At 36.6% G+C, this 46608-nt stretch carries 41 protein-coding genes (1 of these 41 cut by a window edge); 16 read left to right on the forward strand and 25 right to left on the reverse strand.

Annotation, left to right across the window (positions count from 1 at the left end; translation table 11 throughout):
* Together fabG and DRF57_RS14620 are read right to left on the reverse strand one after the other, a co-directional pair.
* A protein-coding gene (gene fabG, locus DRF57_RS14615; protein ID WP_115919306.1) for a 3-oxoacyl-ACP reductase FabG crosses the window boundary here: on the reverse strand, positions 1-639 show its 5' portion. Its footprint begins 93 nt before the window's first position; the window shows 639 of its 732 coding nt (coding positions 1-639); it begins with the start codon at positions 637-639; its stop codon lies beyond the left edge, outside the window.
* A gap of 81 nt (positions 640-720) precedes the next feature.
* Positions 721-2241 carry an HAL/PAL/TAL family ammonia-lyase gene (locus tag DRF57_RS14620; RefSeq protein WP_084087089.1) on the reverse strand — a complete coding sequence of 507 codons (1521 nt, stop codon included), beginning with the start codon at positions 2239-2241 and terminating at the stop codon, positions 721-723.
* A gap of 97 nt (positions 2242-2338) precedes the next feature.
* Here DRF57_RS14620 and DRF57_RS14625 point away from each other — a divergent pair, with 97 nt between their 5' ends.
* Complete coding sequence (locus tag DRF57_RS14625; protein WP_115919308.1) at positions 2339-3595, forward strand: NAD(P)/FAD-dependent oxidoreductase; 1257 nt, start codon at positions 2339-2341, stop codon at positions 3593-3595.
* A 33-nt stretch (positions 3596-3628) separates the two neighbouring features.
* On the opposite strand, the gene DRF57_RS14630 is transcribed toward DRF57_RS14625, so the two are convergent.
* The 3 genes from DRF57_RS14630 to DRF57_RS14640 all read right to left on the reverse strand — a co-directional run bounded on the left by DRF57_RS14630 (position 3629) and on the right by DRF57_RS14640 (position 7374).
* Positions 3629-4237, reverse strand: a complete 609-nt coding sequence (locus tag DRF57_RS14630; RefSeq protein WP_115919310.1) for a hypothetical protein — start codon at positions 4235-4237, stop codon at positions 3629-3631.
* A 71-nt stretch (positions 4238-4308) separates the two neighbouring features.
* Positions 4309-5601, reverse strand: coding sequence for a phenylacetate--CoA ligase family protein (locus DRF57_RS14635; RefSeq protein WP_047492413.1), 1293 nt, complete (start codon positions 5599-5601; stop codon positions 4309-4311).
* An 84-nt stretch (positions 5602-5685) separates the two neighbouring features.
* Entirely contained in the window at positions 5686-7374 is a 1689-nt protein-coding gene (locus tag DRF57_RS14640; RefSeq protein ID WP_047492411.1) for a M23 family metallopeptidase, read from the reverse strand.
* A gap of 428 nt (positions 7375-7802) precedes the next feature.
* Here DRF57_RS14640 and ileS point away from each other — a divergent pair, with 428 nt between their 5' ends.
* From ileS to trpS, 7 genes are all read left to right on the forward strand, one after another.
* Complete coding sequence (ileS, locus tag DRF57_RS14645) at positions 7803-11198, forward strand: isoleucine--tRNA ligase (protein WP_115919312.1); 3396 nt, start codon at positions 7803-7805, stop codon at positions 11196-11198.
* A gap of 58 nt (positions 11199-11256) precedes the next feature.
* A complete protein-coding gene (locus tag DRF57_RS14650; RefSeq protein ID WP_002983772.1) occupies positions 11257-11637 on the forward strand; it encodes a TraR/DksA family transcriptional regulator in 381 nt (126 codons plus the stop codon).
* A gap of 78 nt (positions 11638-11715) precedes the next feature.
* The gene (locus DRF57_RS14655; protein WP_047492404.1) at positions 11716-11961 is read left to right on the forward strand and encodes a DUF6576 domain-containing protein; all 246 of its coding nucleotides are present in this window, start codon (positions 11716-11718) and stop codon (positions 11959-11961) included.
* A 16-nt stretch (positions 11962-11977) separates the two neighbouring features.
* Positions 11978-12172 (forward strand): DUF2683 family protein, encoded by a 195-nt coding sequence (locus DRF57_RS14660; protein ID WP_047492401.1) that lies wholly within the window; start codon positions 11978-11980, stop codon positions 12170-12172.
* On the forward strand, positions 12172-12810 hold the full coding sequence (locus DRF57_RS14665) for a lipoprotein signal peptidase (RefSeq protein WP_047492398.1): 639 nt from the start codon (positions 12172-12174) through the stop codon (positions 12808-12810). Before DRF57_RS14660 ends, DRF57_RS14665 begins: the two co-directional genes overlap by 1 nt.
* A gap of 14 nt (positions 12811-12824) precedes the next feature.
* The gene (locus DRF57_RS14670) at positions 12825-13469 is read left to right on the forward strand and encodes a SanA/YdcF family protein (protein WP_047492396.1); all 645 of its coding nucleotides are present in this window, start codon (positions 12825-12827) and stop codon (positions 13467-13469) included.
* A gap of 175 nt (positions 13470-13644) precedes the next feature.
* A complete protein-coding gene (gene trpS, locus DRF57_RS14675) occupies positions 13645-14613 on the forward strand; it encodes a tryptophan--tRNA ligase (RefSeq protein ID WP_115919314.1) in 969 nt (322 codons plus the stop codon).
* A gap of 74 nt (positions 14614-14687) precedes the next feature.
* On the opposite strand, the gene DRF57_RS14680 is transcribed toward trpS, so the two are convergent.
* The 9 genes from DRF57_RS14680 to DRF57_RS14720 form a co-directional block, all read right to left on the reverse strand.
* A complete protein-coding gene (locus DRF57_RS14680) occupies positions 14688-15971 on the reverse strand; it encodes a sensor histidine kinase (RefSeq protein ID WP_047492389.1) in 1284 nt (427 codons plus the stop codon).
* A complete protein-coding gene (locus DRF57_RS14685; protein ID WP_047492385.1) occupies positions 15971-16642 on the reverse strand; it encodes a response regulator transcription factor in 672 nt (223 codons plus the stop codon). Before DRF57_RS14685 ends, DRF57_RS14680 begins: the two co-directional genes overlap by 1 nt.
* A 170-nt stretch (positions 16643-16812) precedes the next feature.
* Complete coding sequence (locus tag DRF57_RS14690) at positions 16813-17019, reverse strand: PepSY-like domain-containing protein (protein WP_157969898.1); 207 nt, start codon at positions 17017-17019, stop codon at positions 16813-16815.
* A gap of 34 nt (positions 17020-17053) precedes the next feature.
* Positions 17054-17503, reverse strand: coding sequence for a PepSY-like domain-containing protein (locus tag DRF57_RS14695; protein ID WP_206607194.1), 450 nt, complete (start codon positions 17501-17503; stop codon positions 17054-17056).
* Between the two features lie 164 nt (positions 17504-17667).
* A complete protein-coding gene (locus DRF57_RS14700; protein ID WP_084087071.1) occupies positions 17668-18363 on the reverse strand; it encodes a YjjG family noncanonical pyrimidine nucleotidase in 696 nt (231 codons plus the stop codon).
* 202 nt (positions 18364-18565) lie between these two features.
* Complete coding sequence (locus DRF57_RS14705) at positions 18566-19156, reverse strand: RNA polymerase sigma factor (RefSeq protein ID WP_047492373.1); 591 nt, start codon at positions 19154-19156, stop codon at positions 18566-18568.
* Positions 19157-19352: 196 nt separating this feature from the next.
* Complete coding sequence (locus tag DRF57_RS14710) at positions 19353-19844, reverse strand: hypothetical protein (RefSeq protein WP_047492371.1); 492 nt, start codon at positions 19842-19844, stop codon at positions 19353-19355.
* Between the two features lie 82 nt (positions 19845-19926).
* Positions 19927-21207 (reverse strand): methionine adenosyltransferase, encoded by a 1281-nt coding sequence (gene metK / locus DRF57_RS14715; protein ID WP_047492368.1) that lies wholly within the window; start codon positions 21205-21207, stop codon positions 19927-19929.
* A 228-nt stretch (positions 21208-21435) separates the two neighbouring features.
* Entirely contained in the window at positions 21436-22386 is a 951-nt protein-coding gene (locus DRF57_RS14720) for a LysR substrate-binding domain-containing protein (RefSeq protein WP_047492366.1), read from the reverse strand.
* A 133-nt stretch (positions 22387-22519) separates the two neighbouring features.
* On the opposite strand from DRF57_RS14720, the gene DRF57_RS14725 reads away from it, so the two are divergent.
* The 5 genes from DRF57_RS14725 to DRF57_RS14745 all read left to right on the forward strand — a co-directional run bounded on the left by DRF57_RS14725 (position 22520) and on the right by DRF57_RS14745 (position 26827).
* Positions 22520-24007, forward strand: coding sequence for a catalase (locus DRF57_RS14725; protein ID WP_115919318.1), 1488 nt, complete (start codon positions 22520-22522; stop codon positions 24005-24007).
* A 105-nt stretch (positions 24008-24112) separates the two neighbouring features.
* The gene (locus DRF57_RS14730) at positions 24113-24880 is read left to right on the forward strand and encodes an enoyl-CoA hydratase/isomerase family protein (RefSeq protein ID WP_084087162.1); all 768 of its coding nucleotides are present in this window, start codon (positions 24113-24115) and stop codon (positions 24878-24880) included.
* Positions 24881-24928: 48 nt separating this feature from the next.
* Positions 24929-25351 carry a deoxycytidylate deaminase gene (locus tag DRF57_RS14735; RefSeq protein WP_047492363.1) on the forward strand — a complete coding sequence of 141 codons (423 nt, stop codon included), beginning with the start codon at positions 24929-24931 and terminating at the stop codon, positions 25349-25351.
* A gap of 6 nt (positions 25352-25357) precedes the next feature.
* Positions 25358-26272 carry a site-specific tyrosine recombinase XerD gene (xerD, locus tag DRF57_RS14740; RefSeq protein ID WP_047492361.1) on the forward strand — a complete coding sequence of 305 codons (915 nt, stop codon included), beginning with the start codon at positions 25358-25360 and terminating at the stop codon, positions 26270-26272.
* A 42-nt stretch (positions 26273-26314) separates the two neighbouring features.
* Positions 26315-26827 (forward strand): NUDIX hydrolase, encoded by a 513-nt coding sequence (locus tag DRF57_RS14745; RefSeq protein ID WP_047492358.1) that lies wholly within the window; start codon positions 26315-26317, stop codon positions 26825-26827.
* Between the two features lie 177 nt (positions 26828-27004).
* On the opposite strand, the gene DRF57_RS14750 is transcribed toward DRF57_RS14745, so the two are convergent.
* The 9 genes from DRF57_RS14750 to DRF57_RS14790 form a co-directional block, all read right to left on the reverse strand.
* A complete protein-coding gene (locus DRF57_RS14750; protein ID WP_115919320.1) occupies positions 27005-27463 on the reverse strand; it encodes a heme-binding domain-containing protein in 459 nt (152 codons plus the stop codon).
* 4 nt (positions 27464-27467) lie between these two features.
* A complete protein-coding gene (locus DRF57_RS14755) occupies positions 27468-29240 on the reverse strand; it encodes an Ig-like domain-containing protein (protein ID WP_115919338.1) in 1773 nt (590 codons plus the stop codon).
* A gap of 25 nt (positions 29241-29265) precedes the next feature.
* On the reverse strand, positions 29266-30528 hold the full coding sequence (locus DRF57_RS14760; RefSeq protein ID WP_115919322.1) for a serine hydrolase domain-containing protein: 1263 nt from the start codon (positions 30526-30528) through the stop codon (positions 29266-29268).
* A gap of 128 nt (positions 30529-30656) precedes the next feature.
* Positions 30657-31586, reverse strand: coding sequence for a 2-hydroxyacid dehydrogenase (locus tag DRF57_RS14765; protein ID WP_115919324.1), 930 nt, complete (start codon positions 31584-31586; stop codon positions 30657-30659).
* Positions 31587-31632: 46 nt separating this feature from the next.
* The gene (locus tag DRF57_RS14770; RefSeq protein WP_307724835.1) at positions 31633-31914 is read right to left on the reverse strand and encodes a GxxExxY protein; all 282 of its coding nucleotides are present in this window, start codon (positions 31912-31914) and stop codon (positions 31633-31635) included.
* Positions 31915-32101: 187 nt separating this feature from the next.
* Positions 32102-32644 (reverse strand): acyl-CoA thioesterase, encoded by a 543-nt coding sequence (locus DRF57_RS14775; RefSeq protein WP_047492349.1) that lies wholly within the window; start codon positions 32642-32644, stop codon positions 32102-32104.
* Positions 32632-33384 carry a hypothetical protein gene (locus tag DRF57_RS14780; protein ID WP_047492347.1) on the reverse strand — a complete coding sequence of 251 codons (753 nt, stop codon included), beginning with the start codon at positions 33382-33384 and terminating at the stop codon, positions 32632-32634. The genes DRF57_RS14775 and DRF57_RS14780 overlap by 13 nt, the downstream gene beginning before the upstream one ends.
* Positions 33385-33613: 229 nt before the next feature.
* Positions 33614-35749, reverse strand: coding sequence for a TonB-dependent receptor (locus DRF57_RS14785; protein WP_115919326.1), 2136 nt, complete (start codon positions 35747-35749; stop codon positions 33614-33616).
* Positions 35750-36014: 265 nt separating this feature from the next.
* The gene (locus DRF57_RS14790; protein ID WP_228450391.1) at positions 36015-36785 is read right to left on the reverse strand and encodes a WG repeat-containing protein; all 771 of its coding nucleotides are present in this window, start codon (positions 36783-36785) and stop codon (positions 36015-36017) included.
* 302 nt (positions 36786-37087) lie between these two features.
* Here DRF57_RS14790 and DRF57_RS14795 point away from each other — a divergent pair, with 302 nt between their 5' ends.
* Positions 37088-39868: a bifunctional aconitate hydratase 2/2-methylisocitrate dehydratase gene (locus DRF57_RS14795; RefSeq protein ID WP_115919330.1), complete on the forward strand. Its 2781-nt coding sequence runs from the start codon at positions 37088-37090 to the stop codon at positions 39866-39868.
* Between the two features lie 310 nt (positions 39869-40178).
* A complete protein-coding gene (locus DRF57_RS14800; RefSeq protein ID WP_047492335.1) occupies positions 40179-42446 on the forward strand; it encodes an aconitate hydratase in 2268 nt (755 codons plus the stop codon).
* 50 nt (positions 42447-42496) lie between these two features.
* Here DRF57_RS14800 and DRF57_RS14805 read toward each other — a convergent pair whose 3' ends face one another.
* Together DRF57_RS14805 and DRF57_RS14810 are read right to left on the reverse strand one after the other, a co-directional pair.
* Positions 42497-43174, reverse strand: coding sequence for a LytR/AlgR family response regulator transcription factor (locus DRF57_RS14805; RefSeq protein ID WP_115919332.1), 678 nt, complete (start codon positions 43172-43174; stop codon positions 42497-42499).
* Positions 43161-44189, reverse strand: coding sequence for a sensor histidine kinase (locus DRF57_RS14810; RefSeq protein ID WP_115919340.1), 1029 nt, complete (start codon positions 44187-44189; stop codon positions 43161-43163). Before DRF57_RS14810 ends, DRF57_RS14805 begins: the two co-directional genes overlap by 14 nt.
* A gap of 177 nt (positions 44190-44366) precedes the next feature.
* Between DRF57_RS14810 and DRF57_RS14815 the strand changes: the two genes are divergently transcribed.
* Positions 44367-46490: an outer membrane beta-barrel family protein gene (locus tag DRF57_RS14815; protein ID WP_115919334.1), complete on the forward strand. Its 2124-nt coding sequence runs from the start codon at positions 44367-44369 to the stop codon at positions 46488-46490.
* Positions 46491-46608 lie beyond the last annotated feature (118 nt).

A 46608-nucleotide genomic window follows, 5' to 3' on the forward strand; every position in this document is an offset into this window, starting at 1 on the left:
TTCTGCTTCTCCGAATCTGTTTGCAGGAATCATCGCTTTAAGCTCGTCTTCATTAAAATCCTGGGTCATATCTGTTTTGATGAAACCCGGTGCCACAGCATTTACGGTGATATTTCTTTTCGCCACTTCCTGGGCAAGCGCTTTTGTAGCTCCTACCAGAGCCCCTTTTGCTGCCGAATAATTGGTTTGCCCGGCTGTTCCTTTTACCCCGGAAACCGAAACCATATTGATGATTCTTCCGTATTTATTACGAAGCAGTTTTTGGATAAAAAAATTCGTCACATGGAAAAACCCGTTTAAGCTTGTATTGATCACACTGTTCCAGTCTTCTTTCAGCATCCACATAAACAGGCCGTCTCTGGTAATTCCGGCATTGTTTACAATCACTTCTACTACAGCAGAAGGATTTGTATCCTGCCATTCTGTAAGGACGTTCTGTGTTTCCTCCGCATTTCCTACATCAAATTTAAGAATTTCTCCTGTAGAACCAAGTTCTTCCACTTTGGTCAATGTTTCCTTAGCTGCAGCCTCATTAGAGGTATAGTTGATCAGTATATGATAGTTTTTTTCTTCAGCCAGTTTTATACAGATGGCCCTCCCGATTCCTCTGGAGCCTCCTGTTACAATTGCACATTTCATGCGTTAGTGTTTATTTCGTTTTAGTTTTTTTTAAGTTAGCTTATACTCCTCAATCTAAAGACAATTCATTACGGTAAATAATTACATTGCTTTTAAATACATCTTTACTTTCTCTAAATATGGATACATCACCATATCATCGGAGAACGCAGGAATAATTTTTCTGATCTCATCATAAAGCTCTTTTGTAGATGATGAAACCTCATCCGGAAAACCTAGGTATTCAATTGCCTGAACTATAGTAATTGCCTCTATCGCCAGTACTTCAAATGCATTTTCAATTACTTTTCTACAGATCACAGCTGCATTGGTTCCCATACTTACAATATCCTGATTGTCATTATTATTAGGAATACTGTGAACATACATAGGGTTTGACAGCATCTGACTTTCCGCTGTAGTAGAAGTTGCCGTAAACTGTACTCCCTGCATCCCAAAATTGAAACCTAATTTACCTAAATTTACAAAAGGAGGCAAAATTTCGTTGATCTTTGCATTTAAAAGATAGTTCAGCTGTCTTTCTGCAAGCATGGTCAACTTGGTTACCACAATTTTAAGTTTGTCCATTTCTAAAGAGATATAATCTCCATGAAAATTTCCACCGTGGTAAACATGCTGATCCTCAACATTGATAATCGGATTGTCATTGGCAGAATTGATTTCATTTTCAAGCACCTTTTCTGTATACTCCAAGGTGTCCAGCACAGGACCTAATATCTGAGGAACACATCGTAAAGAATAATATTCCTGAACTTTTTCTTTAAATACTTTTTCCTGCTCTTCAAAGTGAGTATAAAGATGGTCTGCTCTTTTTCTGATCAGTTTACTGTCTGCAAGATGTGTACGCATTCTTTCTGCCACTTTCTGCTGACCATAATGTCTTTTTGTGCCGTTCAAAGCTTCAGACAGATGATCATCATAAGCCTGAACAATCTCATTAATTGCACAGGAAAGTCTAATGGAAATATCAGTCAGCTGATTCGCTTTATAGGCATTGACAATCCCTATACCCGACATTACGGAAGTTCCGTTCATTAAAGCAAGCCCTTCACGGATCTCCACTTTGATAGGTTCAAGTCCTTCAATGGCAAAAACATCGTTTGTAGATCTTCTTTCTCCTTTGTAAAACACTTCTCCTTCACCAATCAGTACTAAAGCCAGGTGTGCCAGCTGTACAAGATCTCCACTTGCTCCTACTCCACCGTGTTCAAAAATCAAAGGGGTAATATCTCTGTTGATCAATTCCTGAAGAAGATAAATAACAGACTGATGTACTCCGGAATTTCCTAAAGACAGGGTATTCAGCCTTGCCAGCATACAGGCTTTCACTTCCTGTGCCGGTAAGGGATTTCCTATTCCCGAAGAATGACTTCTAATTAAATTATATTGAAGCTGAAGGGTATCCTCATCACTGATTTTAAACTGAGCCATCGGACCAAAACCCGTATTTACTCCATATATTACTTTATTTTTTGAAAATTCCTTTAAAAATTGAAAGCTTGTATCGACTCTTGATAAAAGTGATTCATCCAGTTCAATTTTTTCATTTTCAATGATAATTTTTTGAAAATCTTTCAGTCCTAAAAAGTTATTTATTTTCATTAATCAAAAGTAATAGTTGATAATTTTGTAAAATATTAATTATTTGTCACTAATTTTGCGGCAAAGATAGAAGTTATTATTAAAATAAAAAATCAAGATGAGCAAAGAATTTGTTGACGTTCTTGTAATCGGAGCTGGACCTTCCGGATGCGTATCTTCTTCATACCTTAAGAAGAATAATGTCAACGTAAAGGTGGTTGAAAAGACAAAATTCCCAAGACTGGTAGTTGGAGAAAGCTTGATTCCAAGGGTCATGGACCACTTTGATGAAGCCGGACTTTTCCCTGCATTGGACAAAATGGGCTTTGAAAAAAAACTGGGTGCACGTTTTCTTCGCGGAGACGAGGTCTGCATTTTTGATTTTAGTGATAAATTCGGAGAAGGCTGGGACTGGACCTGGCAGGTTCCGAGAGCTGATTTTGATCATACCCTGGCTCAGGAGGTCATTAATAAAGGAATTGACCTTGAGTTTGAGACAGAGGTTACTGCTATCAGATTTGAAGGTACGGATTCAGTGACCACAGTCCGAAACAAAGACGGAGATACAAAAGAGATCCACGCCAAGTTTGTTATAGATTCCAGCGGTTACGGAAGAGTACTTCCCCGCTTACTAGATCTTGAAAAACCTTCAAAATTATCTCCCCATTCTGCTATTTTTTCTCATGTAAAGGATACCAACAGAGAAGAGGGCGAAGAGGGAACATTAATATCTTTCGACATCATTGAAACAGAGGTATGGCTTTGGGTCATTCCTTTTTCTAACGGGAACACAAGTGTAGGAATTGTAGGTCCTACAGAATATATTGATAAATTGTCTGAAAACGGAGATCCTGCTGAAGCGTTAAGAAAAGCAATTTCTCTATCTGACTATTATGTAAAACGTTTTGGAGAGGTAGATTTTCTCTTTGAGCCAAAACATCTGAAAGATTATTCATGTTCGGTAAAAAGTTTATTTGGAGATGGGTTTGCTTTAACGGGTAATGCATCTGAGTTTCTTGACCCGGTTTTCTCATCGGGGATGGCTTTTGCCACAGAGTCGGGAATGCTTGCTGCAAAATTAGCTGTAAGACAACTGAACGGAGAAAAAATTAACTGGCAAAAAGAATATACAGATTATATCTTATATGGTGTAGATGTTTTCACCACCTATGTAAAGGAATGGTATACAGGTAATCTTCAGGAATTATTCTTCCACCAACCGGAAAATCCCGATGTCAAGAAAAAAATATGTGCCGTGTTAGCAGGATATGTATGGAATAAGGACAATCCGTTTGTGAAAAAACATGATACTGTGATTAAGAATCTTGCCAACCTCATCAAACAGGAAAAACAGGAACAGCAAAATCAACAATAAAAAAACGGTCTGAAATTCAGGCCGTTTTTATTTTTATTTTAAAGTTTTTTTAATCTCTTTGCCCAAATACCTTCCGGCAGATTCGTAGGCAGCAGCAATCCTGCCATATTCCATCACGAATTCTTCATTATTGACAAATTTATCAAACTTGTTAAGTTCTACCTTCGCTAACACAACTGAGGGATTAGTGGTTTCCACCAGTTTTATAGTACCGGTTATCTCTGCTGTCATGGCAGTAAGTCCGGCATGCCAGCCCGGGAAAATCCATTTGGGTTCCACTATTAATGTATATTTTGCGGAGCTGTCTTTTTTAAATGAAATATTCTTGTAAGATTTATTAAGCCCTTTCGCAAAATAATCTATATAGTCTTCTTTTTTATATTTCTCCCATTCTGCAATCCACTTCTTCCACGCTTCCTCTCCTCTTTTAGGATTTTCCAAGACTTGTTTTTTCCTGTTTTCAAGATATTGAGCTTCTGTAATATTTTCTTTCATAAATAATACATTCTCAAATAGAAGTTCTACATTTACTTCAGTCTGATCTTTTAATAAGCCGAGACTCCCTGAAACAACTTTCATTTTGTCCTGTCCAAAAGCTGTTGTGATCATCACCATGAACCCCAGCAATAATAATTTTTTCATAGTTAGTAGCATTAAATTTAAGCCACCAAATATATCATAAAAAAGGAATTATTCTAATGCTGAAACTCAAATTACCTTAAATCAATAAAAGTTATTGGTTTTCTGCTATTTGGATGGTAAACAGTTTTAGATAATATTTCAAAATCTACCATTTCAATCTTAGGACTTACCCTGAGTTTTGCCCGGAAATGATCTCTTACTTCATGTACAAAGTTTTCATTCTCTTCCTCTGTACTTACCCTGATTATAATTTCATCAAGTCCTATTTCATTAGCCTGAATAACGATCTGATAACAGAGAATACCATTAAAATCATTCAGAATATCATTCATGGCCGGAGGATATAATGTTGTCCCTTTATATTTAATCATCTGTTGCTTTCTGCCAACTACAGGACCCAATCTCATGGTATTTCTTCCACACTGACATGGCTCATAATGAGCTTTTACAATATCTCCTGTTTTAAATCTCAACAAAGGAATTGCTTCTACCCCCAACGTAGTAATCGTAAGCTCACCGCTTTCTCCTTCTTCCACAGGATCTCCGTGATCATCCAGAATTTCTGTAATAATAAGTTCAGGGTGATGATGTCCACCAATCTGAAACTCACATTCCGTGAAAGCTGTACTCATCTCGGTAGATGCATAGGTTGAAAAAAGATTGATATTCCATTTTTCTTTGATTTTCTGAGAAAGAATATTATCTGTAAAATCCTGGTTTTTGATACTTTCTCCAATACAGACAGCACCGTAAACACTGGAATTTTTATAATCAAGACCGTGTTTTTCGGCATAATCAATCATTTTCAGCAAAAAAGAAGGCACGGTAATCAGGTACTTAGGCTGGTACCTAAAAATAGAATCCCATTGAAGTTCCGGAATTCCTGGTCCCATTCTCACAACGCTTGCCCCCATTTTTCTTAAACCCAAGAAGTACGCAAGACCAGCCATAAAGCGTTTGTCAATGGTTGTGATCATCTGTACCACATCTCCTTTCTGAATTCCTGCACAGGCAAAAGAGATGGCTTCATTGTAAGCCAGTCTCTCAAGATCACTGTCAGACAGTCCAAATGTCACTGGATCTCCCAGTGTTCCTGAAGTTGTGCTATAATCAACAATTTTATCCGGAGGAATACAGAAAAAGTCATGATTATGCTGTTGTAAATCATTTTTTGTGGTCGTAGGGATTTTCTGCAGATCTTCCAGGGTGATGATATTCTTTATATGAATATCATTTTCTTTGAATAGCTTTTGATAAAAAGGTGAATTATTTTCAAGATAAACCAATAGCTCCTGAAGTTTTATCTCCTGAAACTTTTTAATTTCCTGAATGGATGACTGTTCGATGGATGGATGAAATTCCAATGATTTTAATTTTAGAAGACAAATTTATTTAAAAATAAAAGATTGAAACATGAAAAGATTAAAAGATTAGTATCCTCCATTGATTTATCTCTGAAACGTTAAAGTTTGTGTATTGGTATTTCCTGCAGTATTGACTGTAGTTACTTTTAAAGTATGTTCACCAGATCCTTTGGGGCACTTTTCATCGAAGGTATAAACAAAATAATCTTTTACCCGTGCAAATCTAAGCCACTTTCCATCAAGCTCAGCTCTAAATGAAACAATGTCACCCACTTTTGTATTTCCTTTCAAACGTAAAGTCCCGGTGTTTATGAGTGCTCCATCTTTCCACTCCGTCATAACAGATGGAAAACTATGATCTACGATCAGTTGCACAGTACCCAATCTGTTAAATTGTCCCTGTACCCAATCTCCGGTCCAGCTTCCTTTTACAGCATCTTTATCACTTCCATAATCCAGCAACATAACCACTTTATCTTTTTCCTGTTGGGTTAATTTCCTGTTCGGTTTTATTTTCAATGTATATTTATCATGAATGGGAACATAGGGGTGATGCAGCACTATTGTATTGGAAACTCCATTTTCCTCAGCGTTTGGTTTTTCATACATGTTAAAATTCACTGCATCATACACTGCATTTTTACTGAAAACTATTTCCCCATGTTCTGTGGTCATTGTTTTTCCTTCATTTGGCTTTATCGTTGTACTGGTAGACGAAATACTATTTCCGTTATTATTCAGCTGCACTTTTGTTGCCAACCGGCTTGTATTTCCGTTCACGTCTTTTAAAATAATCTCAATATGATGAACCTCTTTATCCTGAAGATTAATAACTCCCGATAAGTTGGGAAGGCTGTAGTTCTGTAATTTCATTCCCGGTAAAACAGATAAATGCTGGATATTCATTTTGTCCCTGATGAATTTGGTGTAATCTATACAGCCATTCTGATAGCGGGTATCATCATAGCTCACTTTATCAATGGAAAAACTATAGATAAGCTTACCGTCCATTACTAATTCTGCCTGGTAAACGCCAAGGTTAAATCCCTGATTGGCCTTATCCACCGCTTTAACTGCAAAGCTGATCATCGGCGAATTTACCGTGACAAGATCTGTTGTATATATATTTCCTGCTTTCTTTACAGCGACTCCGTTTGCTCCTGGTTCATAGGTACTGAAGCTTCTGTCATACCAGTACAGCCCACTAATAATGGGAGCTACAGAGTCCGGAATGGCAAAACCAAAGAGCAGAGGGTTAAGACATTCTTCCGTTTTGGTATCTCTTATTTCAAAATGTAAGTGGGGCCCTGCAGAACCTCCTGTATTTCCACTCAAAGCAATAAGCTGCCCTTTTGTTACAGGAAACTGCCCCGGCTGAAATGTCATATCCTGTTCCCACTTTTCATCTTTATATTGTCTTTCTTTTACATACTCATCAAGTCTGTCAAAATATTTATTCAGGTGGGCATACACTGTGGTATATCCATTGGGATGGGTAATATAGACTGCATTCCCAAAACCATAACGTTCCACTTTTATCCTGCTTACATAACCGTCTGCTGCTGCCACTACCGGCAGGTTTTCTTTACTGTTCGTCCGTAAATCCAAGCCCATATGAAAATGGTTAGCCCGGACTGCCCCAAAATTGGCAGCCAACTGCATGGGAATATTTAGGGGATTGCGGAAGTAGTTTTGTGGATAATTATGTTGAGCCTGGGTAGAGAAGCTGTTGATGAAACAAACAATCAGCATCAGTTTATAAAAGATTTTCATACAGCATTTGGGTTTAGATCTATTTAAATATACGGAATTTCAAGCAATGATTGTGCTATTTTCCTCTTGTAGATTTTATTTTTAATCACAGATATACCTGGATTTTCAAAGATCATGTGAATAAAAATCTGAACGATCTGAAATAGATCATATTTACATTTGGGTTAAATCCGATGGCTGGAGTAATTTACATTTTAGGTTGCCCAAAGCCCAATTCTACCGAATAAGGGCGGTGAAATTTTATTGTAAAAAAAGACGGAAAAACTCACTTATTCACCATTCACCATTCACTTTCATGCTTACCCTTCATTTATATTTCTGAAATTGAACTTTTTAATAGATGATATCAAAATAAAACATATATTATAAACCGACAAAATTTAGTAAATTTGCAGACTTAATTAATCAACGATATTGAGATATTTACAATGAGCCAATTTAAAGAATACAAAAACCTCAACCTTATTGACATAGCCGACAATGTAGCGGAATTTTGGAAACAGAATAATACGTTCAGTAAAAGTGTTGAGATTCGTCAGGGCAATCCTGAGTTTGTTTTTTATGAAGGTCCGCCTTCAGCAAACGGTATGCCTGGAATTCACCACGTAATGGCAAGAGCATTGAAAGATATTTTCTGCCGTTACCAAACGCAAAACGGTAAACAGGTTTTCCGTAAAGCGGGTTGGGATACGCATGGTCTTCCTGTGGAACTGGGTGTAGAAAAAGAATTAGGAATTACGAAAGAAGATATTGGCAAAAAAATCTCTATTGAAGACTACAATAAAGCATGCCGTGAAGCAGTAATGCGTTATACGGATGTATGGAATAACCTTACTGAAAAAATCGGGTATTGGGTTGATCTTGAAGATCCGTACATCACGTACAAGTCAAAATATATGGAAACCGTTTGGTGGTTATTGAAACAGTTATATGACAAAAGCTTGTTGTATAAAGGGTATACCATCCAACCTTACTCTCCAAAAGCAGGAACAGGGCTTTCTTCCCACGAGCTGAACCAGCCGGGAACGTATCGTGATGTTTCAGATACTACGATTGTAGCCCAGTTTAAGGTAAAGAAAGATTCATCTGCTTTATTCAGTGATGTTGACGGAGATGTGCATATCCTGGCATGGACAACTACTCCATGGACATTGCCATCCAACACAGCACTTACAGTAGGCAGAGATATTGAATATGTGGTAGTAAAAACTTTCAATCAGTATACTTTTGAACCTGTAACAGTAGTCTTATCAAGAGTTTTATTACCTAAGGTTTTCGGTAAAAAATATACAGAGGGAACTGATGAGGATTTCGCGAACTATACTTCGGAAAGCAAGGTCATCCCTTTTAAAGTTTTAAAAGAATTTACAGGAGAACAGCTTGTTGATACAAGGTATGAGCAATTAGTTCCTTGGTTTACCCCTAATGACAACCCTGAAAATGCTTTCAGAGTAATCCTGGGAGACTTTGTAACAACAGAGGATGGTACAGGTATCGTTCATACGGCACCTACTTTCGGTGCTGATGATGCGAGGGTTGCTAAGATGGCTCAGCCTGAAATTCCACCGATGTTGGTAAAGGATGAAAATGACAACCTTGTACCGTTGGTAGATTTGCAGGGAAGATTCATCAAAGGAGAAAACGTTCCTGAAGTCTATGCTGGAAAGTATATCAAAAACGAATATTACGATGAAGGGACTGCTCCTGAAAAATCTTGGGATGTAGAGCTTGCCATTCTGTTGAAAACAGAAAACAAAGCCTTCAAAGTAGAAAAATATGTCCACTCGTATCCGCATTGCTGGAGAACAGACAAACCGGTATTATACTATCCATTAGACTCATGGTTTGTAAAGATGACCGCTGTAAAAGACAGATTGGTAAACCTGAACAAAGAGATCAACTGGAAGCCAAAAGCTACCGGAGAAGGACGTTTTGCCAACTGGCTTGAAAATGTAAACGACTGGAACCTTTCCCGTTCACGTTATTGGGGTATTCCATTACCGATCTGGAGAACGGATGATCTGAAAGAAGAGAAAATCATAGGTTCTGTAGAAGAGCTTTACAACGAAATTGAAAAGTCTATTGCGGCAGGATTAATGACTGAAAACCCGTTCAAAGGTTTTGTTGTTGGAAATATGTCTGAATCAAACTATGAACTGGTTGATCTTCATAAAAATGTGGTTGACAAAGTGGTGTTGGTTTCTGATTCCGGAAGAGCAATGAAGCGTGAAAGCGACTTGATCGACGTTTGGTTTGATTCAGGTTCGATGCCTTATGCACAGCTGCATTATCCTTTTGAAAATAAAGAATTAATAGACAATCATAAAGCTTTCCCGGCTGACTTTATTGCTGAAGGTGTTGATCAGACCCGTGGATGGTTCTATACACTTCATGCTATCGGAACAGCTGTTTTTGATTCTGTAGCCTATAAAAACGTAATGAGTAACGGTCTTGTTCTGGATAAAAACGGACAGAAGATGTCAAAACGTTTAGGAAATGCAGTGGATCCGTTTGAAACACTTTCTGTATATGGGCCTGATGCTACCCGTTGGTATATGATCTCCAATGCCAATCCTTGGGAAAACCTGAAATTTGATATTGAAGGAATTGATGAGGTAAGAAGAAAGTTCTTTGGAACACTGTACAATACGTATTCATTCTTTGCACTATATGCAAATGTTGATGGGTTCAACTATTCAGAGAAAGAAGTGGAAAACCGTCCTGAAATAGACAGATGGATCCTTTCTGAGCTAAACCTTCTGATCAAAGAGGTGAAAGCATTCTATGAAGATTATGAACCTACCCGAGTAGCAAGAGCGATCAGCACATTTGTGAATGACAACTTAAGTAACTGGTACGTAAGATTATGCAGAAGACGTTTCTGGAAGGGAGAATATTCGGATGATAAAATCTCTGCTTATCAGACTTTATATACCTGTCTGGAGGTAGTAACGAAACTATCTGCACCTATTGCTCCGTTCTTTATGGATCAGTTGTATCAGGACTTAAATAAAGTAACAGGTAAAGAAAACTGTGAATCTGTGCATTTAACAGATTTCCCGGTTGCAGATGAAAGTTTAATCGATCAGGATTTGGTTGAAAAAACTCATTTGGCTCAGAATATTACCAGTATGGTTTTCTCTTTAAGAAAGAAAGAGAACGTAAAAGTACGTCAGCCATTGCAAAAAGTATTAATTCCTGTATTGGACTCTAAAACAGAGGAACAGATTTTGGCAGTTGCCGATCTGATCAAGCAGGAAGTAAATGTGAAAGAATTACAGTTAATCAATGCTGAAGAAGCATCTCATTTAATTGTAAAACAGATAAAACCCAACTTCAAAGCACTAGGTCCTAAATTAGGAAAAGACATGAAAGTAGTAGGGGCTGAAATCAGCAATCTTAGTACAGAACAGATTTCAGATCTTGAGAGAGAAGGGAAGCTTGATATTCAGGGATATGAGATCACATTAGATGATGTGGAAATCTCAACAAAAGACATCCCGGGATGGACGGTAACCTCTGATGGAAAAACAACTGTGGCATTAGATTTGACATTAACAGATGAGTTAAAATCTGAAGGAATCGCAAGAGAGTTCATCAATAGAATTCAGAACCTGCGAAAAGATAAGAATTTTGAGCTGACAGACAGAATTAATATCTTCATTGAGGAGAATTCTCCTTACATTGAAAATGTTAAGAAAAATGAGGAATATATTTCTTCTGAAGTCTTGTCAAATAAAATAGAAATTGTATCTTCACTTTCAAATTTTAACGAAATCGAAATAGATGAGGTTAGTTTTAAGATAAATATCGAAAAAAATTAACATGTAGTTATTGTATTTCAAAATCCATTTCATAATTTTATTAAAAAAGAGAAAGAATATGTCAGACGAAAGAGTTAGATACAGCGATGCTGATTTACAGGAATTTAAGGCAATCATAAAAGAAAAAATAGAGAAAGCAGAAAAAGATCTTCAGCTCATCAGAGAAAGTTTCATCAATGACCAGAATAATGGGACAGATGACACTTCACCTACCTTCAAGGCTTTTGAAGAAGGAGCAGAAACATTGAGTAAGGAGCAAAACTCTATTTTGGCAGGAAGACAGGAAAAATTCGTGCGTGATCTTAAAAATGCTTTAATCAGAATCGAAAATAAAACGTATGGTGTTTGCAGAGTAACAGGGAAGCTTATTCCTAAGGAAAGACTTTTAGCCGTTCCTCACGCTACCTTGAGCATCGAAGCGAAAAACATGCAAAAATAACCGTAAGGTTTGTAAAATAATATTGGGTTTATATTGTATTCACGGATACTTTATAAACCTAATTTTTAATGTATACCCATGAACGAATTATTAATTTTAGTAATTATCGTCGTAGGAGTTTTATTGTTTTTCAACAGAGAATGGATCAAAAAAAGGATCTTTCCCGATAAACATACAAATTACACGATAGATGATCAGTTTAATTCCGATAAACGTGAAAGGGAAAAAGAAGTCGACAGGCTTTTGAGTAAGATGGGCAAAAACGGAATTAATGATCTTTCTCCAAAAGAAAGAAAAAGACTTGACGAATTGTCCAAAATGTAACATTTAAATATAAGAAATGGAATCTATCATCGTACACCCAAAAAATGCAATGGAGCTCAGCGCTCTGAAAGGCGTTTTAAAAGAAATGAACATTAAATTTGAAAAGGCTCATGTGAAAAGTTCATTTAATGGACAGAAAGTGATTAAGAAAGCGAGCGATAATAAAAATGCAAAAACAGCTTCAAAACCGCCAAAACCTAAAGGACTGTAATGAAAAAGATATTAGCTATCACATTTTTGGTATTGTTAATTGACCAGGCTTCTAAAATTTATATTAAAACCCATTTTAATCTGGATGACAGCGTGACTGTTCTTCCCGGATTCAAACTGACCTTTGTGGAAAATCCCGGGATGGCTTATGGGTTTCACTTTGGAGGGATCATCGGAAAATACTTTCTGGTTATCCTGAGACTTTTCCTAATTGGAGGAATGGTATATATGTTTAAAAAATGGCTGAAAGAAGGAGCCTCAAACTATCTTCTGATTCCTATGTCTATTATTTTTGCCGGAGCTATCGGAAATATTATCGATGGTATGTTTTACGGAATGATCTTCGACAGCGGAACGGTTTATGATCAAAGCATTGATCGTTGGCTGGGATATGGCGGAATTTCTAAGTTTGTTCCTTTTGGCCAGGGATATTCCACTTTCATGAAAGGCTGTGTGGTTGATATGCTTCACTTCCCACTGGTAGACTGGTATGTTCCGGAAAACATCCCTTTGATTGGCGGAAAACATATTGAATTCTTCAAGTATATTTTCAATGTGGCTGATTCTGCTATTACCGTAGGAGCTGCCTTACTGTTAATCTTCAGAAAAAAAGCTTTCCCGAACGGGCTTGAGTTTTAAAAGATTTATTTCGGATGAAAAAAATAATCAAAAATATTTTCACATTTTTCCTGCTTCTTTTTGTGGCAGGAATTATTTTTATTGCCTGGGCAAACTATAATATAAAAAAGGAAAGTGAAGCTTTTGTATCCTACACTATTGCCGATGTACCTGAAACCAAAACAGCATTACTTCTGGGAACAGGAAAAACATTAAGCAATGGAATGCCAAATGCCTATTTCTACAATAGAATTAAAGCTGCTACAGATCTTTATAAGAGTGGAAAAATCCAATACATCATTGTAAGTGGAGACAACAGCACCAAAGATTATAATGAACCGGAAGATATGCTGCTGACCTTAATGCATCAGGGGATTCCACAGGATAAAATCATTATGGATCATGCCGGGTTCAGAACCTTGGATTCTGTAGTAAGGGCTAAAGACATCTTCGGACAGACAAAGCTGGTGATCATCTCCCAAAAGTTTCATAATGAAAGAGCTGTTTTCCTGGCCAGAAAAAATGGCATGGAAGCATTTGGATATAATGCTGCAGATGTCAATAAGTATGCAGGTCTGAAAACCAACATGCGGGAGTATATTGCAAAAGCCAAAGTCTATTGGGATCTGCTTTTCGGGGTGGAACCGAAATTTGGGGGAGAGAAGATTTTAATTCCATAAGATTTTAAATTTTGGTAACGCTAATAGAAGAATTGATATGTGGAGGAGCTCTAAGATCTTCCCCACTGAATTGTAACAACAAGTCTTGATTCTTGATTCTTTTAATCTTTTTTACCCATTATCCCACCAAACCTCGTAAATTTGCAATTCATTAATTTTAAAATATTGTAAACAAATGTCAAGAATTCTTACCGGCATTCAAGCCACCGGAACCCCCCATCTTGGAAACCTACTTGGGGCAATTATTCCTGCTATTGAACTTTCTAAGCAGGAAGGAAATGAATCATTTTTATTTATCGCGAATCTTCATACCCTTACCCAGATAAAAGATGCGCAGACGTTAAGACAAAATACCTACGAGATTGCTGCGGCTTGGCTTGCTTGTGGATTAGATACTGAAAAAACATTCTTCTACAGACAAAGTGATATCGCTGAAACCTGTGAACTATCTTGGCATTTATCATGTTTTTTTCCTTATCAAAGATTAACACTGGCCCATTCATTTAAAGATAAGGCAGACCGTCTTCAGGACGTGAATGCAGGGCTGTTTACCTATCCTATTTTGATGGCTGCAGATATCCTGCTGTATGATGCAGAGATTGTGCCTGTAGGGAAAGATCAGCTTCAGCATTTGGAAATTGCCAGAGATGTAGCTTCGAGGTTTAATAATCAAATGGGTGAAGTTTTTGTTTTACCACAATCTGAACTTCAGGAAGACACAAAATATGTTCCCGGGACTGACGGCCGTAAAATGTCTAAATCTATGGGAAATATCATCAATGTTTTTCTCCCTGAAAAGGAACTGAAAAAACAGGTGATGAGTATTGAATCGGATTCTAAATCGTTGGAAGAGCCTAAGGACCCTGAAACAGACAAGACATTCCAGATTTATGAACTTATTGCTACTCCTGAGCAAACCGAGGAATTAAGAGCTAAATACCTTGCCGGAAACTTCGGATACGGACATGCTAAAAAAGAATTGTTGGATTTGATCTTAGTTCGTTTTGCCAAAGAAAGAGAAACATTCGCTTATTATATGAATAATCTGGACGAACTGGAAGCAAAATTACAGCAGGGTGCAGAGAAAACAAGACCTGTGGCACTGGAAACTATTAAAAGAGTAAGAACAAGCTTAGGATTTTAATTCTAAGTTTCAAACATAAGAAAGCCCTTCAAATTGAAGGGCTTTTTCTTTTCATGATGCTGTCTATTATATTCTCAGATCTTATTTTTCTCAAGTATAAAGTAATGCATTTTATCTTCAAACTTATAAACAATGTCCCAACCGGGATACTGCTTGATAATGGTTTTAATAATCGACAGCCCCAAGCCGGTAGAGGTGTGATCGGAACTCTGTTTATAGAAACGGTCAAAAATCCTGGATGGATCTAATCCCACGGCAGCTCCACTGTTTTGAAATGTAATCCTGTCATCCTCAATCATAATATTCAATGTACCTTCTTCATTATTATATTTAATGGCATTCTTAAGAAGATTAGACAACAGAATATCCGCAAGGTCACGGTTAAAATCAGCTTCAAAACTTCCTTTTTCTATGATATTTACATCTACTTTTTTAAACTCTATAAAGTCTTCATAATTTTGAACCAGCTTGCCGATCAAAGCATTAAAGTCTACTCCTGCGGTTTTATTAAACTGGCTGTTCTCTATTTTGGAAAGCATTAATAAAGATTTATTTAACCCCACCATCCTTCTCAGGTCATTCTTTACTCCGGTGAGAAAATTCAGATTCTTTTCATCGAGGTCATCATTCTGAATAAGGAGATCTATTTTATTAATAACTATGGCAAGTGGGGTCTGAAGTTCATGGGAGGCATTTTCAATAAACTGTTTCTGCTGATAAAAAACAAGCTCATTACGCTCAATCATTTCATTAATTTCAACATTCAGCTCCTCAAACTCTTTAATGATATATTCTTTATTCTCCTGATCCGCGGGAATCCCAAATTGGTACTTTTTAAGTTTATCTAAAATTAAATAGAATGGGCGCATCGCTTTATTCAGCAGATATCCGTTGACAACAACTATACTTATTACCAAAACAATATAGAGAACAATTAAGGCTGTTGTGAGGTCATAGATCAGTTCATCTTCTTCTACGGTAGAAGTTCTTATCACAAGCCTCTGATTCATCTTATACTGGTCAATAAAGTCTGCCTCAAGCACACGATAAGGCTGATCTTTATCGTCATACTCCATATAATACATCTTATTATAGAGGCGGCTTTTATTTTTATATTCTCCGGCAGTAATAGGATTAATCTTAAATTCATTAAAACCAAAATCATTATTCTTCAATAGCTGGGGATTCAGGTATACTGCTTTAATGATCTGTATTTTTCTGTCCCTAAGCCCATCATCCACATTATCATGAACTTCATCCAGGATATAGGCATAAAACAACCCGGCCCAAACTGCAATAATCAGCAGAAGGATCATAATAAGGTATTTTATCGTGTAATATTTTAATGAAACTTTCATCAGATAAATTTATAGCCTATCCCATATACCGCCTGAAAATCAGCTTCAGCATTCAGATTTTTCAACTTCTTGCGGAGATTTTTAATCTGCGAGTAAATAAAATCCAGACTATCTGCCTGATCTATATAATCTCCCCAGATCGCTTCAGCCAATGTAGTTTTCTGTAAGGTTTTTTCAGGATGAATAACAAAGTAATACAGAAGGTCATATTCTTTACGGTTCAGCACAAGTTCCTCCTTTCCTATCATCACCTTTCTGAGATCGGGATCAATACTGATATTTTTATATGTAATACTGTTTTCCCCATCCTGGTTATTTCTCCTGATCACAGACTTTACTCTTGCCATAAGCTCTGCCAGGTGAAAAGGTTTGGCAAGATAATCATCCGCCCCTATCTCCAATCCTGTTACTTTATCATCTACTGAATCTTTCGCCGACAGAATGATGACAGGATCTTTTTTATGCATTTTTTTTATTTCTCTCAGCAGGTCTATCCCACTTCCGTCCGGCAGCATAATATCCAGCAAAATGCAATCATATTCGTAGGAAATAATCTTCTCAAGGCCCGAGCTGTATGTATCTGCATGTTCTACAATAAAATGTTCCGCTTCCAGAAATTTCTGTACAGTATCCTTTATGGCCGGTTCATCTTCTACTATTAAAATCTTCATTCTGCTTTGATTTGCGCTCTGCTGAACGGTTAAAACTTATATCAAATATATGAAATTATAAGGTGGGGAGCCGGAAGTTACTTGCCCGCATCCGGCAATGATTACTTTCTGTTAATTGTAAAGGAGTAACACCTTTCTTCTTCCGGCTCCCTGCTTCTTTTCTTTAACAACTAGTTCATTTTTACAAAACGACCGTCTGCATCAAAAACGAGACACATCCCACTCATCAGTTGAATTTTATAGGCATTATATTTTCTTTCAATAGAGCTTACCACGCTGCACGGATGATGTCTTGTTATAAAAGACACAATACTCTTTCTAATCTTGTTGGAAGAAGCTTCTCTTCCAGTATTTCTTATGATATTCCAATTGATCATATTCTTAAATTTTGGTGTTATATGTAATGACCTGCTAGTCATCAATTCTTTTAAAATTTCCGTTTTTATCGAATTCCAGCTCCAGGCCGTTGGAAAGCTCCGCTTTATAGGACCATCTCTTTTTTTCTACCTTAACGATGGACGTATTCGGAAAATTACGGGTTGCATAATTTCTGATGGATAAAGGAATAAAACCATAAGGCAACTTCTGATGTTTACCATCTACCTCTTTCCAGTTTCCATTACTATCAAATTCCATTTTCATTCCATTACTCAGGTATACTTTGTATTCATCCACTCCATAGATCTCTCTGTCTTCAATCGCTGAACTTACAGGTATCCCTTTAAAGTGGAGAGCAAGAAAGGTTTTTGCCGTTTTAGGTAATTGATTGACCTGGATCGCTCTGTCCTGTGCAGAAATAAAGCCTCCTGCCAACATGAAGATAAAAATAAATACTCCGGTGATTTTCTTTACATTTTTCATAACATTAAGTTTTTCGTTATTATTATGAAGCAAAGGTCCAAATCAATTTAGGAAAGAATTGGGAAAAATGAAATGCAGCAAAAATTGGAGATAAAAAAAACCATTAAGAAAAGATTTCTCAATGGTTTAACTCTATTTTGTTGTAGACCTTACGGTCAGAAATTTTATAAGTATTCTTTGATTTGCTGAAGGTGGGTAATAGCCTTTAACCCGGCCTCCTTCTTATCTTCTTTATAAACATCAAAGAAAATAGAATCCATGCCGAAATTTTTTGCTCCCATAGCATCCGCAATCCAGTCATCACCAATCAGGATGCTTTCCTCTTTTTTAGCTTCCGAAAGCCCCAGAGAGTATTCAAAAATCTTAGGATTAGGTTTTCTTACCCCTATAGAATCTGCACTGGTAATCGTTTCAAAATAAGGAGCAATTCCCGATAAAGTACACTTCCTTTCGGTTACATCCTGAAAACCATTAGAAATAATATGAAGCTTATAATTCTTTGCTTTTAAATATTCAAGGATGTCTTCGGCACCCTCTACCAATTCATTATATCCAACAATATTATCCAGGAAATTTTCTTCAAAATAATTGGAAAGTTCTTTGTTTTCTACTCCAAAATGTTTGAAGGAATCATAGAAACGGTGTTCTCTCAAATATTCTTTGCCAACAATTCCATCTCTGATTTTTTCCCAGAGGTCTTCATTGATATCATGATAAACAGAGTGAAACTCCTCAAAGTCAATATTATACTTTGAGTTAATCTCCTGATCTTCAAAAAGGTCTTTGATGGTAAGGTAGGCATTTCTGCGGTGATCCCAGAGCGTATTGTCCAGATCAAAAAAAACGTGCTGCATTTTCATACAGCACAAAGTTAGTGATTTTAATTTTTTAAGATCGTATAATTTTTACTCTTACTTTTCACCACCTCAAGGCTTTTAGAAAAATTGAGTAAAAAATCAATGGTTTGTTTTTTAGGTTTCAAAGTTTTCACTTTTAAGGAATCATTTTTTTTCATAGGCGAAGTATGTTTTCCTTAAAACGTGAATTTTCACGAAATATTATCTATCTGGTTAAGATTATATTATTTTCATCCATGATTTTTCTCAGGTTAATCAATGCATATCTTACTCTGCCTAAGGTAGTATTAATGCTCATATCAGTATGATCTGCAATTTCTTTAAAGCTCAGACCGTCAAAAAACCTCAGTTTGATCACTTCCTGCTGGTTTTGGGGAAGGAATTGCAGCATTCTCAACAGATCTTCCTGGATCTGATTGGTTACAAGCTGATCTTCAATATTTTCCGAAGGTTCCCGTATTAAATCAAAAATAGAATATTCGTCGGTTTCAAAAGTTGTTTCTGAAACTTTAATGTTTTTTGCTTTAGATCTGAAATGATCGATGATCAGGTTGTGAGAGATTCTTTTTGCCCAAAGAATAAATTTCCCTTCTTCGTTATAGCGTCCTTCTTTCAGCATAACGATGATTTTCATGAATGTATCCTGAAAAATATCGTTGGCTAAATCTTCATCATTAATTTTGTAAAAAATGAATGTAAACAGTTCTCTCTGATGGCGATGAATGAGGGTCGATAACGCTTCCTCATCACCTTTCTGGTACAATGAAATTAGTAAACTATCCGATTTTGATTTCATAACTCTTCTCAATATAAATATTTGTAGACAGGTATTCCTCCAGATATTTCATCTGGCTTTTGCTGTATATACAAAACAGTTTTCTAGAGTAGAGTCTCTTCAATAGGCGGCACAATTATATTATGATGTAAATATAATCATTTTTTAATAACTGTTAACTTATTATTAAATTTTCACAAGAAAAATTTAAAAAAAGTTACTTAAACATGTCATGAATAAATACAGTTGGGATATTTAATGTAAAATTAATATTTAACCCTTTCATTTCTTTTCCGTTTAAACGGGCGTCTCCGATAGGAAAAGCATACCCTCCTGTAAGATCCAGCATTCCAAATAAGGTAACTCCAATTTTCGGAGCAATATATTTATTTGTTCCCTCTGCACCCATTAAAAAATAATAAGAATGGTAGAAGTCAACATTTTTTGCAAAATTGAGCAGTACATCAGCCTGCAGCTTTGGCATAATAGCAAACTTGGAGTCTGCAACTCCCATCAGCGCAGAACCGCCTAATCTATAAATTACATCATCATTTTTCAGGAAAAGCAATTTACCTCCTAATTCCCCAAAACTCTGATTCTGGTAGGTATATCCCACACTGATCATTTTATGCATGGTATATTGGGCTTTTACTAATGTGCTTAGAAAAAACAGGGAGAGTACAGCAACTGCAGTTCGAAAATTCATCATCTTTCAATTAATTAAAGTGTAAAATTAAAAAAAACTGCCTTATCAAAAGATAAAGCAGTCATTTATTATGGTAAAGAAAAAATTAAATTCCGAAAGCGGCTTTAATTTCCTCTACTTTGTCTAATTTTTCCCACGTGAAGAATTCAAGATCTTTCAGCGTAAGTTCATTCTTATGTCCCTTATTGAACGTTTTATCAGCTACATAATGATCTTTACCCATGTGACCGTAAGAAGCCGTTTCCAAATAGATAGGGTTTCTTAATTTTAGATTCTGCTCAATAGCATAAGGTCTCAAATCAAAGATTCCTGAAACTTTTTTAGCAATTTCGCCATCATGAAGATCCACTTTTGCAGTTCCATAGGTATTAATATATAATCCACAAGGTTCTGCTACACCGATTGCATAAGAAACCTGTACCAAAACTTCGTCAGCAATACCAGCAGCTACTAAGTTTTTAGCAATATGTCTTGTTGCATAGGCAGCACTTCTGTCTACTTTTGAAGGGTCTTTTCCAGAGAAAGCACCACCACCGTGAGCTCCTTTTCCACCGTAAGTATCTACAATGATTTTTCTACCTGTAAGACCGGTATCTCCGTGAGGTCCTCCGATAACGAATTTACCTGTCGGGTTGATATGGTATTTGATCTGATCGTTGAATAAAGCTTTGATCTCTTCAGTCTGCTGTGCAACCACTCTAGGTACCAGGATATTCTTGATATCTTCACGGATCTTGTTCAGCATTTCTTCTTCAGTTCCGAAGTCATCATGCTGCGTAGAAACTACAATAGAATCAATTCTGATTGGTTTGTGATCATCAGAATATTCAATAGTTACCTGGCTTTTTGCATCCGGACGAAGATAAGGGATCTCTTTATTTTCTCTTCTGATATTGGAAAGTTCTTTAAGGATTGTATGAGCTAAATCTAAAGCAAGAGGCATATAGTTTGCCGTTTCATTAGTTGCATAACCGAACATCATCCCCTGGTCACCAGCTCCCTGTGCGTTAGCTTTAGCTTCGAAAGACTCATCTGTTACAGCTCTGTCTACTCCCTGGTTGATATCGGGAGACTGCTCATGGATGGCGGAGATCACTCCACAAGAATCTCCATTGAACATATATTCCCCTTTTGTATATCCAATTCCATTGATTACTTCTCTGGCAATTGTCTGAACATCAAGGTAGGCATCGGATTTTACTTCTCCTGCCAATACTACCTGCCCTGTCGTCACAAGAGTTTCACAGGCAACTTTTGAACTTTTATCGTATGCTAAAAAGTGGTCGATTAATGCGTCGGAAATCTGATCGGCGATTTTATCCGGATGTCCTTCTGAAACAGATTCAGATGTAAATAAATAAGACATATTATTCTTTGTTTTTTAGATTAAAAAATTTTGAAGAAAAATAAGAATAAAATTGCCCAAAAAGAATACTGTTTTAGCATTTTTTTATAGAGGTTGCAATCAGGTCAAATTTTTCCTCGTCGTAAACGTCAGCAAATTTAAGCACTATTTTTCTAATACTCAAAAATTTTGTTTACTAATTATAATTTTGTTTAAATTAATGACTTATATCATTTTAGAACATTCTGATTATTGTGGCTTTATGCTTACAAATTCTTTAGGACTTTCATGATAGTTCAATTTAAGCTCTAAAGAAGTTTTGATAGAATGTGATAATTCGTCAATAATTTTTTGTTTAAAGGTCGGCTTATAATATATAATACTGATCTCTCTGTATGGGAATGGCTTCTTAAATCTGAAGACATTTTTTTTCTGCTCTTCTGAAAGCTGACTCAGGGCCAGTTCCGGTAAAATACTAATCCCTCCTACTTTATCTACCATATGTACCAAAGTCTGGATATTGGAAGCTAAGAAATCCAAGTTTTTAGGCTTTAATGTATTTTCTTTCAGGTGGCAGATATTTTCGAACTGATTTCTAAGGCAGTTTCCTTCTTCAAGTAACCACACTTTTTCTACATTCAGGTCTTCAGGAATAATATAAGCATTCTTTTTGTTCGCTTCAGTATTGGAGCTATAGATCATCAGTTCTTCATTGAATAAGAAATCCTGATAAAATTCATCAGCGGTATCATAAGGAGTTGAAATAATTCCTGCATCCAGTTCCCCTGCTTTTAACGCCTTGATAATATTATCCGTTGTCATCTCCTTTACATTCATCTGAATTTTAGGATTATCCTCCAAAAATTTAAAGATTTCCGTAGGCAGAATAAAAGAAGAAACAGTTGGGATAATACCCAGATTGATGGTTCCTCCTAAAATATTATTCAAAAGATTCGCTTTGTTTTTCAGCTCATTGACAGATTCTATAATAACCTTAGCCTGATCAATGATCTGAAGTCCTACATCTGTAGTACGGATCGGGTGTGTAGTTCTGTCAAAAACCTTCACATCCAGTTCATCCTCAAATTTCTGTATCATGGCACTTAAGGTAGGCTGGGTAATGAAGCATGCCTGGGCTGCTTTACCAAAATGTTTATACTTATCAACAGCGATAAGATACTCCAGTTGCTGAATGTTCATTTGATTAATATTATCTATTACAAAGATATAATGTTTTTGCTATTAGCAATTAAAAATTCAAGTAAATTTGATATTCACTACCTTTACAGTGGTATTTAGAAAATAAGAAAACAATTATTCAAATCATCGATATATGGATTCTAAAAAATTAACGTTAAGTAACGGCACGCCTTATTTTGAGCATCAGGATTCCCAGACGGTAGGACCAAGAGGCCCGGTATTGCTGCAAGACTTTGTTCTTCAGGAAAACCTTGCCCATTTCGTTAGGGAAAGAATACCTGAAAGAATTGTACACGCTAAAGGAAGCGGAGCTTACGGAACCTTTACCGTAACCCATGATATCAGTAAATATACAAAAGCAAAGCTATTTTCAAAAGTAGGCAATTCATGCAGGATGTTTGCCAGATTTTCTACGGTAGGAGGAGAAAAAGGAAGTGCAGATACGGCAAGAGACCCACGGGGTTTTGCTTTAAAATTTTATACAGAAGATGGAAACTGGGATCTTGTAGGGAACAACACTCCTGTTTTCTTTATTAAGGATGCCAAGAAATTTCCGGATTTTATACATACTCAAAAAAGACTTCCTAAAACCAATTTAAAGAGTGCCACTATGATGTGGGATTTCTGGAGTCTCAACCCGGAATCTCTTCATCAGGTTCTTATTTTAATGTCAGACAGAGGAACCCCTTATGGTTTCAGACATATGCATGGTTTCGGATCTCACACTTTTTCTATGATCAATGAGCAGAATGAAAGAGTATGGGTAAAGTTCCATTTCAAAACAAAACAGGGGGTAAAAAACTTCACGGATGAGGAAGCTGTAAAAATGGCAGGAGAAAATCCTGACTTTGCACAGGAAGATCTTTGCCATTCTATTGAGAATGGAGATTTCCCGAAATGGACTATGTATATCCAGGTGATGACAGAAGACCAGGCAAAAGATTTCAGATGGAATCCTTTTGATGTTACTAAAGTGTGGTTCCATGATGACTTCCCTCTTATTGAAGTAGGTGAAATGGAACTCAATGAAGTTCCTGTCAATTATTTTGCCCATGTTGAGCAGTCTACGTTTTCTCCCAGCAGCCTGATAAACGGGATCAGCTTTTCACCGGACAAAATGCTTCAGGGAAGATTGTTCTCTTATCCTGATGCTCACCGATACAGAGTAGGAGTAAATGCCCATCAGCTGGAGGTGAACAGATGTCCTTTTGCGGTTAATAATTATCAGAGAGATGGCTATATGGCAGATTCAAGCCAGTATCAGGATAAACCTAATTATCACCCCAACAGTTTTGATGACATCACGCCTGATCCCTCTTATAAGAACTATGAGTATGAATTAGATAGCGCCCATGTGGCCAACTATAACAGAAATGAAAACGACAGTGATCATTATACTCAGCCAGGGCTTCTTTACTCAAAAGCAATGAACGCTGAAGACAGAGAACACCTGATTAACAACATCGTAGAAAGCATGAAAGGGATATCAGGACCTAAGGGAGAAGAGATCATCAACAGGCAATTATGTCACTTTTTTAGGGCTAATATCGAACTTGGCATGAGAGTGGCTTCCCAATTAAATGTCAATATCGATGCAAATATGATGAATCATTCCAAATAATCATATTGAACAATAAATTAAAAAAAAGGAAAAAAAAATAATATTTTTTCCTTTTTTTTGTAAAAAATTCATAATTTGCAGAGGATGATATTTCAAAGTGGAAAAATGAGTTACGAAAATATATTATTAAAAAAAGAAGATAAAGTATCTATCATTATCATAAACAGACCTGAGAGTTTAAATGCATTAAATGCAAAAACTATTCAGGAGATCAGTACCGCAATGGATGAACTTAATTCCGACCATTCCTGCAGGGTTATTATCCTTACGGGAAGTGGTGAAAAGTCTTTTGTGGCCGGTGCTGATATCAAAGAATTTAGCGAGTTTGGACAAGAAAAAGCTGAAGAGCTTGCCCGAAACGGACAAAATTCACTGTTTAACAAAATTGAAAATATGTCTAAACCTGTCATTGCAGCCGTTAACGGTTTTGCATTGGGAGGAGGTTTAGAGCTTGCTATGGCATGCCACATCAGATATGCATCGGAAAACGCCAGATTGGGTCTTCCTGAAGTAACGCTGGGATTAATCCCGGGATACGGAGGAACACAAAGGCTTCCTAAGCTTGTCGGAAAAGGTATTGCCAACGAAATGATCTTCTCAGCCAAAATGGTTCCTGCTCAAAAGGCAAAAGAAATCGGACTGGTGAATGAAGTATACCCTATTGACGAATTATTAACCAAAACGAAAGAATTAGCGAACATTATTGCCCACAATTCACCAATGGCAATATCTAAGGCTATCCACGCCGTGAATTTATCTGATACGGAGAAAGGTTTTGAAACTGAAATCAAGTATTTCGGGGAGCTTTTTGAAATGGACGATAAGAAAGAAGGAGTAAGTGCTTTCCTAGAGAAAAGAAAGCCAAACTTCTAAACTTTCAAGCTTTTAATCCAATTATTTCGAAAAAACTAATGCTGCGGTATGAATAAGTTTGACAAGGCTTATCTAAAAATGGCTCAGGAATGGGCAAAACTCTCCTACTGTAAGAGAAAACAGGTGGGAGCTCTTATCGTAAAAGATAGGATGATTATTTCAGACGGTTACAACGGAACTCCTTCGGGGTTTGAGAACTGCTGTGAAAATGAAGAGGGGAAAACGCACTGGTATGTACTGCATGCGGAGGCTAATGCTATATTAAAGCTGGCAGCTTCCACTCAGTCTGCAAAAGGGGCAACGCTATATCTAACGCTGTCGCCTTGTAAAGAATGCAGTAAACTAATCCTGCAGGCAGGAATTACAAGACTGGTGTATATTAATGAGTATTCGGATGAAGACGGCATCTCGTTCCTGAAAAACCATGGTATTGAAATAGAACAAATATCGGACTGTGAACTAAAAAAATAAGCACAAATGACTTGGGATGAAAAGATCAAAGATTTTGAAATATTTCTTCGCTTCGAAAGAAATTTTTCAGACAACACGCTCGACGCCTATGTTCGGGACATTAAAAAACTAAAAGATTACGCAGAAGAAGATCTGGCAAACGTCGGTCCAGATTCTATCGGTTACGAAAACCTGCAGGAATACATTTTCAATCTTTCTAAACAGAAATTCAGTGAGAGATCTCAAGCAAGATGGATCTCTTCTATTAAAGCTTTCTTTAAATTTCTGCTTGAGGATGAATTTCGGGAAGACAACCCTGCAGCGTTACTCGAAGGTCCTAAACTAGGACTCTATCTACCAGACACTTTAAGCCTGCTTGATATCAACAAAATTATTGCGGCTATTGAAATCAATACAGACCTGGGGAAAAGGAACAACTGTATCATTGAGGTACTCTATGGTTGCGGACTCCGTGTTTCTGAACTTATTGATTTGAAAATATCCAATATCAATTTTAAAGAGCAATATATCAAAGTCCATGGAAAAGGAAACAAAACCCGTTTCGTTCCACTGGCTGATTATACAGCTGAATTACTGGAAAATTATATCAAAGAAGTACGTTCTAAAGGTAAAATCAATAAGAAATATGAAGACACACTGTTCCTGAACAGCCGTGGCACCTCGATGTCAAGGGTTATTGTATTTCTTATCATCAAAGAACTTACGGATAAAGCAGGGGTTAACAAAAAGATATCTCCACACACCTTCAGACATTCTTTTGCAACACACTTGCTTCAGAATGGAGCCGATTTACGTTATATTCAGGAAATGCTTGGACATTCCAGTATTACAACGACGGAAATCTACACTCATTTAAAAACTGAAGAATTAAGGGATGTTATTTTGAGTTATCACCCGAGAAATATTAATATTACTCAATGAAATGAAGTTCCATCTGAACTTTAAAAAAGTAATTATAAACAGATGAAATTATTGAAATATTGCCCTAGCTGTGGCAAAGAATCTTTACACTGGGATGGTGAAAAGAAATGGAGCTGCCCTGAATGTGACTTCAGATTGTATAATAATGTAGCAGGCGCTGTAGCTGTAGTGATCCGATGTGGTGACGAAATTTACCTTACCAGGAGAAACAGAGACCCTAAAAAGGGAAAACTCGATCTGGCCGGAGGATTTGTTGACCCTAAAGAGAGCGCAGAAGAAACCTGCAAAAGAGAGCTTTTTGAAGAACTTCAGCTTAGTATCAATATTTCAAACTTAAAATATCTTACCAGCCTTCCAAACGTTTATCAATATAAAGAAATTGATTATAACACGATTGATCTTTTTTATGAGTATAATGTTTCGGAAAAATTTGAGGTAAGCCTTGAGCTTTCAGAAATATCAGAAGCGGTATGGATTCCTTTAAAGGAGCTTAACCTTGATGATATTGCTTTTGATTCTCAGAAGAGGTTTTTTGAAGATTATATAAAGAAATAATTTTTGTAATATATTCTCCCGCAGATTTTAAATCTGCGGGAGTTTTTTTATGTTCTTACAGATTTTTCGGATCTCGTGCAGAGGATTACTTTTACAGTCTGCTTCGTTCCTGAAAGTGATTCTCATTTGTTTTCAACAGAAAAAACAGGGAAGAAATATCGAAATTTCCTATTAAAATCAATACGTTTTAGTCTTCAGCATTTCTTCAAAGTACTGAATCAACAGTGATCTTTCTGCTTCCGAAAGATTAGCTTCTTTATGGTACACAATATAACCAGGCATCGGCATTGTTTTATGTTTAAGAGCCTCAATAGACCTGTCAAGCATATTCTCTTTTAATTCCTTATTATAGGTACCCCAAACAGAAAAATTAAGATGCTGACGACCTTCATTTACATGGCTTTTTACAGACCATGAAACAGGGGCTATATAAGCATATTTAGGATATATGGTTTCGTTGGAATGACAATCGTAGCATGCTCCCTTAAGTAATGTTCGAATCTTTTCCGGAGCTTTCCTGGAATTTACAAAGTTTACTTTTGAATCTACCGGTTTGTTTACTCTGTCAATAGGAATAAACTGAACCAGGGCAAAGGCCACCAAACTCCAAAAGACTATTTTTTTTGCGATTTTCATACGTTTACTTTACCGGAGTTAGAACGGCATTCTCAGATTTAATTTCTTTTTTTACGCTCTGCTCTACCGCTTCCTTCTTTTCGTCAGCTTCAGGCGTACCTGCAGGCACAGCAGGAGACACAGCTCCTTTAGGATTATCAAGCGTTCTGGTATCTTTCAGGTCCCATTCTTCTCTTGTTTCCCACAGTCCTCTTATCACAACTTTTTTATAGAAAATATAGGCATCTTCAGCAAAGGTTTCGGTAGCAAAATCGGCTTCATCCCAATATTTATTTTCATTGTTGTCTACCAATATTCTTACAATATATTCATCAGGTTTCAGAATATCAAATTTCACTTTATCTCCTTTGGTATATCTCTGGTAGACTACTTTTTCAGAAGAGTCAAGAAGCTGAATCCAATAGCTGGAAGATGGTGCGTTCAGAATATTAAATTCCAGGCTACCAAACTGGTCTACCTTAGCAACATCAAAATCAAAACGTTTTGACTGTGTATTTTTAGCATAGAACGATGATACGGTTTCTTTTGGAACCGTAAGCTGATATTTTTTTCCGCTCACGAAGTCAGACTGAATCAATATCTGATACGGATTGGTTTCGGAGATTTTGGCTGTAAATTCCTGAGTAGTTAAGCTATCACTTTTCAGTATCCACTTTGCCGGGTCAATCTTGTCAATGATATAATTGGAGGAAATTTTGAAGTCAGTTTTTGGAGCTAATGAACCTCCTCCGTTATCACTGTTGAGATCCATTACATTTTTCTTATTGTATTTGTAAAATAAGGAAACCGTATAGGCGCTGTCCTTTTTCGGACCTTTATCATGCGTAAACATCAGTTTTTCTGTGGTCTCCTGTCCTACATTATTTTTCACAGCATCAAACCAAATCTTCACAGAATCTGATTTTGGACTGTGTGTTACTTTTATATCTTTAAGTTTATCATTCAGCGATGTTACTTTCACATCATCCGGATGCCCATCAAATATCATAAGAATTCCTCCCGGAACCTCCTTCATTTCAGAATATTTCAATGGCTTTTTAGAAGGATATACTTTTAAGTTTAATCCTGAAACAGATTTTTCAACTTCTACAGTTTCTTTCTGAAACCCTATTTTCTCTTTTCCCGGATCATACACAGAATTTCCATTCTCATCTGCAAAGGCTATAATCTTATATTTCCCCGGAGAAAGGTAATTCATCTCATAATACCCATCATCGTCCACTTTGGTGATATAGTACGGCTTTTGCTTATAATTCATGGTATCTTTCACCTGATAAAGCCCGACCACCAATTTGTTTTCAGTACTTCCTGTTTTCTTTTTGATGTCTAAAGCATCTTTAATTTCACCACTTACATACAAATCATCCAGTTTGTCGCCCGTGGAAAAAGCAAAATTAAAATACCGAAGTGGATTGGATTCATTATTATCTACAATTGAATTTCCAAAATTGAAATTATATGTGGTATTGGCCTGTAAAGTATCTGTCCATTGGATCAGAACAAATTTATTGGCAATATTGGAAGGAAGAATTCGCTTTATATTCTTGATAGGTGGCGAAATGATCAGATTCTTATTGATATCTTTCAATGTTACATACTCATCAAAATCCAGGCGGAGCTCGTGAATATCTTTTTTCACATTGATTCTTGTGGTATCAATATTTGAACTTAAAAATCTAGGGGCCAAAGTATCTTTCGGACCTCCAACAGGAGAGCCTACTCTTGCACACGAATGAACAAGAAAACAGATAACGAATAATAGAAGAAACCTTTTCATGAAAATGTTTAAGCAAAAGTAAACATTATTCTCCAAAAACTTCATGTCCTGAATTCAAAGTATCTTTATTGTCGTTCATTACCGAGTGAAGCTTATCTTTCTGTAAAGGGAAATCCTCAAATAATCCGGACAATGCAAGCGCTGTGTATACTTTATTTGAATATTTATTACCAATGGCTACAATAGTAACTTTAGACTTCAGAAGGTGGGCAAATACGGAATTGCTGCCATGCCACCACCCATTATGATAGGTTAGTTTTTCACCGTTGTCAAAAATTTTCATCCTAAACCCTAATCCGTAGTTATTCATTCCCGATTTCTCATTGCTGTACGGGGTAAATACCATCTGCATCAGCTCAGGCTTTAGAAAATCTTTTGAGAACATGGCTTTTGAGAAGTTATATAAATCTCTTGGTGTAGTATATACATTTTTGTCTCCGTAAATAAGATCCAACCTATCTAAAGGATATAGCTTACTCCCTCCATAGTAGAAAGACTGTGCCGCCGTAGGAATATCTTTTTCCTGGAAAATATAAGAATTGGTCATTTTTAACGGCGTAAACACCATTTCTTTCATAGCCTGAGGAAACGGAGTTTTCGTCACTTTTTCAATCAACAAAGCCAATAAAGCAAAATTCGTATTACAATACATGAATCCTGTATCTGTATCTCTTGCCAGATCCGGTTTGTACTTGATGATCATATTCAGAACATCCTGATTGGTAATAAATGGTTTGGAAAGTTCAGCCGGTGCAGGCTGTATTTTGGTAATAAAATATTCGTACTTCGGAAGTCCACTTCTTTGATCCAGCAAGGTTTGAATAGTAACATTAGGATATGGAAATCCTGGAAAATATTGGCTCAGATGGTCTGAAAGCTTTATTTTCCCTGCTTCCACCAACTTCATCATCGCCATTGCCGTTAATGTTTTTGATACCGATGCCACATGCAAAGGTGTATTTTTATCTATAGGCATCTGGTTTCCTTCTCTTCCGAAACCTCTGTAATTTTCGTATAAAATCTCGTCGCCTTTCGCCACAAGTATTCCGCCACTAAGATCTCCTCCATCCCATATCTTTTTGTAATACTGATCTATATAATTTATCGTGGTTGGTTTATCTAAAACCTGATTGTCTGTTTGGGTAAAAATTTTCCCAAGATCTACATTTCCGTAGTTAGGGAGATTCGTCGTATTTTCCGCTGAAGTTTCTTGGGCTTCAGACTTTTTTTTACAGGAAAATAGGGATAAAAGAACAGTTAAAATAAATACAAAATTACGCGTCTTCATGAGATTCAAAAATGAGCGGCAATTTAATAAAACTCAAAAAAAAATAATAAATATAGAGTGATATTATGAATTATTTAACATAAACGAAAGAATCAGCAAATAGGAAAATTTACTGATTCTTTATTTTGCTAGCCAAAAGCGGCTATTATTTTATCTACAATGAATTGTGCCAGTTTTTCTTTACTCTGATGAGTCCAGCCGGCAATATGAGGAGTTACAATCACCTTTTCTGATTCGAGAAGAAATTTTAAATCTTCATTTTCCGTTTCTATATTTTCAAAAGAAGATTTTTCATATTCCAGGACATCCAGGCAGGTTCCTTTTATTTTTCCGGATTTCAAAGCTTCTACTAAGCTTTTAGTCTTTACATTCTTTCCTCTTGCGGTATTCACAAAATAAAACTCATTTTTCATTTCAGCAATAAAGGCTTCATCAATCAGATAATGAGTCTGTGAAGTGAGAGGAATATGAAGACTTAAAATATCCGCAGACTGCTTCAGTTCTTCTAAAGTGACCTGTGTAGCAAATTCGTCAGAAAGCCCAGGAAGGATATCATGAAAAATCACTTTACAACCAAAACCTGAGAATCTTTTGGCTGTAGCTTTTCCCATATTTCCGTATCCTATAAGCCCTACTGTTTTTCCCAGCAATTCATCACCTCTGTTCTCTTCACGTTTCCAGACACCGTTCTTTACTTCCTGAGAAGCAATAAACAATCTGTTCATTATAACCAGCAGCATTCCTACTACATGTTCTGCAACAGAATCTCTATTTCCTTCAGGAGAGTTGATCAGCTGAATTCCCAATGCTTCAGCAACAGGAATATCAATATTCTCCATTCCGGCTCCTACTCTTGCAATAAACTTCAGGTTCTTACCTTTCTCAAGGAAATTTTTATCTAATGGAATTCTGCTTCTGATGATAATACCATCATAATGTTCAATTTTATGACAAACCTCATCATAAGAAGAAGTAAAATCTTCTTCCAATATAAAGTTTTTTGCCAGAAGCTGTTCGGTAATAAGAGGGTGATTTTTATCTAAAAGAAGTATTTTCATAGCTTAAACACGAATGACACAAATTATTTTTCACAAATAACACAGATTATAATGTACTATTGATTACTCTTTTTACTCCGTTTTTAAATTGAAGAGTATTAAAGTTAATCAACATTCCAAGTTTACAGTTACTCAGCCGAAGATAGGTAAGTATTTGAGCCAAATGAACATCATTTAAGGTTTCTACCGACTTTATTTCTAACACAAATTTTTTCTCTATCAGAAAATCAAGTCTATTACCTACATCCAATTTTACCTCATCATAAATCAAAGGCATTGGCTTTTGTTTTTCCACAAGAAGATTATGCTTATTCAATTCATAAAACATACATTCTTCATATGCACTTTCTAAAAGTCCGGGCCTAATGTTTTATGAACCAGAAATCCTGCTTCGTAAACAATTCTTGATATATCATTTTCAGAAATATCCATTTGTACTAATTTTTCATCTTAACCGACACCAATCATTTGTGAGAATTTGTGCCGGGCATTTGTGATATTGGTGTTTTATTTGTTTATTTTTTGTCCTTCTTTGGCTCTTGTGGTTCCTGAAATAACTTTTTAAGTTCCACAGATTCCAGAGGTTTCATTCTTCCGGATAGAATTAAAGAAAGTTCTTTTCTACGGAATGCCGCAGCAAATCTTTCTTTTTCCTCCTCTGTTTCCGGAACCATCTCCGGGATAGGAATAGGACGGTTAAATTCATCTACAGCAACGAAGGTATAAATACCTGCATTGGTATGAATCTTCTTCTGGTTGATAGGGTCATCCAACCATACATCGACATATACTTCCATAGACGTGGAAAATGCTCTGGAAACTTTAGACTCCAGCACTACTACTCCACCTTCCGGAATTGGGTGATTAAAGGAAACATGGTTTACAGAAGCTGTTACCACTCTTCTTTCACAGTGTCTTGCTGCTGAGATAGACGCACAACGGTCCATTTTTGCTAAAAGCTCACCACCAAAAAGGTTTCTTAAAGAATTTGTTTCGTTCGGAAGAACAATGTTAGTCATAATGGTCAGAGATTCTGACGCTTTTTTTATTTTTGCCATCTAGTCTTAGTGTTGTTTCGGGCAGCCGGAGCAGGTTTTGTTCCTTTTACGGCAGGTTTTACTAATGAATCTTTTTTCAGAGAATCTGAAACGGTCATGTCCGGTGTATGGGCCACTACTTTTACCGTATCTTTCACAATTCTATGGGTAGAAGTCTGTACGGAAACATTATTAAAGGATTTCTTTCCAAAAATAAACTCCTGTTTAGCATAGGCCAGGTATAGGATTCCTGCCACCGGAATAATCAGCAAAAAAGTCCATAGGATTGTTTTCTTGAATTTATAATCCTTTTCCCTGTTTTCTGAAGCATGAACTTTCTCTCCATTATTGATATCTGAAAATCGTATTTCTTCTAACCCATAAAAATCGGGATGTCCTGATTCTATTCTTTTTCCTTTGAAATGGGTATGCCCTTCTTCAATGAAGATGTTTCCAAGATTTTGAATTTCAAGAATCTGTTCTGCCTGTAGCTTTTTCTTCCAAAAATCAGTCTGTATCTTCAGATCGCTTCGGGAAGCCTCCAGAGACATCTGTTTTTGTCCGGCTATAAAAGCAGTTAATTCTTCAGATTGTACTTCATAATCTATGGTAAAATCAATCTGACTGGCTGGCGGAAGAATACTTCCGTTTTCAGAATTAATAATGGCCTTAGAATTTTTCAGGGAAAACACGCCAAAGCCTGGAACTGTAGCAGTTCCAAATTGTTTCAAGTATTCTAAAATATATGCTGAAATATTCATTTGGCAGCAAATTTATAACTTTTTCATGACTTTTTAAGACATTTAATCTTATATAAAAAAAGACTGCCGAAACAGTCTTTTGCTTATTATCTATTAAAATAGCGATAATGTTACCTATAATCCCCTTTAACTATAAAAAGGCAAATAGTATTAAGATTCAAAATCAATTACATGATCAATATAAATCACTATTTGATTCTATACTTTTTTTATCATAAATCTTTACAAATTATTGAATTTTCCAGCTGATTCCAAACATAAAATTTGTTCCTGCCTGTGAAAAATAATAAGGTGTTCCTTCATACACAGAGCCGTTATTGACATATTTTTTATTAAACAGGTTATTGACCAATAATTTCAATGCAATGTCATTATTAGCAATTTTAAACTGGTATTCCGCATTAAAATCTGTCAGCAGATAATCTTTAAGCTGTAAGTTTTTATCTTCTGTGTTATCCAGATACTGTTTTCCCACATACTGATTCATTAAAGCAAACTGGAAGCTCTTGGATGGGCTGAATTTCAATCCTACGTTAGCCACTACATCCGGAGAAAAGGAAATTTGTGTATTTCCAAGGTTTTTAAGCACCCCTTCATTTTTAATATTAAAATCCTGATTCCTGTTCTGGCTCAAGCTTACATTCCCTGAGATCTCCCATTGTTTTGACAGTTTTGCCAAAGCACCAAGCTCAATTCCCCTTCTGTAACTTTTTCCGGAGTTTGTTCTGATAAATGCTCCTACGTTATTAAGCTCTCCATTTAAAACCAGTTGATTGACATAATACATATAATATAAGTTGGCTGTCAATGATAAAAATCCAAACTGTTTTTCCAGACCAGCTTCAATATCGTGAAGTTTTTCAGCTTTCACATTTTGATCCGCAAGCAGGTCGTCCCTGTTTGGCTCCCGGTGGGCATGGGCGTAGGACAGGAATATTTTTCCGTTTCCTATTTTATAATTTACCCCAGCCTTAGGGTTAAAAAACAACCAGTTTTTCTTTATATTCCCTCCTTCTCCATCCCCGCTAAGGATAATTTTTGTATCGTAATGAATACTTCTCAGCTGTAAGTCTCCAAAGAATTCGAAATCCTCTACTTTTAATAAAGCTTTTGCAAATCCTGCTGCTTCATTTTTCACGGAACGACCTCTGTAATACTCATAATCATTAATCTGTGGAAAATAAACTCCCGTTACCGTTCCATAGTGCTTCCCATAATATTGGTTCGCCACAACTCCGAAGTTAAGATCAATATTTTCAAACTTCCCATACAATGTAGAAACCAAACCATAGAAATGATTATCCAACCATTTTTTTCTGATAAAGTCAGTTTTTTCAACAGCTACCCCGTTGACGATAGGAACTTCCAGATTATAGTCGGCATAATGAGTAGATTCCTTATCTCCTTCGTTTACTCTTTTATAATTTTCGTAATATCCTTTTCCTCTGGTATAATGCAAAGTCGTTTCTAAACTCCAGATATCATTAAACTTCTGCTCCCACAGAAACTGATAATGATTTTGGCGGTAGTTATCCGTTTCACCATCATAAAATTTCTTTTCTCCGGTAAAAAGGTCTTTATATCCCCCTGAGCTGTTGTATTTTGGATTGGTTTCCCAGGTTTCTTTATCAATACCATTCCAGGCCTGATAAGTTCTTTCCTTACCTCCGAAAGCCATCAATCGTAATCTTGTTTTACCTTCTTCAAATAAAGCAGTAAAATTATAAGAATCCAGATTCGCTGAAGCTCTGTCAATATATCCGTCAGAATGGATATGAGAATATCTTCCCATCACAGAAATCCTGTCTTTCCAGAACTTTCCGGTTCCAACCTCAGCTGAATATTTATAGGTATTGAACGAACCATAGCTATCATCTGTTTTAATATAAAACTTCTCTTCCGGATCTTTTGAGATCACGTTGATACTGGCTCCAAATGATGAAACTCCATTATTGGAAGTTCCTACCCCTCTCTGAATAACAATCTGTGACGCAGAACTCGTTAAATCCGGAACATTCACAAAAAATGCACCCTGACTTTCTGAATCGTTAAAAGGAACACCATTCATCATGATATTAATCCCTCTTCCTGCTACTCCACGAATTCTAAGGCCAGTATAGCCTACACCGTTACCAGCATCTGAAGTCGAAATAACAGAAGTTTGATTTTTTAAAAGCATAGGAAGATCCTGCCCAAGGTTTTTCCCGTCTAAGTCTTTCTGGACATTAATAATTTCCTTCGCAACCGGAAGTCTTTTGGTAAAGCTAACCCCTTCAATCTCCCTTGTTTTAAGAGAGTCTTTATTTTGAGCCTGCATAAAGGCTGCTGAGCCTACGGTAAGCCCTAAAAAAAATAATCCTTTCATTCTATAAATCTTTAACATTTAATGAATAAAAGGGGATCGATAAGATATTATACATTTCGACTTACAACAGTCGGTGTGTCCCTAAACAGCATTACCTGTTCCAGGTTCATTGGGTATAATCTCAGCCTGTTAAAGCACCCCTTTATTTCAGCCGCGAAATTACAAAAAATATATGAGATGTAGGAATGGGGTCTGGTGGCGGGATACTAAGTTTTTTATTTTACAAAATAGGGGTGATCGGCAAATAATGAGTCATGGCTCATCTCTAGTAGGTTTTGTTATTTGCGTCAATATAATAATATTCTTTGCCGTCTTTGGTTACTTCAAACATTTTACCCAGCTTCCAGCTGAAATTTCTTTTTATATTGGAATATTCGAAAGGAATAATCACTTTATTATTTACATCTATCACACCAAATTTATCATTCTGGGAAGCCACAATCATGGGGTCTGCCACATCATCACCCTCCATGATATACAGGTATTGATATTGAGGATAAATCTGATAATCTCTGTAATCTGCCGCATTGACGAATTTTGATTTTTCAATGATCCCGTAAAATCCATTCAGAACATAGGCCTGAAATAGCTGCTGCTTGTAGTCTCCAAACTTACATTTTCCAAGATCTGCATCTTTGAACTGATAGACTCTTTTTCCTTTTACATCAACCCGGTAAGAAATCATATCTTTTTCTACTGTGGCATAGTTTTTTGTCCCGAATTTCCTGATTTTTTCATTCGGGGAGTTCAAAAGATTACAATCCTCATAAAAAAATACAGCAATATGATATTCCGGCTGGATAATAAATTTTCCTTTTTGGTTGACATATCCAAACTTATCTTCTTTCTTTTTAGGAATAAGAAGAGGCAGGTTCTCATTAATAACTACCAGATCAGAATTAGGTTTAGCCACTGTACTCCCTTTCTTTACCGTGGTTTTCGCAACATTTTTAACCGGCACTTTCTTCACAGATTTAGTCTGTGAGAAAATGAAAATCGAAATAAAAACGCACAAAACATTCAGGATATTTTTCATATTCGTCATTTGTCTGCAAAATTACGGCCAAATATAGAATTTATCAAATTCATATTTATAAAGAATCTAAATAATTTCATTCCCATAAAATAGTAAAATTTCGTAATTTTGGGGAACATTTTGAATTGTTTGATAATTTTAAAACTTTAAAAAAATTGTAGATTATACTTACTTTTCTCCGGATCATACCGTACACTCAAAATGCGGGAACTCAAAATGTTATTTATAAAGACCGGTAAAAAGAAGTGACAGTACTAACAACTGTTTCATATATCTACCTTTAAAAGAGAAAGACTTCTATTATGAATATTTATAAGGATTACATCAAAGAGATTGAAGAAAGAAAAAACCAGGGGCTTCATCCAAAGCCAATTGATGGTGCTGAATTACTAAGCGAAATCATTGCACAGATTAAAGATTCAGGTAATGCAGATCGAACAGATTCTCTTAAATTTTTCATTTACAACACTTTACCTGGAACAACAAGTGCAGCAGGTGTTAAAGCAAAATTTTTAAAGGAAATCATTCTAGGTGAATCCGTAGTAGAAGAAATATCACCGGCTTACGCCTTTGAATTGTTATCTCATATGAAAGGAGGTCCTTCTATTGAAGTATTACTGGACCTTGCCTTAGGTAATGATGCCGCTATTGCCAAAGAAGCGGCTAAAGTTCTTAAGACACAAGTCTACCTTTATGAAGCGGATACTAACCGTCTGAAAGAAGCATTCAACAGTGGCAACGAAATCGCCAAAGAAATCCTGGAAAGCTATGCACAGGCTGAGTTTTTCACTAAGCTTCCGGAAGTAGCTGAAGAAATTAAAGTGGTAACATTTATTGCCGGTGAGGGTGACATTTCAACGGATTTATTATCTCCGGGAAATCAGGCGCACTCCAGATCAGACCGTGAACTTCATGGTAAGTGTATGATCACGCCTCAGGCTCAGGAAGAAATCAAGGCTTTACAGGCCAAACATCCTGACGCAAGCGTTATGCTTATTGCTGAAAAAGGAACAATGGGTGTAGGGTCATCGAGAATGTCCGGAGTAAACAACGTAGCTCTTTGGACAGGAAAACAAGCAAGTCCCTATGTTCCATTTGTAAATATCGCTCCTATTGTTGGAGGAACAAACGGAATTTCTCCTATTTTCCTTACCACAGTTGATGTTACCGGTGGTATCGGTATCGACCTTAAAAACTGGGTGAAAAAACTGGATGCAGAAGGAAACCCGATTCGTAATGAAAATGGGGAGCCTATCCTTGAAGAGGCTTACTCTGTTGCTACAGGAACTGTACTTACGATTAATATAAAAAAGAAAAAATTATATAACGGAGATCAGGAGCTGATTGACATTTCTAAGGCATTGACCCCTCAGAAAATGGAATTCATTAAGGCTGGAGGATCTTACGCTATCGTATTTGGTAAAAAATTACAGACATTCGCAGCACAGCTTTTAGGAGTTGAAGCTCCGGTTGTTTTTGCTCCGTCAAAAGAAATTTCTCACGAAGGACAAGGTCTTACAGCCGTAGAAAAGATTTTCAATAGAAATGCTGTAGGAACAACACCTGGAAAAGTACTACATGCTGGTTCAGACGTTCGTGTAGAAGTTAATATCGTCGGATCTCAGGATACAACAGGTCTTATGACTTCTCAGGAGCTTGAATCTATGGCGGCTACAGTAATTTCTCCAATTGTTGACGGTGCATACCAATCAGGATGTCACACAGCTTCAGTATGGGATAAAAAAGCACAGGCAAATATCCCGAAACTAATGAAATTTATGAACGAATTCGGATTGATCACAGCCCGTGACCCTAAAGGGGAATACCATGCTATGACCGACGTAATTCACAAGGTTCTTAACGATATTACAGTAGACGAATGGGCAATCATTATTGGTGGGGATTCTCACACAAGAATGTCCAAAGGTGTTGCTTTTGGAGCTGACTCAGGAACAGTGGCTCTTGCACTGGCTACCGGAGAAGCATCTATGCCAATTCCTGAATCTGTAAAGGTAACTTTCAAAGGAGACATGAAAGAGCATATGGATTTCCGTGATGTTGTTCATGCAACTCAGGCTCAAATGCTTAAGCAGTTTGGAGGTGAAAACGTATTCCAGGGTAGAATCATTGAGGTTCACATCGGAACGCTTCCTGCTGACCAGGCATTTACATTTACAGACTGGACTGCAGAGATGAAAGCAAAAGCTTCTATCAACATTTCTGAAGACAATACCCTAATCGAATCATTGGAAATTGCAAAAGGCAGAATCCAGATCATGATTGATAAAGGTATGGACAATCACAACCAAGTTCTTCAGGGATTAATTAATAAAGCTGATAAGAGAATTGCAGAGATCAGATCTGGTGAAAAGCCAGCTTTAACTCCTGATGCTAATGCTAAATATTATGCTGAAGTAGTGGTTGATCTTGATGTAATCGTTGAACCAATGATTGCTGACCCGGATGTAAACAATGATGATGTTTCCAAGAGATATACTCACGATACCATCAGAGACCTTTCATATTATGGAGGTGAGAAAAAAGTAGATCTAGGTTTTGTGGGGTCATGTATGGTTCACAAAGGAGATTTGAAAATTGTTTCTCAAATGCTTAGAAATATTGAAAAACAACAAGGTAAAGTAGAATTTAATGCTCCTCTTGTAGTGGCAGCACCTACTTACAACATCATCGATGAATTAAAAGCAGAAGGAGACTGGGAATTGTTAGAAAAATATTCTGCCTTTGAATTTGATGATAAAGCTCCTAAAGGTGAAGCTCGTACGGAATACAAAAACGTAATGTATCTTGAGCGTCCTGGATGTAACCTTTGTATGGGTAACCAGGAAAAAGCTGCTAAAGGAGATACTGTATTGGCAACGTCAACCCGTCTTTTCCAGGGAAGAGTGGTTGAAGATTCTGAACGTAAAAAAGGAGAATCATTACTTGCATCCACTCCGGTTGTTGTTCTTTCAGCTATTATCGGACGTATTCCTAATATAGATGAATATAAAGCAGCCGTTGAAGGTATTGATCTTACTAAGTTTACCCCTCCAATCAAGGAGTTGGTTCAGGTAGGTCATTAATAAAGTATAACAATAGCTTTAAAAATTATATAATTGAAAGATTTTGGTCCTGTAAGGATTTAAAATCTTTCAATTTTTTGTTTAGAATACTTCCATTTTAAGGGTAATACAATTTTTTTTCAAGAAAATCAACAAAATAAATTCTATTTTTTCTTAAATTGAAAGTTATAAAATCTCTTGATTTATCATCAAAAGTATGCTCATTTATAGATTATAGGAACATTTTTTGATGTGTTTGTAGAACGGTTTTTATCTCTCAAAATCAGAGAAAGAAACATTAACAGAAAAAGAACAAAAACTAAATTTAGATATGACTTTTGATATTGATATGATCAAAAAAGTGTACGAGCGTTACCCTGAAAGAATTGCAGCAGCAAGACAGATCGTGGGAAAACCTCTTACCCTTTCAGAAAAAATCCTTTACACCCACCTTTGGGAAGGAAATGCTACACAGGCACATGAAAGAGGAAACTCTTATGTAGACTTTGCACCAGATAGAGTAGCCATGCAGGATGCAACTGCACAGATGGCACTTTTGCAATTCATGCAGGCAGGAAAAGCAAAAGTAGCTGTCCCGTCAACGGCTCATGCAGATCACCTTATTCAGGCGAAAGTAGGTGCTGATAAAGATTTGCAGGAAGGAATCAACAAAAACTCTGAAGTATTCAACTTCTTAAGTTCTGTATGTGATAAATACGGAATTGGTTTCTGGAAGCCCGGAGCTGGTATTATCCACCAGGTGGTATTGGAAAATTATGCTTTCCCGGGAGGGATGATGATCGGTACAGATTCACACACCGTAAATGCAGGAGGTCTTGGAATGGTAGCCATCGGTGTAGGAGGAGCTGATGCAGTAGATGTAATGGCGGGAATGGCATGGGAACTTAAAATGCCTAAACTTATCGGGGTAAAACTGACAGGTAAAATGTCTGGATGGACTTCTGCAAAAGATGTGATCCTGAAAGTAGCCGGAATCCTTACTGTAAAAGGAGGAACAGGATGTATTGTAGAATATTTCGGTGAAGGTGCAGAATCTCTTTCTGCAACAGGGAAAGGTACTATCTGTAACATGGGTGCTGAAATCGGCGCTACAACTTCCACTTTCGGATATGATGATTCTATGAGAAGATATCTGACTGCAACAGGAAGACAGGACGTTGTAGATGCAGCTGATAAAATTGCGGAACATTTAACAGGTGATGCTGAAGTATATGCAAACCCAGAACAATATTTTGATCAATTAATAGAAATTAACCTTTCTGAATTAACACCTCATTTAAACGGACCTTTCACTCCGGACCTGGCAACTCCGGTTGCTGAATTCAGAGCTAAAGCTGAAGCAAACGGATGGCCAATAGAAGTGGAATGGGCTCTTATCGGTTCTTGTACCAACTCTTCTTATGAAGATTTATCAAGAGCTGCTTCTATCGTTGAAGATGCGGTAGCAAAAGGTGTAAAACCTAAGGCTATTTTAGGGATCAACCCAGGTTCTGAGCAGGTGAAATTTACTGCTGAAAGAGACGGTTTCTTAGATTCTTTCAGAAAATTTGAAAACGCAAGGATTTTCACGAATGCCTGTGGACCATGTATCGGACAATGGGACAGAGAAGGAGCTGATAAAGGTGAGAAAAATTCTATCATCCATTCTTTCAACAGAAACTTTGCAAAGAGAGCTGACGGTAACCCAAATACTCACGCTTTTGTAGCTTCTCCAGAAATGGTAGCTGCTGTAGCAATATCCGGTAGATTAGACTTCAACCCAATTTCTGATACGTTAACCAACGAAGCCGGTGAGCAGGTAAAACTTGATGAACCTAAAGGTTCTGAGCTTCCTGCAAGAGGATTTGCAGTAGATGACAATGGCTATCAGGCTCCATCAGCAGATGGATCCGGTATTGTGGTCAATGTAAGCCCTACTTCAGACAGACTTCAGCTATTGGAAGAATTCCCTGCCTGGGACGGTAAAAATATTGAAGGGGCTAAGGTATTGATCAAAGCTTTCGGAAAATGTACTACCGACCATATTTCTATGGCTGGACCATGGTTGAAATACAGAGGTCACCTTGACAATATTTCAAATAACATGTTGATTGGAGCTGTAAATGCTTACAACATGGAAACGAACCACGTGAAAAACGAAATCACCGGTGAATATGGTGAAGTTCCGGCTGTACAAAGAGCTTATAAAGCAGCAGGTATTCCTACTATTGTTGTAGGGGATCAAAACTATGGTGAAGGTTCTTCAAGAGAACATGCTGCCATGGAGCCTAGACACCTGGGAGTAAAAGCCGTACTGGTAAAATCATTCGCGAGAATCCACGAGACCAACCTTAAAAAACAAGGTATGCTTGGATTAACTTTCGCTAATGAGGCTGATTATGACAAAATCTTAGAAGATGATACAGTTAATTTCTTAGATCTTGACCAGTTTGCTCCAGGAAAGCAATTGACGTTAGAATTCGTTCATGCTAACGGAACTAAAGATATTATTATGGCCAACCATACATACAATGATCAACAAATCGAGTGGTTTAAGGCTGGTTCTGCACTGAACCTGATTAAGCAACAGGAAAATTAAGATTACTTGTTAGATTAATATAAAAGACGGCTTCTGTTGAAGCCGTCTTTTTATTTCAGTTTATCCAAAAGGTTAGCTCTGTAGATATCTCCAATTGGAATTTCCTGCTTAGAAAGCATCACCTTTTTTGCTCCTATGCTTTTTATTTTATCCAGATTTATGATAAAGGATTTGTGAATGCGTATAAATTGATCAGGAAGTTGATTTTCCATTGATTTAAGCGTGTCCAGAACAATATATTCTTCATCCTCTGTCCTGATATTTACATAGTCTTTAATGCTCTCAATATAAAGAATATCATTAAAGAGCAAACGATGTTGCTGTCCGGAAGACTTGACAAAGAAATGGGAATCTGTTTCCTCATTAACCGAGAAACGTTCTCTGGCTTTTAGGGCACTTTTTTGAAACCGGTCAAAAGAAACCGGCTTCAGCAGATAATCAATTATATTATGCTCGTATCCTTCCAGTGCATATTCCGAATAAGCAGTAGTTAAAATATACTTTTGCCTGGATCCCACAATTTTCATGAAATTAATCCCTGTAAGCTCCGGCATCTGGATATCTAAAAAAATAAGGTCAGAATCATTATCTTTAATATATTCCAAAGCCAATATAGGATTCTCGGTAGAAAATACCAGTTCAAAAAAAGGGATCTTCCGGATATAGTTTTCAAGGAGAGATATGGCCAGGGGCTCATCATCTACAACGACGCATTTAATTGTATTCATCTCGTAAATTAATCTTTAAATCTACTATAAATTCTGTTTCTGAGTCTTTTATATTCAGTTCATATTTCTGAGGATAAAGAATTTCCAGTCTCTTTTTCACATTCTCAATACCTATCCCAGACGCTGTATCTTTCATCCTTTGATTTTTAAAATTGTGAAGAGAAAAATGAAGGCTTCGGTTTTTATCGGAAACTTTCAGAACAAAACCTTTATCCCTGAAGTCACCATGTTTAAAAGCATTTTCTACAAATGGAACCAAGAGCATAGGAGAAATATTGAGTTTTGGATGGGTGATATCTTTTTCGAAAATCAGCATTTCAGCGTTTTTTATTCTCAGTTTTTCGAGCCCGATCAAGCTCTCAATATACCCAATTTCTTTATCCAGGCTGATCACATCTTTTTCAAGATCTTTCGTACTGTATCTGAGCAGCTCACTCAGCTTTTCAATTGCGGGTAATGATTTATCTGAATTCTGATAAACAAGGGAGTAAATATTATTTAAAGAATTAAAAATAAAGTGTGGATTGATCTGTGTTTTCAATGCCTGAAGTTCTGCTTGTTTTTTCTCTATCAGGAGTCGTTTTTTATCATTTTCAGCCACCCCGTATTTCTCTAATATCCATAAAATTCCTGCTATGAAAGTGGTGAGAGAGCTGCTATAAATATTATCAAAAAAATAGTATGTAAGTCCTGTTCCTTCACCATAGTTTCGAAATCCAACGATCTCCTGCAAAATTATTTCTTCAAGAATATAACGCAGTCCTGCAAAGCAAAGAAGAGTCAATACAAAAACTATTACAGCTGAGTAAAGCTTATCCAGCTTGAAGAACTTTGGGAAAATAAATATATATGAAATATAGAAACTCAGAATCTTTACCATAAAAAAAGTAATCCTGAGAATACTTACTTCATAGCTGCTTCTCTCCGGAAAAAAGAAATTAGGAGTAATAACCGTTCCAAAAAAATCAAAACTCCAATAGATAATCTGAAGCCAGATAATTTGCTGTTTTTTCATACTCAAATATAAAGCTCCGCCAAGGAATTTATCTACAGTTTTCGATGAAAGGCTCTTTTTTTCCGATAAAACTATTTTCACACCCATGAAACAAGCCTTCGTCTAATCCCTGTTTTTACAAGAATATCCACCCTATACCTTTGCCCCAGAGCTGTAATAAAACCTCTCTTACATACAATGAAAAGAACTATTTTCTATATCTCAGTATTATTTTATTCTTTTGCGGTAGGGCAGACTAAAGACTCTGCAATGGTAAAAAAGATCGAAACGGTTACGGTAAACGCTAAAAAAAATTTGGTAGAACGTAAAGTAGATCGTCTTGTCTATAATGTTCAAAACTCTATGCTATCCCAGGGAAGCTCAGGAACAGAAGTATTAGCAGGAACTCCTTTTCTTAAAGTGGATGAAGATAAAGGTCTTCTTTCTATTGCCGGCAAAAATGGAGTCTCTGTTATGGTTAATGACCGAATGCTTAACCTTTCCGGTACCGAACTCATCAATTATTTAAGAAACTTACGTTCTGAGAACATCCTGAAAATTGAAGTCATCACTACTCCGCCTTCAAAGTATGAAGCTCAGGGAAATAGCGGGATTATTAATATTGTTTTAAAAAAAAATCAACTTCTTGGATGGAACGGTTATCTGACCACGTATTATAAACAAAAAACCTATGCCGGATTTGGGAGTGTGGCAGGGGTTAATTATCAGAATGAAAAATTAAAAGCAGCAATAAAACTACAGGGATTTGATGAAGAAAAACGTTCTGTAGAAAATTATCAGGTTATGGGAAAAAGTTCTTCGGTTAACAGAGATGACAGAAGGGATATGAATGATGGACTTGGGTTTAATGCGACACTGGATTACTCATTATCCGAAAAATCCAATATAGGAATGGTTTATGATATGATGAAAGGACACTCCAATATGGATATTCATTCGGGGCAAAACTACTTTACCGATGACACTCTAAACTTCCAGACCCAAACTGATTCTAAACACCGTTCTGATTTTACTTCCCAAATGCTGAACCTTTATTTTGATCAAAAGCTAGGAGATCATAAGCTGAGTTTTGGAGCTAATTATTATGGAAACCTTCCGGATACTCAGGTCAATTTTAAAACCATAAATATGGCAGATCATTCAGAACAAATGGTCAGAAATCTATCTTCGGTGGACTATAAAATCTATTCTGGACAGGCTGATTTGACTTTAAATCTTAAAAATATTCAAGTTGAAGCCGGTACCAAGTACAGCCAGTTTTCGAACAACTCAGCTATTGAGTATTATAATATGATCAGTGGAAATTATACCATTGATCCGAAAAAAAGCAATCTTTTTAATTATAATGAAAAAAATTATGCAGGTTACTTCAGTGCCAGTAAAGATTTTGGTGAAAAATGGTCTGCAAAAATAGGCCTGCGTTACGAATATACCGATACAAAAGGATTTTCACCCACCACAGAGTCTCAGTCTGACAATAGGTATGGAAAACTATTTCCCACTGCTTATATTTCTTATAAGGCTGATGCTAACCATCAATTCAGTCTTACCTATTCCAAAAGGATTAACCGCCCTTATTTCCGGGCTTTAGATCCTTTCCGCTGGTACTCCAATCCAAATACTTATTATACCGGAAATCCGAGCCTGCAGCCTTCATTCAACCATAATATTGAATTCAATTATATCTTTAAAAATAAATTCTCAGCTAATCTCTACTACCAGAGAACCTTGAATAGTTTTGACCAGATCACATTTTTAGATGGAATCCAGCTAACCAGTACCTATCAAAATTATTACAATCAAAACAATTATGGGATCAATCTTAACTATACAGATACTTTTTTCAAAATCTGGGAAAGCAATCTTTCTGCATCCTTCAGCTGTAATGAAACCCAGATTACCCAATTCAATGCCGTCCCTAAAAGTGGGCAAGCCTTCTATTATTCTACCAACAATACTTTCAGACTCAATAAAGCCAAAACGTTTTTTCTGTTTTTAAATTACTGGCATAATCTTCCATCAAGGGATGGGTATATGTCCGTCAGAAACAGGGCCAGTGCTGATGCCGGAATAAAAATGAGCTTTGCAGAAAAAGCATTGCAGATTAACCTTTCGGTAAGTGATATCTTTAAACAATCCGGATATAAAGCCAATATGTATTTCTCCGATAATACACAGTCTTTCAATAATTATTGGGACGCCAGAAGGCTGACCTTAAGTATCACCTATAATTTCGGCAACCAGAAGCTGAAAAATGAGGAGAGAAAAATTAATTTTGAAGAAAAAAACCGGGCACAATAATGAAATCCGCCTGTTTATTTGAGTCGTCCTAAAATAGGTTGACATAAAATTAAACAATATTTAATCCGGAGATGCATTTGTTTCTTCGGATTTTTTATGGACTGTATCTGGGGTTTGC

Source organism: Chryseobacterium rhizosphaerae, assembly GCF_003385455.1.
Taxonomy (GTDB): Bacteria; Bacteroidota; Bacteroidia; order Flavobacteriales; family Weeksellaceae; genus Chryseobacterium; species Chryseobacterium rhizosphaerae.

What these genes read in the sequence shown, in the direction of transcription:
- DRF57_RS14620 (WP_084087089.1), bottom strand. Translation starts at nt 2,241, where the DNA reads ATGAAAATAAATAACTTTTTAGGACTGAAAGATTTTCAAAAAATTATC.
- DRF57_RS14625 (WP_115919308.1), top strand. Translation starts at nt 2,339, where the DNA reads ATGAGCAAAGAATTTGTTGACGTTCTTGTAATCGGAGCTGGACCTTCC.
- DRF57_RS14630 (WP_115919310.1), bottom strand. Translation starts at nt 4,237, where the DNA reads ATGAAAAAATTATTATTGCTGGGGTTCATGGTGATGATCACAACAGCT.
- DRF57_RS14640 (WP_047492411.1), bottom strand. Translation starts at nt 7,374, where the DNA reads ATGAAAATCTTTTATAAACTGATGCTGATTGTTTGTTTCATCAACAGC.
- ileS (WP_115919312.1), top strand. Translation starts at nt 7,803, where the DNA reads ATGAGCCAATTTAAAGAATACAAAAACCTCAACCTTATTGACATAGCC.
- DRF57_RS14650 (WP_002983772.1), top strand. Translation starts at nt 11,257, where the DNA reads ATGTCAGACGAAAGAGTTAGATACAGCGATGCTGATTTACAGGAATTT.
- DRF57_RS14655 (WP_047492404.1), top strand. Translation starts at nt 11,716, where the DNA reads ATGAACGAATTATTAATTTTAGTAATTATCGTCGTAGGAGTTTTATTG.
- DRF57_RS14660 (WP_047492401.1), top strand. Translation starts at nt 11,978, where the DNA reads ATGGAATCTATCATCGTACACCCAAAAAATGCAATGGAGCTCAGCGCT.
- DRF57_RS14665 (WP_047492398.1), top strand. Translation starts at nt 12,172, where the DNA reads ATGAAAAAGATATTAGCTATCACATTTTTGGTATTGTTAATTGACCAG.
- DRF57_RS14670 (WP_047492396.1), top strand. Translation starts at nt 12,825, where the DNA reads ATGAAAAAAATAATCAAAAATATTTTCACATTTTTCCTGCTTCTTTTT.
- trpS (WP_115919314.1), top strand. Translation starts at nt 13,645, where the DNA reads ATGTCAAGAATTCTTACCGGCATTCAAGCCACCGGAACCCCCCATCTT.
- DRF57_RS14680 (WP_047492389.1), bottom strand. Translation starts at nt 15,971, where the DNA reads ATGAAAGTTTCATTAAAATATTACACGATAAAATACCTTATTATGATC.
- DRF57_RS14685 (WP_047492385.1), bottom strand. Translation starts at nt 16,642, where the DNA reads ATGAAGATTTTAATAGTAGAAGATGAACCGGCCATAAAGGATACTGTA.
- DRF57_RS14690 (WP_157969898.1), bottom strand. Translation starts at nt 17,019, where the DNA reads ATGATCAATTGGAATATCATAAGAAATACTGGAAGAGAAGCTTCTTCC.
- DRF57_RS14695 (WP_206607194.1), bottom strand. Translation starts at nt 17,503, where the DNA reads ATGAAAAATGTAAAGAAAATCACCGGAGTATTTATTTTTATCTTCATG.
- DRF57_RS14700 (WP_084087071.1), bottom strand. Translation starts at nt 18,363, where the DNA reads ATGAAAATGCAGCACGTTTTTTTTGATCTGGACAATACGCTCTGGGAT.
- DRF57_RS14705 (WP_047492373.1), bottom strand. Translation starts at nt 19,156, where the DNA reads ATGAAATCAAAATCGGATAGTTTACTAATTTCATTGTACCAGAAAGGT.
- DRF57_RS14710 (WP_047492371.1), bottom strand. Translation starts at nt 19,844, where the DNA reads ATGATGAATTTTCGAACTGCAGTTGCTGTACTCTCCCTGTTTTTTCTA.
- metK (WP_047492368.1), bottom strand. Translation starts at nt 21,207, where the DNA reads ATGTCTTATTTATTTACATCTGAATCTGTTTCAGAAGGACATCCGGAT.
- DRF57_RS14720 (WP_047492366.1), bottom strand. Translation starts at nt 22,386, where the DNA reads ATGAACATTCAGCAACTGGAGTATCTTATCGCTGTTGATAAGTATAAA.
- DRF57_RS14725 (WP_115919318.1), top strand. Translation starts at nt 22,520, where the DNA reads ATGGATTCTAAAAAATTAACGTTAAGTAACGGCACGCCTTATTTTGAG.
- DRF57_RS14730 (WP_084087162.1), top strand. Translation starts at nt 24,113, where the DNA reads ATGAGTTACGAAAATATATTATTAAAAAAAGAAGATAAAGTATCTATC.
- DRF57_RS14735 (WP_047492363.1), top strand. Translation starts at nt 24,929, where the DNA reads ATGAATAAGTTTGACAAGGCTTATCTAAAAATGGCTCAGGAATGGGCA.
- xerD (WP_047492361.1), top strand. Translation starts at nt 25,358, where the DNA reads ATGACTTGGGATGAAAAGATCAAAGATTTTGAAATATTTCTTCGCTTC.
- DRF57_RS14745 (WP_047492358.1), top strand. Translation starts at nt 26,315, where the DNA reads ATGAAATTATTGAAATATTGCCCTAGCTGTGGCAAAGAATCTTTACAC.
- DRF57_RS14750 (WP_115919320.1), bottom strand. Translation starts at nt 27,463, where the DNA reads ATGAAAATCGCAAAAAAAATAGTCTTTTGGAGTTTGGTGGCCTTTGCC.
- DRF57_RS14755 (WP_115919338.1), bottom strand. Translation starts at nt 29,240, where the DNA reads ATGAAAAGGTTTCTTCTATTATTCGTTATCTGTTTTCTTGTTCATTCG.
- DRF57_RS14760 (WP_115919322.1), bottom strand. Translation starts at nt 30,528, where the DNA reads ATGAAGACGCGTAATTTTGTATTTATTTTAACTGTTCTTTTATCCCTA.
- DRF57_RS14765 (WP_115919324.1), bottom strand. Translation starts at nt 31,586, where the DNA reads ATGAAAATACTTCTTTTAGATAAAAATCACCCTCTTATTACCGAACAG.
- DRF57_RS14770 (WP_307724835.1), bottom strand. Translation starts at nt 31,914, where the DNA reads ATGTTTTATGAATTGAATAAGCATAATCTTCTTGTGGAAAAACAAAAG.
- DRF57_RS14775 (WP_047492349.1), bottom strand. Translation starts at nt 32,644, where the DNA reads ATGGCAAAAATAAAAAAAGCGTCAGAATCTCTGACCATTATGACTAAC.
- DRF57_RS14780 (WP_047492347.1), bottom strand. Translation starts at nt 33,384, where the DNA reads ATGAATATTTCAGCATATATTTTAGAATACTTGAAACAATTTGGAACT.
- DRF57_RS14785 (WP_115919326.1), bottom strand. Translation starts at nt 35,749, where the DNA reads ATGAAAGGATTATTTTTTTTAGGGCTTACCGTAGGCTCAGCAGCCTTT.
- DRF57_RS14790 (WP_228450391.1), bottom strand. Translation starts at nt 36,785, where the DNA reads ATGAAAAATATCCTGAATGTTTTGTGCGTTTTTATTTCGATTTTCATT.
- DRF57_RS14795 (WP_115919330.1), top strand. Translation starts at nt 37,088, where the DNA reads ATGAATATTTATAAGGATTACATCAAAGAGATTGAAGAAAGAAAAAAC.
- DRF57_RS14800 (WP_047492335.1), top strand. Translation starts at nt 40,179, where the DNA reads ATGACTTTTGATATTGATATGATCAAAAAAGTGTACGAGCGTTACCCT.
- DRF57_RS14805 (WP_115919332.1), bottom strand. Translation starts at nt 43,174, where the DNA reads ATGAATACAATTAAATGCGTCGTTGTAGATGATGAGCCCCTGGCCATA.
- DRF57_RS14810 (WP_115919340.1), bottom strand. Translation starts at nt 44,189, where the DNA reads ATGAAAAAACAGCAAATTATCTGGCTTCAGATTATCTATTGGAGTTTT.
- DRF57_RS14815 (WP_115919334.1), top strand. Translation starts at nt 44,367, where the DNA reads ATGAAAAGAACTATTTTCTATATCTCAGTATTATTTTATTCTTTTGCG.